Annotated in this window: 54 protein-coding genes, 2 pseudogenes and 1 riboswitch (2 of these 57 cut by a window edge); of the genes and pseudogenes, 21 read left to right on the plus strand and 35 right to left on the minus strand. The window is 59.5% G+C overall.

The genetic code is table 11. The annotated features are described in order from the left end of the window. From ACR3E0_RS01155 to ACR3E0_RS01165, 3 genes and pseudogenes are all read right to left on the minus strand, one after another. Nucleotides 1-1,067 carry the 5' portion of an FG-GAP-like repeat-containing protein gene (locus ACR3E0_RS01155; protein ID WP_480475367.1) on the minus strand. Its footprint begins 1,171 nt before the window's first position, so only the first 1,067 of its 2,238 coding nucleotides appear in the window; the start codon lies at nt 1,065-1,067; the stop codon falls past the left edge of the window. An 813-nt stretch (nt 1,068-1,880) separates the two neighbouring features. Beyond that, a pseudogene (locus tag ACR3E0_RS01160) lies at nt 1,881-2,327 on the minus strand (transposase); the annotation flags it as partial. A gap of 10 nt (nt 2,328-2,337) precedes the next feature. Further along, nucleotides 2,338-2,646 (minus strand): annotated as a pseudogene (locus tag ACR3E0_RS01165) (IS6 family transposase); the annotation flags it as partial. Between the two features lie 505 nt (nt 2,647-3,151). Between ACR3E0_RS01165 and ACR3E0_RS01170 the strand changes: the two are divergent. Together ACR3E0_RS01170 and ACR3E0_RS01175 are read left to right on the plus strand one after the other, a co-directional pair. Next, nucleotides 3,152-4,177, plus strand: coding sequence for a LacI family DNA-binding transcriptional regulator (locus ACR3E0_RS01170; RefSeq protein ID WP_480475369.1), 1,026 nt, complete (start codon nt 3,152-3,154; stop codon nt 4,175-4,177). 4 nt (nt 4,178-4,181) lie between these two features. Further along, nucleotides 4,182-5,396 (plus strand): winged helix-turn-helix domain-containing protein, encoded by a 1,215-nt coding sequence (locus ACR3E0_RS01175; protein WP_480475371.1) that lies wholly within the window; start codon nt 4,182-4,184, stop codon nt 5,394-5,396. 3 nt (nt 5,397-5,399) lie between these two features. Here the strand turns inward: ACR3E0_RS01175 and ACR3E0_RS01180 are convergent, their stop codons facing one another. Together ACR3E0_RS01180 and hpaR are read right to left on the minus strand one after the other, a co-directional pair. Beyond that, the gene (locus ACR3E0_RS01180) at nt 5,400-6,098 is read right to left on the minus strand and encodes a fumarylacetoacetate hydrolase family protein (RefSeq protein WP_480475373.1); all 699 of its coding nucleotides are present in this window, start codon (nt 6,096-6,098) and stop codon (nt 5,400-5,402) included. 724 nt (nt 6,099-6,822) lie between these two features. Beyond that, nucleotides 6,823-7,257: a homoprotocatechuate degradation operon regulator HpaR gene (gene hpaR / locus ACR3E0_RS01185; RefSeq protein ID WP_480475375.1), complete on the minus strand. Its 435-nt coding sequence runs from the start codon at nt 7,255-7,257 to the stop codon at nt 6,823-6,825. Between the two features lie 230 nt (nt 7,258-7,487). Between hpaR and ACR3E0_RS01190 the strand changes: the two genes are divergently transcribed. Together ACR3E0_RS01190 and ACR3E0_RS01195 are read left to right on the plus strand one after the other, a co-directional pair. After that, nucleotides 7,488-8,903 (plus strand): pyridoxal phosphate-dependent decarboxylase family protein, encoded by a 1,416-nt coding sequence (locus tag ACR3E0_RS01190; protein WP_480475377.1) that lies wholly within the window; start codon nt 7,488-7,490, stop codon nt 8,901-8,903. A 16-nt stretch (nt 8,904-8,919) separates the two neighbouring features. Next, entirely contained in the window at nt 8,920-9,690 is a 771-nt protein-coding gene (locus ACR3E0_RS01195; protein WP_480475379.1) for an aldolase/citrate lyase family protein, read from the plus strand. 4 nt (nt 9,691-9,694) lie between these two features. Here the strand turns inward: ACR3E0_RS01195 and ACR3E0_RS01200 are convergent, their stop codons facing one another. Further along, a complete protein-coding gene (locus ACR3E0_RS01200; protein ID WP_480475381.1) occupies nt 9,695-10,837 on the minus strand; it encodes a DUF3095 domain-containing protein in 1,143 nt (380 codons plus the stop codon). Between the two features lie 140 nt (nt 10,838-10,977). On the opposite strand from ACR3E0_RS01200, the gene ACR3E0_RS01205 reads away from it, so the two are divergent. The 4 genes from ACR3E0_RS01205 (at nt 10,978) to ACR3E0_RS01220 (ending at nt 15,594) form a co-directional block, all read left to right on the plus strand. After that, a complete protein-coding gene (locus ACR3E0_RS01205) occupies nt 10,978-12,150 on the plus strand; it encodes an MFS transporter (RefSeq protein ID WP_480475383.1) in 1,173 nt (390 codons plus the stop codon). A gap of 3 nt (nt 12,151-12,153) precedes the next feature. Next, on the plus strand, nt 12,154-13,203 hold the full coding sequence (locus tag ACR3E0_RS01210) for a glycosyltransferase family 4 protein (protein WP_480475385.1): 1,050 nt from the start codon (nt 12,154-12,156) through the stop codon (nt 13,201-13,203). Between the two features lie 103 nt (nt 13,204-13,306). Next, the gene (locus ACR3E0_RS01215; RefSeq protein ID WP_480475387.1) at nt 13,307-14,329 is read left to right on the plus strand and encodes an aspartate-semialdehyde dehydrogenase; all 1,023 of its coding nucleotides are present in this window, start codon (nt 13,307-13,309) and stop codon (nt 14,327-14,329) included. Nucleotides 14,330-14,592: 263 nt separating this feature from the next. Beyond that, nucleotides 14,593-15,594, plus strand: a complete 1,002-nt coding sequence (locus ACR3E0_RS01220; RefSeq protein WP_480475389.1) for an adenylate/guanylate cyclase domain-containing protein — start codon at nt 14,593-14,595, stop codon at nt 15,592-15,594. 65 nt (nt 15,595-15,659) lie between these two features. Here the strand turns inward: ACR3E0_RS01220 and ACR3E0_RS01225 are convergent, their stop codons facing one another. Both ACR3E0_RS01225 and ACR3E0_RS01230 read right to left on the minus strand, forming a co-directional pair. Beyond that, nucleotides 15,660-16,196 carry an SRPBCC family protein gene (locus ACR3E0_RS01225; protein ID WP_480475391.1) on the minus strand — a complete coding sequence of 179 codons (537 nt, stop codon included), beginning with the start codon at nt 16,194-16,196 and terminating at the stop codon, nt 15,660-15,662. Nucleotides 16,197-16,301: 105 nt separating this feature from the next. Then, nucleotides 16,302-16,952: a carbonic anhydrase gene (locus tag ACR3E0_RS01230; RefSeq protein ID WP_480475393.1), complete on the minus strand. Its 651-nt coding sequence runs from the start codon at nt 16,950-16,952 to the stop codon at nt 16,302-16,304. A gap of 143 nt (nt 16,953-17,095) precedes the next feature. Between ACR3E0_RS01230 and ACR3E0_RS01235 the strand changes: the two genes are divergently transcribed. From ACR3E0_RS01235 to ACR3E0_RS01245, 3 genes are all read left to right on the plus strand, one after another. Next, nucleotides 17,096-17,485, plus strand: coding sequence for a hypothetical protein (locus tag ACR3E0_RS01235; protein WP_480475395.1), 390 nt, complete (start codon nt 17,096-17,098; stop codon nt 17,483-17,485). 63 nt (nt 17,486-17,548) lie between these two features. Next, nucleotides 17,549-18,931 carry a leucyl aminopeptidase family protein gene (locus ACR3E0_RS01240; RefSeq protein ID WP_480475397.1) on the plus strand — a complete coding sequence of 461 codons (1,383 nt, stop codon included), beginning with the start codon at nt 17,549-17,551 and terminating at the stop codon, nt 18,929-18,931. Continuing rightward, nucleotides 18,928-19,665, plus strand: a complete 738-nt coding sequence (locus ACR3E0_RS01245) for a C40 family peptidase (protein WP_480475399.1) — start codon at nt 18,928-18,930, stop codon at nt 19,663-19,665. Before ACR3E0_RS01240 ends, ACR3E0_RS01245 begins: the two co-directional genes overlap by 4 nt. Here ACR3E0_RS01245 and ACR3E0_RS01250 read toward each other — a convergent pair. Further along, nucleotides 19,662-20,012 carry a DUF2794 domain-containing protein gene (locus ACR3E0_RS01250; RefSeq protein WP_480475401.1) on the minus strand — a complete coding sequence of 117 codons (351 nt, stop codon included), beginning with the start codon at nt 20,010-20,012 and terminating at the stop codon, nt 19,662-19,664. The two genes, ACR3E0_RS01245 and ACR3E0_RS01250, sit on opposite strands and share 4 nt — an antisense overlap. 173 nt (nt 20,013-20,185) lie before the next feature. On the opposite strand from ACR3E0_RS01250, the gene ACR3E0_RS01255 reads away from it, so the two are divergent. After that, entirely contained in the window at nt 20,186-20,704 is a 519-nt protein-coding gene (locus ACR3E0_RS01255) for a YHS domain-containing (seleno)protein (protein WP_480475403.1), read from the plus strand. 6 nt (nt 20,705-20,710) lie between these two features. On the opposite strand, the gene ACR3E0_RS01260 is transcribed toward ACR3E0_RS01255, so the two are convergent. The 9 genes from ACR3E0_RS01260 to ACR3E0_RS01300 form a co-directional block, all read right to left on the minus strand. Continuing rightward, nucleotides 20,711-22,375, minus strand: a complete 1,665-nt coding sequence (locus ACR3E0_RS01260; RefSeq protein ID WP_480475405.1) for an ABC transporter permease — start codon at nt 22,373-22,375, stop codon at nt 20,711-20,713. Nucleotides 22,376-22,497: 122 nt separating this feature from the next. After that, entirely contained in the window at nt 22,498-23,715 is a 1,218-nt protein-coding gene (locus ACR3E0_RS01265; RefSeq protein ID WP_480480910.1) for a phenylacetate--CoA ligase family protein, read from the minus strand. 19 nt (nt 23,716-23,734) lie between these two features. Further along, on the minus strand, nt 23,735-24,568 hold the full coding sequence (locus ACR3E0_RS01270) for an ABC transporter ATP-binding protein (protein WP_480475407.1): 834 nt from the start codon (nt 24,566-24,568) through the stop codon (nt 23,735-23,737). A 71-nt stretch (nt 24,569-24,639) separates the two neighbouring features. Then, entirely contained in the window at nt 24,640-25,923 is a 1,284-nt protein-coding gene (locus ACR3E0_RS01275; protein WP_480475409.1) for an ABC transporter substrate-binding protein, read from the minus strand. A gap of 76 nt (nt 25,924-25,999) precedes the next feature. Then, a complete protein-coding gene (locus ACR3E0_RS01280) occupies nt 26,000-27,076 on the minus strand; it encodes a branched-chain amino acid ABC transporter permease (protein WP_480475411.1) in 1,077 nt (358 codons plus the stop codon). A 3-nt stretch (nt 27,077-27,079) separates the two neighbouring features. After that, on the minus strand, nt 27,080-27,337 hold the full coding sequence (locus ACR3E0_RS01285) for a hypothetical protein (protein ID WP_480475413.1): 258 nt from the start codon (nt 27,335-27,337) through the stop codon (nt 27,080-27,082). Between the two features lie 2 nt (nt 27,338-27,339). Beyond that, a complete protein-coding gene (locus tag ACR3E0_RS01290) occupies nt 27,340-28,326 on the minus strand; it encodes a branched-chain amino acid ABC transporter permease (protein WP_480475415.1) in 987 nt (328 codons plus the stop codon). A 29-nt stretch (nt 28,327-28,355) separates the two neighbouring features. After that, entirely contained in the window at nt 28,356-29,174 is an 819-nt protein-coding gene (locus tag ACR3E0_RS01295; protein WP_480475417.1) for an ABC transporter ATP-binding protein, read from the minus strand. Between the two features lie 78 nt (nt 29,175-29,252). Further along, nucleotides 29,253-31,226: an AMP-binding protein gene (locus tag ACR3E0_RS01300; RefSeq protein ID WP_480475419.1), complete on the minus strand. Its 1,974-nt coding sequence runs from the start codon at nt 31,224-31,226 to the stop codon at nt 29,253-29,255. A 368-nt stretch (nt 31,227-31,594) separates the two neighbouring features. Between ACR3E0_RS01300 and ACR3E0_RS01305 the strand changes: the two genes are divergently transcribed. After that, on the plus strand, nt 31,595-32,806 hold the full coding sequence (locus tag ACR3E0_RS01305) for a peptidoglycan-binding domain-containing protein (RefSeq protein ID WP_480475421.1): 1,212 nt from the start codon (nt 31,595-31,597) through the stop codon (nt 32,804-32,806). Between the two features lie 72 nt (nt 32,807-32,878). On the opposite strand, the gene ACR3E0_RS01310 is transcribed toward ACR3E0_RS01305, so the two are convergent. From ACR3E0_RS01310 to ACR3E0_RS01320, 3 genes are read right to left on the minus strand one after another with little or no spacing between them, the layout of a single operon-like run. After that, the gene (locus ACR3E0_RS01310) at nt 32,879-33,277 is read right to left on the minus strand and encodes a (deoxy)nucleoside triphosphate pyrophosphohydrolase (protein ID WP_480475423.1); all 399 of its coding nucleotides are present in this window, start codon (nt 33,275-33,277) and stop codon (nt 32,879-32,881) included. Then, a complete protein-coding gene (gene argJ, locus ACR3E0_RS01315; RefSeq protein WP_480475425.1) occupies nt 33,274-34,500 on the minus strand; it encodes a bifunctional glutamate N-acetyltransferase/amino-acid acetyltransferase ArgJ in 1,227 nt (408 codons plus the stop codon). The genes ACR3E0_RS01310 and argJ overlap by 4 nt, the downstream gene beginning before the upstream one ends. Before the next feature lie 5 nt (nt 34,501-34,505). Continuing rightward, nucleotides 34,506-35,354, minus strand: coding sequence for a peptidylprolyl isomerase (locus ACR3E0_RS01320; RefSeq protein ID WP_480475427.1), 849 nt, complete (start codon nt 35,352-35,354; stop codon nt 34,506-34,508). 175 nt (nt 35,355-35,529) lie between these two features. Here ACR3E0_RS01320 and secA point away from each other — a divergent pair, with 175 nt between their 5' ends. From secA to ACR3E0_RS01335, 3 genes are all read left to right on the plus strand, one after another. Continuing rightward, a complete protein-coding gene (gene secA / locus ACR3E0_RS01325) occupies nt 35,530-38,247 on the plus strand; it encodes a preprotein translocase subunit SecA (RefSeq protein ID WP_480475429.1) in 2,718 nt (905 codons plus the stop codon). A gap of 101 nt (nt 38,248-38,348) precedes the next feature. Beyond that, nucleotides 38,349-39,278 carry a hypothetical protein gene (locus tag ACR3E0_RS01330; protein WP_480475431.1) on the plus strand — a complete coding sequence of 310 codons (930 nt, stop codon included), beginning with the start codon at nt 38,349-38,351 and terminating at the stop codon, nt 39,276-39,278. Between the two features lie 24 nt (nt 39,279-39,302). Beyond that, complete coding sequence (locus ACR3E0_RS01335) at nt 39,303-40,859, plus strand: phosphate ABC transporter substrate-binding/OmpA family protein (RefSeq protein WP_480475433.1); 1,557 nt, start codon at nt 39,303-39,305, stop codon at nt 40,857-40,859. A 3-nt stretch (nt 40,860-40,862) separates the two neighbouring features. On the opposite strand, the gene radC is transcribed toward ACR3E0_RS01335, so the two are convergent. From radC to dnaK, 13 genes are all read right to left on the minus strand, one after another. Beyond that, on the minus strand, nt 40,863-41,618 hold the full coding sequence (gene radC / locus ACR3E0_RS01340; protein WP_480475435.1) for a RadC family protein: 756 nt from the start codon (nt 41,616-41,618) through the stop codon (nt 40,863-40,865). A gap of 35 nt (nt 41,619-41,653) precedes the next feature. Then, a complete protein-coding gene (locus ACR3E0_RS01345) occupies nt 41,654-42,391 on the minus strand; it encodes an ABC transporter permease (protein WP_480475436.1) in 738 nt (245 codons plus the stop codon). After that, nucleotides 42,388-43,116 carry an ABC transporter ATP-binding protein gene (locus ACR3E0_RS01350; RefSeq protein WP_480475438.1) on the minus strand — a complete coding sequence of 243 codons (729 nt, stop codon included), beginning with the start codon at nt 43,114-43,116 and terminating at the stop codon, nt 42,388-42,390. The genes ACR3E0_RS01345 and ACR3E0_RS01350 overlap by 4 nt, the downstream gene beginning before the upstream one ends. Then, nucleotides 43,113-43,790: a thiaminase II gene (gene tenA / locus ACR3E0_RS01355; RefSeq protein WP_480475440.1), complete on the minus strand. Its 678-nt coding sequence runs from the start codon at nt 43,788-43,790 to the stop codon at nt 43,113-43,115. Before tenA ends, ACR3E0_RS01350 begins: the two co-directional genes overlap by 4 nt. Next, nucleotides 43,787-44,722, minus strand: coding sequence for an ABC transporter substrate-binding protein (locus ACR3E0_RS01360; protein ID WP_480475442.1), 936 nt, complete (start codon nt 44,720-44,722; stop codon nt 43,787-43,789). The genes tenA and ACR3E0_RS01360 overlap by 4 nt, the downstream gene beginning before the upstream one ends. Nucleotides 44,723-44,742: 20 nt before the next feature. After that, nucleotides 44,743-45,705: a HesA/MoeB/ThiF family protein gene (locus ACR3E0_RS01365; protein WP_480475444.1), complete on the minus strand. Its 963-nt coding sequence runs from the start codon at nt 45,703-45,705 to the stop codon at nt 44,743-44,745. Next, complete coding sequence (locus ACR3E0_RS01370; protein WP_480475446.1) at nt 45,702-46,298, minus strand: thiamine phosphate synthase; 597 nt, start codon at nt 46,296-46,298, stop codon at nt 45,702-45,704. The genes ACR3E0_RS01365 and ACR3E0_RS01370 overlap by 4 nt, the downstream gene beginning before the upstream one ends. After that, nucleotides 46,295-47,059, minus strand: a complete 765-nt coding sequence (locus ACR3E0_RS01375; RefSeq protein ID WP_480475448.1) for a thiazole synthase — start codon at nt 47,057-47,059, stop codon at nt 46,295-46,297. The genes ACR3E0_RS01370 and ACR3E0_RS01375 overlap by 4 nt, the downstream gene beginning before the upstream one ends. A 2-nt stretch (nt 47,060-47,061) precedes the next feature. Further along, on the minus strand, nt 47,062-47,256 hold the full coding sequence (gene thiS, locus ACR3E0_RS01380; RefSeq protein ID WP_480475450.1) for a sulfur carrier protein ThiS: 195 nt from the start codon (nt 47,254-47,256) through the stop codon (nt 47,062-47,064). After that, nucleotides 47,240-48,217 (minus strand): FAD-dependent oxidoreductase, encoded by a 978-nt coding sequence (locus tag ACR3E0_RS01385; protein WP_480475452.1) that lies wholly within the window; start codon nt 48,215-48,217, stop codon nt 47,240-47,242. The genes thiS and ACR3E0_RS01385 overlap by 17 nt, the downstream gene beginning before the upstream one ends. Next, a complete protein-coding gene (thiD, locus tag ACR3E0_RS01390) occupies nt 48,214-49,017 on the minus strand; it encodes a bifunctional hydroxymethylpyrimidine kinase/phosphomethylpyrimidine kinase (protein ID WP_480475454.1) in 804 nt (267 codons plus the stop codon). Before thiD ends, ACR3E0_RS01385 begins: the two co-directional genes overlap by 4 nt. Before the next feature lie 46 nt (nt 49,018-49,063). Next, nucleotides 49,064-49,170: riboswitch (TPP riboswitch) on the minus strand. A 130-nt stretch (nt 49,171-49,300) separates the two neighbouring features. Next, a complete protein-coding gene (dnaJ, locus tag ACR3E0_RS01395) occupies nt 49,301-50,443 on the minus strand; it encodes a molecular chaperone DnaJ (protein ID WP_480475456.1) in 1,143 nt (380 codons plus the stop codon). A 74-nt stretch (nt 50,444-50,517) separates the two neighbouring features. Then, a complete protein-coding gene (dnaK, locus tag ACR3E0_RS01400; protein WP_480475458.1) occupies nt 50,518-52,425 on the minus strand; it encodes a molecular chaperone DnaK in 1,908 nt (635 codons plus the stop codon). Nucleotides 52,426-52,639: 214 nt separating this feature from the next. Between dnaK and ACR3E0_RS01405 the strand changes: the two genes are divergently transcribed. Further along, a complete protein-coding gene (locus ACR3E0_RS01405; protein WP_480475460.1) occupies nt 52,640-53,242 on the plus strand; it encodes an alpha-ketoglutarate-dependent dioxygenase AlkB family protein in 603 nt (200 codons plus the stop codon). Here the strand turns inward: ACR3E0_RS01405 and ACR3E0_RS01410 are convergent. Then, a complete protein-coding gene (locus ACR3E0_RS01410; protein ID WP_480475462.1) occupies nt 53,239-54,060 on the minus strand; it encodes an ABC transporter permease in 822 nt (273 codons plus the stop codon). The genes ACR3E0_RS01405 and ACR3E0_RS01410 overlap by 4 nt on opposite strands. A gap of 122 nt (nt 54,061-54,182) precedes the next feature. On the opposite strand from ACR3E0_RS01410, the gene cysQ reads away from it, so the two are divergent. The 4 genes from cysQ to ACR3E0_RS01430 all read left to right on the plus strand — a co-directional run. Continuing rightward, nucleotides 54,183-54,980 (plus strand): 3'(2'),5'-bisphosphate nucleotidase CysQ, encoded by a 798-nt coding sequence (cysQ, locus tag ACR3E0_RS01415; protein ID WP_480475464.1) that lies wholly within the window; start codon nt 54,183-54,185, stop codon nt 54,978-54,980. Then, nucleotides 54,980-55,780: a 3-deoxy-manno-octulosonate cytidylyltransferase family protein gene (locus tag ACR3E0_RS01420; protein ID WP_480475466.1), complete on the plus strand. Its 801-nt coding sequence runs from the start codon at nt 54,980-54,982 to the stop codon at nt 55,778-55,780. The genes cysQ and ACR3E0_RS01420 overlap by 1 nt, the downstream gene beginning before the upstream one ends. Before the next feature lie 70 nt (nt 55,781-55,850). Next, a complete protein-coding gene (gene galE, locus ACR3E0_RS01425; RefSeq protein ID WP_480475468.1) occupies nt 55,851-56,834 on the plus strand; it encodes a UDP-glucose 4-epimerase GalE in 984 nt (327 codons plus the stop codon). Between the two features lie 10 nt (nt 56,835-56,844). Continuing rightward, on the plus strand, nt 56,845-57,192 hold the 5' portion of the coding sequence (locus tag ACR3E0_RS01430; protein WP_480475470.1) for a glycosyltransferase family 2 protein. Its footprint extends 696 nt past the window's final position; the window shows 348 of its 1,044 coding nt (coding positions 1-348); the start codon lies at nt 56,845-56,847; its stop codon lies beyond the right edge, outside the window.

Here is a 57,192-nt window from a genome sequence, read left to right on the forward strand (position 1 = left end):
GTTGTCTTCATTACGTACCGGTAGTCACCGCGATCACCTACTCTCTCGCGTTGGCGTTCACGGTAATAATAAAATGTTTGACCGGATACGGGATCATGGCGGGAAAACTTCAATATTGTATTGTTTCTAGTCGCATAGTTATTCTCATATAGGTTAGCGAGGCCGCCTGGGATGGCGGTGTTGGTGATATTGCGATCAGCATCGAACTGGTAGGCCCGGATGGATTTGTTGTAGGTCCCGGTTCTTACGAGGATTTCCTGTTTGCCGTTCTGGTCGAGGTCGAGCACTGACATGGGAAACGCAAACACGTTCGACCCGCCTGTGACGCGGGTGAATTCGAGCGCGTCAGGCGAATAGCTGAAGCTGTGGGGCTGGGCCAGCTCTGTACCTTCCAGCACACCCGCCGCACCCACGGTAAAATCCGTGCCGTATTGCGCGACCGAGGCCAGCAGGCTGATCCGCGTCTGCGCCGCAACCGTGTAATCCAGCTGATAGGCGCGGATCGGGGTCGTCTCGTCGCCCTCATACACCTGAATGCCCGCCAGCCGGTGCTGCTGTTCACCGATCAGGGCTGTGCCCGTGGCATAGCTCGGCCAGGTCACATCCCCGGCCAGTTCATCATATCTCAGCCGGATCGCGTAGATCACGGTCGCGTCCGGCAACTCATAAGAGATTTTGGTCAGCCGGGGCGCATAGGCTTGCGCCTGCGGGGCAAAGTCATAGGCATACCGGACAAGGTTCCCCGACACATCGGCCACTGTCTCCAGAAGGTAGCGGCTGTGGCTGAGCACCTTGTCCGCATCCGTACCCGCCGTCGTCTGAATACCACTCAGCACCTGCATATTCTGGTACCGGAGTTGGGTCCCATCCCGGCGGAAGACCACAAACCCGGTCCCGTCCCGGCGGATCTTCAGGTAATTGTCATTGTAGGTGACAAAATGCCCACCCGAGGAACAGCTGGCGCTCTCGGCGTTGGTCTTGCGTTGCGGCGGGTAATCCGCGACCAACACATCGGTTGCCTGCGCATCATCGCACAGCAGAAGATCCTGACCATCCAGGCGATACACATCATCCGCGTCTCTGTATGTCGGGATACCCCGCCCAGTGATACACGGTCAATGGAGGACAGCGCACTCAGGCGCCATCCCGCGCCCAACACCGCATCCGGTGTGCCCCGACCATTGAAACTGGAAACATATCGAAGCGCAAACCCGGGCTCCAATCCCCGGAACGCAGGCACCTCAATCGGAACCGAGTATTTGAAGCTGCCGTCAGACAAGACATCGTTGGTAAAGGTCACCGCAGGCGCCGTGGCATCCCGATAACCGTCTTCCACTTGGGCGTTCACGCCAATAGGGTTGAACACACCAGCCGTGGCAATCACGGCGGCCAAAGCAACTCGAATCAATGCCTCACTCCGGGTCAAATATCCTATTGTTTTGCCTAGCAAATAAACCTTAGCGATCAAACATCTTTTTCAAATCTACTTTAAGTAGTCATAATCCGTTCAAACTCAGACATCTCCAGGGAGATGACGAGGTTATTTTATGTTCCGTCAAGACCCAAAATGGACCGAATGTGGGTCATCGTTCTACACTCGAACCTCGTAATAGATGTGTGCCTGGGGGGTGCCGTTTGGGGTACCGGGGAAAACCATACGGCATTTTGTGTATTATTCTCAATATGTTAATTCACTAAATAGAGACCTCTCCTGGCACCATTTCACATTTCGATGTGAAATCCGCTAAAAAGTCAAAAATTACAGACGTTTGCGGAGTTCGATAACCGTTTTGGCGGTCGTATGCCAATGGGGCTTTGAAAGAGATGGTCCTAGGTTTTAGACCAGTTTGCAGCCTTGTTAAGATGGATCAGGATTTCATTTAGGCAGCTATTCTCATTGGCTCAGTTTTGCTGGCATATGCTTCATCGGGGGCCAATATGCCGTGCGTCGAGTGGGGCTGTTTGGAATTGTAGTAGGTCAGCCATTTGCTGATGCCCGCCCGCATTTCAGAACCCGTTTCCAAGGCGTTCAGATAGACGCATTCATACTTCAGCGACCGCCACAGCCGCTCAATCATTCGATTGTCGCGCCATGCGCCTTTGCCGTCCATGCTGATGTTGAACTTTGCATCGACCAGCACGCCGATCCACGCGCCGCTGGTGAACTGGCCACCTTGGTCGCTGTTGAAGATCTCTGGTGTACCGTGGTTGGCTAAAGCCTCTTTCAGAGCCTCGACGCAAAAACCCGCGTCCATGCTGTTCGACAGTCGCCACGCCAAGACTTTGCGGCTGTACCAATCCATGATCGCTACGAGATATGGGAACCCTCCACAGCCCTCCACAGCCCTCCACAGCCCGCCAGAGCCGGCATTTCCGACCGTTGATCGGGATGACCACTTCGTCCAAATGCCATTTGTCGGCCGCGGCTGGCCGATCTCGCCTGATGCAATTCGCGAAATGGTCGCCAAAGCGGTTGACCCATTGCCGGATCGTTTCCCGGCTGACCGTCACACCGCGTTCCGCGAGCAGCTCTTCAACATCCGCAGTGCTAAGCGCAAAGCGATGGTAGACCCAGACGGCATAGGCGATGATCTCTCGCGGAAAACGAAAGCCCTTCAGGCGTGGCATTTCGAACGGTATCTTCATGCGTGAGCGGTAACCAGTTCAGAACGCGCAAACAAGTTGGCAATGACATAGAAACCATCACGCTTTTTATTGCATTTTTCATTTCGGTAGCGCCTTACCTTCTACCGCATCAGGAATTTTCAGTTCTGCGTCGACTTTGGCGCTGTTTTCCGAAACCGAAAGAGGAAAATAGATTTCGATATTGTTTTGTATTACGTGCCGCGAACCGTCGGGACAAACAACCGTCCGAGTAGGCATAAATGCTAGATTTAAAGGCATTTATTGCTGATTCCTCGTTGCCGGAAGAGAACAGCACAGATCACCTAATTGTTGCAATCCAAGTCGGGCCAGATGCGGCTGGACACTCCGCATCCGGCCTTATCAGGTCTTTGCCTTTGCCCAAACTTCAGTGTGTCTTCGGTAATTAAGGGGCTTTTTCCGGGTTGTCATGACCTTTGCACAACAGTTGTACAGATCACCCTGTTCACGCTACCATCGGGCAAAACAACGATGCAGGTGCCCTCTCGTGAACACTGAAACCAAACGCCCGCTTACCCTCCGCGATGTCTCTGAGGCGTCAGGAGTGTCCGAGATGACGGTCAGTCGGGTCCTGCGCAATCGGGGCGATGTGTCAGATGCCACCCGCACCCGTGTTTTGGCCGCCGCGAAAGAGTTGGGATATGTGCCCAACAAGATCGCTGGCGCGCTCGCGTCCAGCCGGGTGAACCTGGTCGCGGTCATCATTCCGTCCCTGTCGAACATGGTGTTCCCCGAGGTCCTGACCGGCGTCAATCAGGTTCTGGAAGACACCGAGTTGCAGCCTGTGGTCGGGGTCACCGACTATCTGCCGGAAAAGGAAGAGAAGGTGCTGTACGAGATGCTCTCGTGGCGCCCGTCGGGTGTGATCATCGCGGGTCTGGAGCATACGGAGGCGGCGCGCGCCATGCTGGATTCCGCCGGAATTCCCGTGGTCGAGATCATGGATACCGATGGCAAACCGGTGGATGCGATGGTGGGTATTTCGCATCGTCGTGCGGGCCGCGAAATGGCGCAGGCGATCCTGAAAGCGGGATATGAGCATATCGGGTTCATGGGCACAAAAATGCCATTGGATCACCGCGCGCGGAAACGGTTCGAGGGGTTCACCGAGGTACTTGGTAAGCACGGGATCGAAATCGAAGATCGCGAGTTCTATTCCGGCGGCTCTGCGCTGGCCAAAGGGCGTGAGATGACGCAGGCCATGCTGGAGCGGTCGCCGGATCTGGATTTTCTGTATTACTCCAACGACATGATCGGTGCCGGTGGGTTGTTGTACCTGCTGGAGCAGGGCATCGACATTCCCGGACAGATCGGGCTGGCCGGGTTCAACAATGTCGAGCTGCTGCAAGGTCTGCCGCGCAAACTGGCGACCATGGATGCCTGTCGTCTGGAAATCGGTCACCAGGCTGCAAAGATCATCGCAGAACGCCTGAACGATCCCGACGCAGACATCGAAACGCGCGTCACCCTGACCCCGAAAATCAGCTACGGCGACACGCTGAAACGGCGCTGAGACCTTGGCGCTGCAACGGCTCGACAACCGGACGGCGCGCGCCGTTTTCATGGATCGCCATGCCCTGGCAGAGCCGCCGTCAGGCAATGCCAAGGGAGACGAGTTGCTGGCGTTGATCCATCGGCTTGGATTTGTTCAGCTCGACAGCATCAACACAGTTGCTCGTGCCCACGATATGATCCTGTTTTCACGCAGGCCGACCTATCGCAGCAAGAACCTCAAGCGTCTGTACGAACGTGACAAGGCCCTGTTCGAACACTGGACCCACGATGCGGCCGTAATCCCCATGGAGTTCTATCAGCACTGGCATCTGCGCTTTCAGCGCGATGCAGATCTGCTGAAGACCCGGTGGAAGAACTGGCGGCGGGACGGCTTCGAGCAGCAGTTCGCGACCGTGCTTGATCATGTTCGGGATCACGGCCCCGTATCCTCCTCGGATGTCGGCAAGGATGAAAAGAAAGGCTCGGGCGGATGGTGGGATTGGCACCCGTCCAAAACGGCGCTGGAGTTTCTGTGGCGCTCGGGTGCTTTGACCGTCGTTGGCCGGGAAGGATTTCAGAAACGCTATGACCTGACCGAGCGCGTGATCGAGACGCATCTGTGCCCGGGATCTACCCCGTGCGATGCGGACATGACAGTGGATTGGTTGTGCAACGCCGCGTTGGACCGGTTGGGGTTTGCAACATCGGGCGAACTGGCCGCTTTTTGGGACACGGTCAGCCCTGCAGAAGCCAAAGACTGGTGCGCGAACGCGCTGAACGACGGCGCGCTGGAAGAGATTGAAGTCGCTTGCGCAGACGGACGGGTCCGTAAGGTTCTGGCCCGCCCGGGGCTGCCTGATCTCGCTAACACTCTGGACGCGCCGACCGGGCGGATCAGGGTGCTCAGCCCCTTCGATCCCATGCTTCGCGACCGTAATCGGGCGCAAAGACTGTTCGGCTTTCACTACCGGATCGAGGTCTTTGTCCCCGAAGCCAAAAGAACATACGGCTACTATGTCTTTCCACTGTTGGAGGGCGACAAACTGATCGGTCGGATCGATATGAAGGCGCACCGGGATAGCGGCGAATTGCGTGTCCGGGCGCTCTGGCCCGAACGTGGGGTGCGCTGGTCGGACGCGCGCACCCGGCGCCTGCAATCCGAACTCGACCGCGTTCGTCGCTTCGCCCAACTGGACGAGGTCATGTTTGCCGCGGATTGGCTGAAAGACCCTAAATAGGGTCTACTCTGCCGCCGACAACGTCAATTGGATCGGGTCCAAGCCATCAATTCCGCCCGTGATCACATCGCCCGCCTCAACCGGGCCAACACCCGCGGGCGTACCTGTCAGAATAAGGTCGCCTGGGCGTAAGTGATAAAACCCGGACAGATGAGAGATGATCTCGTCGATCTTCCAGATCAGTTCCCCGAGTGTCGCATCCTGCCGCGTTTCGCCGTTGACGCTCAGATGGATACGCTTGTTGTCGTCCGGGGACCAGCCCGCTGCTTTTGTCAGGGGCGCAAAGACCGCGCCGTTCTCGACATCCTTGCCCAAGTCCCAAGGGCGCTGTTTGTTGCGCTCACGAATTTGAAGATCGCGTCGCGTCATATCCAACGCACAGCCATATGCAAAGACGGCGGTTCCTGCCTCGACCCGCGTGGCACGAAACACCGGTTGCCCGATTGCGACGGCCAGTTCCATTTCGTGGTGATAATTCGCGGTGCCCGGTGGGTAGGGCACCGTGGCACCCGACAGAACCGCATTTGGGGCGGATTTGGTGAAATAAAACGGTGCCTCGCGGTCAACCTCGTGGCCCATTTCGGCCGCATGCGCCGCGTAGTTACGGCCGACGCAGAAGATCCTTCCGATTGGGTATCCGGCCACCTCTCCTGCAATGGGGATTACGACAGAATCAGGAAGAAAAAACAAACTGTCCGACATGACGACCCCCGTCTTGATTGCGCAAGCGGCATATTAATGAACGCAGGACCACCGACAAGCATGCGCGCTCGCCGGTTCTTGCCCACAGCTTCAGATTGTTTCGGCGCGAACCTGCTCAATTTTGCACGCCACTCAACTCACCGTTCCCCGAGGCCCTCTGATCCGCCTTTATGGCGTCATTGTCGCAAGGTCGCCGTTTGAATTACGAGGGGCACGTATTTTGATCCACCCTGACTATCAAAACGCAATCGGATCGGTTTGGCACCGTTATGGCGGCTTGGGGACCACAGCGCTTGGAACATGCCGTGATCGCGCTATCTGGTACGGTACATCAGCGACCGGCAACGCGGTTTGCTCACAGAAATACCGACACCTGGATGTGAACAGGCGTCTGTATCCGGCCAGGCAGAATGCCGGGACAGAACAACAAGACCGAATTGACTCCAAGACACCACTTGCGGACACAGCCACAAGTCGGCAATTGAGAACGACCGTTTCGGAGGGCACAGGCGAAAGGTCCATCCCCCTGGACTTTATATGCCTGTTTTTGAACTGTATTTTCGGTTCATTACTTTCTCTGAAGCGTGGGCCGGACCGTCGGATAAGACAAGACGCGACCGGCCTCGGGCCAGGCACATAATCCAGTCCGAGTCTGGCCTCCCCGCCGGAGATATCCCCCTTACGTCTCCGGCGGGGGCACCACCGCAGGCCGTTTGTGCGGCGTTTACTTTTCCAGATCGTTCAACTCGTTCAAAAGGTCCAGCAACAGCTCATGAGTGTCCGGACCCAGCAGGGACTTGAGGCGTTCGGCCTGCGCCACGCTCACCTCGAGGTTATCGTGAATGATCTGCACGCCTCTCTCGCTGATCTCGACAATCTGCCGACGCCGGTCGACCGGGTGTGCAGACCGGACAATCAATCCCTTATGTTCGAGCTTTTGCAGAATACGCGTCAGGCTGGGCAGCAACAGGCAGGCCCGCTCGGCTATGTGGGTCGGCTCCTGAGGGCCCTCTTCGTTCAGGACACGCAGGACCCGCCACTGCTGTTCGGTGACACCCGCATCCGCCAGCAATGCGCGGATGGGCCCCATGACCTTTTCCCGCGCCCGCAACAGCGCAATAGGCAAGGATCGCGACGTCAGGGGAAGTTCATTGGTCATGACAAAGCTTGGCCGAATTCAGAACCGTTCGCAAGCAGCCCGCAAATTTTGCCATTTTTCACCCAGTTAGAGACTGATTCAGATGGCGGTCACCAAAGAATTGCGCATCGCGGGTCTGGCCCTCCCAGCCCGGCAAAGAGAATTGACCTTCTGCCGTGAATACCTATCACTGATTTCAACATCACCCGCACCTCGGGCTCAGCCGACTGGTGCCGCCGGGGAGGGTCAGGATGAAATGGACAGAGTTTTCTGAGTGGGGTCGAACAGTCGCGGACTGGGCGCAGGCCTACCATCTGAGTGTCAGTGACAAGCCGGTCCGGGCGCGGACAGAACCCGGCGACGTTCTGAACGCGCTGCCCGCAACCCCGCCAGAGCAACCACAGCCGGTGGAGGATATCTTTCGCGATTTCGAACAGATCGTGATGCCCGGGATTACCCATTGGCAGCATCCGAGGTTCTTTGCCTACTTCAACTCGAACGCTTCGGCCCCGTCGGTTCTAGCCGAGTTTCTGTCCAGCGCCATCGCGCCGCAATGCATGTTGTGGCAAACCTCGCCGGCTGCGACCGAAATGGAAACGCGGATGATGGACTGGCTGCGTCAGGCCCTGGATCTGCCCGAAGGCTTTTCTGGCGTCATTCAGGACTCGGCATCTTCGGCCACCTTGGCGGCCGTGTTGACGATGCGGGAAAAGGCGTTGAACTGGCAAGGCAACAGCCACGGGTTGTTCGAACAGAAACCGCTGCGGGTCTATTGCTCATCCGAGGTGCATACATCGATTGATCGCGCGATCTGGGTGGCCGGGATCGGACAAGCCAATCTGGTGCGGATCCCTGTCCAGGGCGATTGGCGGGGAATGGACCCCGATGCGCTGGAATCCGCGATTCAGTCCGATTTAGACTCTGGATTTCACCCTGCCGGTGTCATCCTATGCGTGGGTGGAACGGGAACCGGTGCGACAGATCCAGTAGACCGGTGCCTTGAGATCGCCCGGAAATTCGGGCTCTATACGCATGTGGATGCGGCCTGGGCCGGGTCCGCGATGATCTGCCCAGAATACCGTCACTATTGGCCCGGCGTCGATCAGGCCGACAGCATTGTCTTTAACCCGCATAAGTGGCTGGGCGTGCAATTCGACTGCTGTGCCCATTTCCTGAAAAACCCCGATGATCTGGTTCAGACGCTTGCGATCAGTCCCGAGTATCTGAAAACCCATGGCAAGGACGGGATCATCAATTACTCGGAGTGGTCGGTGCCCCTGGGCCGTCGATTCCGGGCATTGAAGCTTTGGTTTGTGATCCGGGCCTATGGGCTCGAAGGGTTGCGTCAGCGGTTGCGCAATCACATCAAGTGGTCGCAAGACCTACACGACCGGCTGGCACAGGAGCCCGATTTCGACATCGTGACAACGCCCATGTGGTCTCTGTGGACCTTTCGCTACTCACCCGCAGGCCACACCGATCTGGACGATCTCAACCTCCATCTTGTGAATGCGATCAACGATGATGGGCGCATCTACCTGACGCAGACGCGTGTCGACGGCGACCTTGTAATCCGTTTTCAGGCTGGTCAGTTCGAAACAACCGAAGACGATGTAAAGATGGCGTTTGACGTCATCAGCGAGATTGCCCGCTCTCTGCCAGAATGAAACAGAAGGATACCGGATGGCCGCGCCAACCAACACGTTCAAACAGGCCCTAAAACAGGGCAAAAGGCAGATCGGTTGCTGGATGAGCTTTGCCGAACCGATCACGGCGGAGGTCATGGGCACCGCCGGGTTTGACTGGCTGGTGATCGACGGCGAACACGCGCCGAACGACATCCGGTCCATCCGCGATCAGCTGATGGCGCTGTCCAATAGCGCATCGCATCCAGTTGTGCGCGTGCCGGTGGGCGAAACCTGGCTGATCAAGATGGTTCTGGATGCTGGCGCGCAAACCATACTTGTTCCCATTGTTGAAAGCGCCGAACAGGCGCGAGAACTGGTTCGCGCTTGCCGCTATCCGCCTGAAGGTGCCCGTGGCGTAGGTGCCATGGCCGCGCGGGCAACGGCATATGGCACGACAAGCGATTACGTCCAGACGGCAGATCAGGAAATCTGCCTGCTGGTTCAGGTTGAGAACCGTGCCGGAATGGCGGCGCTGGACGGCATACTTCAGGTGGACGGCGTCGATGGCGTCTTTATCGGTCCCGCGGATCTGTCCACCGATATGGGGTTTCAGGGCGACACCACCGCCCCGGAGGTCCGCACGGTGATCGCCGACGCCCTGACCCGGATCAGGGCCGCAGACAAGGCACCTGGGATTCTGGGCACGAATGACGAGGCGCGACAATCCTATCTGGAGATGGGGGCGCAGTTTCTGGCGGTCGGCATCGACGTGATGCTTTTGGCGCAGGCGTCGCGATCGCTGGCGGCGACATGGAAGGCGAAATAAAGCGTCAGGCCCGCATGCGCGCTGCCGCTTGTGCGTAACCACCCGATGCGCCATCAACGAAATGCACGTGATCGTCGCGTGTGGCTGACGGCACAAAACAGGTCATCATCGCCTCGTCCTGCGCATGGATGCCATAACGGACCTTGCCGCGCCCGCGCGCGTCTTCCAGCATGTGTTCGATCTGGGACAGGGTCGCCGGATCGCAATCCAGCGTCATTTTCAGACCGTCGTCAAACTTGCGGAAATCGGCGTTCCTGCTGACCATGCGTTTGTAGTGCTCGGGCTCGAAATTACCCATCCGCCTACCGGTCTTGAACAAGAGGCCTATCAGAAGGTTCTGCCCCAACAACAAGACCTTCTGCAGGAACAGGTTGCGTCCATTGCGCGAGACATGCGCATCGATGTCAACACCCGGCGGCGGCCAGGTGATTGGCGGGCCGTTGGCAGGAACCGGGTGGCCCGCGCGTTCCAGCGCTTCGGACGCGGACAGAACGGATTGGGCCAGGTCAGAGAAATCGCGTTCGGTCGCGGCTGGTGTGGGTTGCACCACCAGGGAAACGATCCGGCCATGTCGCGCGGGGCTGTTCGACCAGCGACAGGACAGACCGGTCAGATCAGGCTGAGCGCCCGGGTCTGCTGGGACGACCTCATACTGGCCAGCTTTCATCTGCGTCTCGGCCCAGGCCAGACCGCCACCTGAAAACATGGCGTAGTCCACCCCGGTTGACGGCGCGTAGCGAGCCACCCGAAGGTCTTTGCCCGCCTTGCGAAGTTCGGCCACCGGAACCAGCGCGGCGCGTAAGGGCATCGAAAACTCTTCCTCTGCCCAGCGCCGCAGGGACGCCAGCGTGGCACGCGCCGTATCGGCAGCACTTGGCGGGACGGCGAACCCCGCGCCATCGCCGCCGAAGACATACGGAAACAGCCTGCCGTCCATCGCATTGATCATGCCCGAAACCACCGCCGCGCCGACCATATTGACGGTCTTGTACCGACCCCGGGCAATTTCACCCGTCGAATCCACGATGTCGGCGACACCCAGAACCCAATCATCTGGGACGGCAGTAAAGCGCAATGGATCCGCTAGCTGAGTAAAGTCGCGCTGCAGGGGAAGGTTTTCATAGAATTCAGAATGGAGGTCTTTCATTGTCCCCCTCGAAAATGGACTTGTGACCTGATGATAGCCCGATCGTGAATACTGTCTGCTTCCTGCAACATACTACACGCGCTTGTGCGATTTGCCACGGCATGCCAAGCATGCGCACAAGCACGGCAAGGGGACGGTGAATGCAGGCAGGTTTGGTGGTGTTGTGTCTGGCCTATGTCCTCAGCCAGTTCTTTCGCGCCTTTCTGGCGGTTCTCAGCCTGGATCTGGAACGCGACATCGGAGCAGCGCCCGAAGACCTGGCCTTTGCCTCGGGTCTTTGGTTTCTGGTCTTTGCGGCAATGCAGATTCCGGTTGGATGGGCACTGGACCGCATTGGACCGCGCCTGACCGCAGCGGTTCTATTGATGATCGGTGGTGCTGGCGGCGCTGCAATATTCGCGGCGGCGGCCTCGCCGTTGCATGTCAGCATCGCAATGGCGTTGATCGGGGTCGGGTGTTCTCCGGTTCTGATGGCATCCTACTACATCTTTGCCCGCGAGTACCCGCCCGCCCGGTTCGCGACCCTGGCTGCGGTAATGCTGGGCGTTGGATCGACCGGCAACCTTGTAGCCTCTTACCCCACGGCCATGGCGGTTGAACTGATGGGCTGGCGGCCAACCATGCTTACACTTGCTGTGATCTCGGCCGCCATAGCACTGGGCATCTGGGGCAGCGTCAGGGACCCCGACCGCGTCCTGTCCGAGCACAAGGGGTCCGTGCTGGACCTTTTGAAACAACCCGCCTTGCTGCTGATCATGCCGCTGATGCTGGTGGCTTATGCGCCCTCGGCAGCGTTACGCGGGCTTTGGGCGGGCCCCTATCTGAACGACACCTTCGGACTGGACACGGCACAGATCGGAACCGCGACCCTGGTGATGGGGGCGGCGATGATAACCGGCACATTCGTCTATGGCCCGCTTGACCGCCTGCTGGGGACCCGCAAATGGGTCGTCTTTGGCGGCAACGCACTGGGAGCGGTGACGCTGGGCCTGTTGTGCCTGTGGATCGACACCGCAGTTTGGGTTTCAGTTGTAATACTTGCGGTGATTGGGTTTCTGGGCGCAAGCTTTCCTGTCATCATGGCGCATGGCCGTGCCTTTGTGCCGCCGCATCTGGTCGGGCGTGGGGTGACCTTGCTGAATCTCTTCGGCATCGGAGGCGTCGGTCTTGCACAATTTGCGACCGGTCGAATTCATGCGGCGACAGTGGACGTCAGCCCGACGGCGCCCTACACGGCCATATTCGCCTTTTTTGCGGTTACGCTTGCCATCGGCTGCGCGATCTATCTATTCAGCCGGGATAGCGTGGACTGACATATGGATCAGGAGAACCCGGTGAAGGACCCAGTCGTCATCGCGCCAAATCTCAAGCGCAGACTTTCGGGCGTGACGGCAACGATTGCACGGCTGGTGCCGCTGCAGGCGCAGTGGATCGACATTGCGGCAACCGGACCGGGCCTGCCCGCATCCGTTCCGCATATCCCGCTGGGCCGCCTGCCCTTTCTGTCGCGCCGCAAACTGCGTGTCTGGCACGCACGGCGCAACACAGAAATGCTGCTGGGTCTGATCCTGCGCAACCTTTTCCGGCTGAGACTGAAACTGCTGTTCACCAGCGCCTCGCAACGCGCTCATACCGGCTACACAAAATGGCTGATTGGCAAGATGGATGCCGTTGTGGCCACGTCGCGCAAGACCGCCGGGTACATGGACCGCGATGCGCAGGTGATCATGCATGGGATCAATCTGCAGGATTTTGCACCACCACAGGACAAGGTGGCGTTGCGCACGCAACTGGGCTTGCCCGAGGGGGTGCTGCTGGGCTGCTATGGCCGCATCCGCCATCAGAAAGGCACCGACGCCTTTGTCGATGCAATGATGGACCTCTGTGCGCGGTCTCAGGACGTCTCGGGCATCGTCATGGGGCGCGCCACCGAACAGCACAGCGGGTTTCTGAACGAGTTGACAGAAAAGGTCGCACAGGCCGGGCTGGCGGATCGGATCCTGTTTATGCCCGAGGTCACCGTCGATCAGATCGCCCAATGGTATCAGGTACTGGATTTGTTCATCGCCCCGCAACGCTGGGAAGGGTTCGGCCTCACTCCGCTGGAGGCGATGGCCTGTGGCGTACCGGTTGTCGCCACGGATGTCGGCGCATTTTCCGAGATCGTGACGGAACCTGCGCTGGGCCGCGTTGTTGCACCGGGTGATGTTGCGGCGCTTGCCGATGCGGCGGCGGAGATGCTGGAGGATCGTGATTCCCTGTCGCACGCGGGCCTGTCCGCGCGGGCTCATGTCGAACAGAATTTCGATATCAACGACGAAGCCAGATCCCTTGTCGCCCTGTACGAGCGGCTCCTGAGCGACTGAACCGCCTCAAATCCGCGTCATTCTATCCATTCCCCTGCAAAAGCCCTTTTTTCTTTTCTGCATCGCGGCTATGAACGCGCGTCCTTTATTCAGGAGACCAAGAATGGGCTATCGCGTCGTCGTCGTCGGCGCCACAGGTAACGTGGGCCGCGAAATGCTGAACATCCTGGCGGAACGCCAGTTCCCCGTCGATGAACTTGCCGTGCTGGCAAGCCGTCGGTCGCTGGGGACCGAGGTTAGCTTTGGCGACACGACACTCACGACCAAGGACCTGGACACGTTCGATTTCACCGGATGGGACATGGCACTGTTCGCCGTGGGATCCGAGGCGACCAAGACATACGCGCCCAAGGCGGCAGCGGCAGGTTGCGTTGTGATTGATAACTCGTCGCTCTATCGCTACGACCCGGACATCCCGCTGATCGTGCCCGAGTGCAATCCGCAGGCGATCCATGGTTACGCCAAGAAAAACATCATCGCCAACCCCAACTGCTCGACCGCACAAATGGTGGTGGCGCTGAAGCCGTTGCATGATCGTGCCAGGATCAAGCGTGTCGTCGTGTCGACCTATCAGTCGGTCTCGGGCGCGGGCAAAGAAGGCATGGACGAGCTGTGGGATCAGACCAAGGCTGTCTACAACCCGACCACGGACGTTGAGCCGAAGAAGTTCCAGAAACAGATTGCGTTCAACGTCATCCCGCATATCGACGTCTTCATGGAGGACGGCTCGACCAAGGAAGAGTGGAAGATGGTCGCAGAAACCAAAAAGATCGTCGACCCGTCGATCAAGGTCACAGCCACCTGCGTCCGCGTTCCGGTTTTCGTCGGCCATTCCGAGGCCGTGAACATCGAGTTCGAGGAATTCCTCGACGAAGACGAGGCCCGCGACATCCTGCGCGAAAGCCCGGGTGTCATGGTGATCGACAAGCGCGAGGCCGGTGGCTACGTCACGCCGATCGAATGCGTCGGCGATTTCGCCACCTTCATCAGCCGGATCCGTCAGGATTCGACCATCGAGAATGGCCTGAATCTGTGGTGCGTGTCAGACAACCTGCGCAAAGGCGCCGCGCTCAATGCGGTTCAGATTGCCGAACTTCTGGGCCGTGAAGTCCTGAAGAAGGGCTGATCAGCGTCACCACGATTGTCAAAACTTCAAAACCCTGCTGCACCGTTGGTGGGGTTTTGAGGTACTTTCAGCGACAAAAGTAACGCCATAACATCAGGCCCCGCCGTGGGTCAGCGACACCGCAATTGGCATGCGACAAAAGCCGGCGGCTGGTGGTCTTGCACCTAGAGGGTGAGGTGGCCTGACACTATATTGCTTGGCAAAGACCTTACAGACCGCCGTTCACATTGGAGCCAGTGCTGCATATGCGCAGTTGGAAATTCTTGTCTGCTCGATCGACGACCGTCTTTCTGAAAGTTACCGCACTGGCGACTGTCGCGGGCGCAGTGGTCGGGGCGGTGCGATATTCCGACGAAAATCTTGTTGCTGATACGCTCTTTGGCGCCCTTACCGGGTTTGCAATTTCTGCGTGTTGCGTCGGGGCTGAGTTTCAGTTTTTCTCTAACCCGGAACGCCGCGTCGCGCGGCGCCTCAGGCCAATCGTTTTGATGGCATTGCGCGGCACTCTGTACAGCCTCTTCATCGTCTTTGGCCTCTCGCTTCCAGGTCTTCTGTCTAGCGCCCCGCCGATCTGGAAGGACCCGGCGTTTGTGGAAGTGTTTGTTATTTCAGCGTTAATTGCTTACGTCTTTTCAATCGGATATGAAATCACAAGACTGCTTGGGACCGAGGCAACCAAGGCTCTGATCTGGGGCCGGTATCGACAGGCGCGGCTTGAAAACAGGGTGATACTTTTCGCAGACGTTATTGGCTCGACCGCATTGGCAGAAAGAATTGGACAGCTGAAGTTCCACGATTTTCTGCGCGATGTCGCGTTGGATTTGGCGGGTCCCATCGAGAAGTACCGAGGAGACATTCACAAGTATGTCGGGGACTCGGTCATCGTCACCTGGCAACTTACCTCGGGTATTGCCAACGATTCCTGTTTGAAATGCGCAGAGGACATGAATGGCGTGTTGCGCGCTCGGGACGCATATTACCTGAAGACCTATGGAACCGAGGCAAGGCTGCGAACAGGAATTCACTGCGGAGAAGTCGCCGCAGGCGAGATAGGCGACTGGAAGAAAGAGGTTGCGCTTCTTGGCGACCCCATGAACACGGCGGCTCGGATCGAAGGTGCGGCCAAGTCGCTTCTGCTGGAGATCGTGCTTTCAGACGACGTTGCACGCAAGCTTAGCCCAACGGCAAGGGCCGGTCTCTCCGAGCTTCCTGCTTTCAAAGCACCCGGAAAGACCGAAAGCCTGGCGTTATGGTCCGCGCCCTGAGCGCGTTAACCAGCCCCTGATTCAGCTTCAAAATAAGCTTTGCGCGCTGCCAGTCTCTTTTCCGATCATCCTTGGCCCTCGACAACCGATTTCAAATTCTCAAGCCCGCGCTCATAATCTCCGCCGACCCAGTTGTCCATCATCAGGCCCATCCAGCGCATCATTGGGTTGGCCCCCAATTCGGATTCAAATCCCCAGGTCACCATCGTCTGGTTTCCTTCGGGTTTCAGAGTAAACGATGCGGTCGCTGTCCCCATGTCCCCGAAGTCCAGCGCTGTTTTCACCAGTTGGTTCTCGGTGCTTTCGATGATTTCCTGTGTTCCGGTGCCCACCTGCGGGTGCTCGGAACTCCAGCTGAGCGTGTTGCCAACACCCGCATCGGGACCGGCGTAGGACAGCTTCGTTTCCGGATCACGTGACAGCCAGGGTGACCATTTTTCGGTCTCCTGCATCGAATTCACGTAAGGAAAGATCGCCTCGGGCGGCGCATCGATGGTGACGCTGCGGGACACTTCGGCCTTGCCGGGCAACAGGTACGAGACACCGACGAGAACCAGAACAAGGACAATCAGTACAGCGAGAATGCGTTTTATCAATTTCATGGCGCGCTCCAAATTCCAAAACGGATAGACGTATCATACAAAAAAATCCACGCGGAGTCAGAGCCCTGATCCGCGTCGGGGGTGTTTCATGCCGGTCTTAGAGGGTCAGACGGGAACAAATCTCTTTTGGTAGGGGTCATAACACTCCAGACCGCCCGCACCGATATCGGTCCATAATCCGTGCAGGCTGAGCGCGTCCTGATCCACCGCCTCGGACACGAAAGGGAACGTCATCAGGTTCTCAAGCGAGGCGACAACGGCCTGTTTTTCAAATTCGCGGGCCTGTTCGGTGCTGTCCTCGACATCGGCAACCAGATCGTATTTCGGCTTCAGGATGTCCATCCAGCGGCCAACAAAGCTTTCCTTGGCCTCCAGTTGCGGGGCATTGCCTTTACACATGTCGATACAGCCCTGAACCCCGCCGCACTGGGAATGGCCCAGAACGATCAGATGTGCGACCTTCAAAGCGGTGACAGCATATTCGATGGCGGCACTGGTGCCGTGATGATCCCCATCCGGTGCGTAGGGCGGGACGAGGTTGGCGATATTGCGGTGAATAAAGAACTCGCCCTGATCCGCGCCAAAGATCGAGGTGACATGCACCCGGCTGTCGCAACAGGAAATCACCATGGCGCGCGGCCGTTGCCCTTCATCCGCCAGACGTCGATACCAGACCTGATTTTCGGAATACGTTGTGGCCTTCCAACCGTGGTACCGCTTGACCAGATAGGTTGGCAGAGGTTTGGCTACGTCCATTTCGGTGTCCCTGTTTTTAGTGCTGCGGGATGCTCTAAACCGAATTCAACGAAAATTCGAGACATTATCCAATTCCAGCTCAAGGATTTGCAAAGGAATTTGTCCACAGTGTTGGCCTGCGCCGTGGGGGCGTAGAAATTGGGGTGAATGTGGTGGACAAAGTCATTGCGCTTGAACACAAGGAATCCGTGCATCTTGATCCAGATCGCCTGAATGGCCTGTGCCGGCAACTGGGCGACAAGAATGCCATTGATGTATTGTGCCGCACGATCGAGGAACTGGCTGTGCGTCTGTCGAATTGCGAACGGTACTGGCGGCAGCGCGACTGGGTTGAGTTGCGCAAATGCGCCAAGTCTCTGGTCGCGATATCCGAACAGGTCGGAATGACGGCACTGGCCCGCGTTGCGGGCGACGTGGCGCAGTCGGTAGATGCCGGTGACGCGGTGGCCACCGGCGCCACGCTGGGCCGGTTGATCCGGGTCGGCGAACGATCACTGACCGCCGTATGGGACCAGCAAGACCTTTCGGTCTGACAGGGGTTGCGGGCGCACCCCGGACCGCTAGTCTGGGCGCAAGCTGTACCTGCCGAGATGCCCATGCCCCTAAGCTTTGCCCCACCGTCTGACGACACCTTACCGCTGCACGTGGTCGCGCAACCCGATCTGGAAGACTGGTTGCAGGATCAGCCGGACCATGTCCGAGCGTGGGTGGACGCCTACGAGTTCTCGGGCGCAATCGGAGAAACGCTGTTGGTGCCAGGCCCGAATGGCGTGCCAGGGATGGCGCTGACAGGATACGGGACCGAGAAAAAGCGTGCCCGCAAACGCTTTACTCTGGCGGCGGCAGCCGACGCACTGCCACAGGGCAGTTACCGCATCGCCTCGGGTGTCCCTGCGGATCGGCTGGACATGGAATGCCTCGGCTGGCTGATGACCGGCTATGCATTTGATCGCTACGCGTCGCAATCGCCCGCCGGCGCCGCCCTGGTTGCGCCAGACAGTGTTGACGTCACGCGGATCGAAGCCATGGCAAACGCCGAGGCGTTGACCCGGGATCTGGTCAACACACCCGCGTCGGACATGGGGCCGGAGCAGCTGCAGGCAGCGGCAGAGGCCTTGGCACAGGAATTTGGCGCGTCCTGCAACACCATCACCGGCGACGCGTTGTTGGAGCAGAACTTTCCCATGATCCATGCTGTCGGGCGCGCGGCAGAGCTGGCGCCCCGATTGATCGAGATGAGATGGGGCCGCAGCGGGCCAGCGCTGACGTTGGTGGGCAAGGGCGTTTGTTTCGATACGGGCGGCCTCAACCTCAAACCCGGCGCGTCGATGGGTCTGATGAAAAAGGATATGGGCGGGGCCGCCAATGTGCTGGGTCTGGCGCGGATGATCATGGCATTGGATTTGCCGCTTCAATTGCGCGTGCTGATCCCGGCAGTCGAAAATGCGGTGGCGGGCAACGCGTTCCGGCCCGGGGACATCCTGACCTCACGCAAGGGGCTGACGGTCGAGATCAACAACACCGACGCCGAGGGGCGGCTGGTTCTGGCTGATGCGCTGGCGTTGGCGGATGAGGCTAAACCGGATCTGGTGATCTCGATGGCAACGCTGACGGGCGCCGCCCGTGTGGCTTTGGGACCGGATCTGGCACCTTTCTATGCAGATGATGATCGTGTCGCCGACGCCCTGTTCCACGCGGCGCAGAAAGCCGCAGACCCAGTGTGGCGCATGCCCTTTCATGAACCTTACGAGACCATGATCGAGCCGGGGATCGCCGATCTGGACAACGCACCTTCCGGAGGGTTTGCAGGGTCGATCACCGCCGCGCTGTTTCTGCGGCGCTTTGTTCAAGACAGCGCCTACATGCATTTCGACATCTACGCGTGGCAACCCGGCAAAGCGCCCGGTCGCAGCAAAGGCGGGCTGAGTCAGGGCCCCCGCGCGGTGCTGACCGCCTTGCCTGAAATTCTGGGCCTATGACCGGCAGACGCATCATAAAGCCGGTCGTCGATTTACTCCGCACACCAGACGGACCCCGTGATCGCCAGTTGCTTTATGGCGATACGGTACAGGTCACCAAAGGCACGGCGGGATGGAGCCAGGTGATCTCCGACAAGGACGGCTATCCCGGCTGGGTCGCAACGGATCAGACAGGGCAGGTCCTGCCATCGTCACATTGGGTCCAAGTGCCGGCAACACATGCCTATGAACAGGCGGATATGAAAAGCCGTGATCTGACATCGCTGAGTTACGGCAGCAAAGTGCAGGTTGTGTCGGAACAGGGTGAATTTCTGGAAACCGAGCTTGGCTATGTTCCCTCTACTCATTGCGCCCCGATTTCAGAACAACCAGCCGACCCGGTCGCGGTGGCCGAGTTGTTTCTGGGCACGCCTTACCTTTGGGGCGGCAACAGCCGGTTCGGGCTGGACTGTTCAGGTCTGGTACAGGTCGGGTTGCTGGCCTGTGGTCTCCCGTGTCCCGGAGACAGCGGTGATCAGGAACGCACATTGGGCACCGCCTTGCCGGACGGCACGACTGCTGCGCGCGGTGACCTTCTGTTCTGGAAAGGTCATGTGGCCTGGGTGTCCGGCGCCAACATGCTGCTGCATGCCAATGCCTGTCACATGGCGGTCACTTTCGAACCTTTGGATGAGGCAATCGACCGGATACTGGCGCAGGGCGACGGCCCTGTGACCTCTCACAAAAGGCTCTAATCCAGGTTCACCGCCCGGATCAGTTTGCGTTCAAGCACGCGCAGGACGGTCCGCAAATCGTGACCGCGTTTCAGAATCTGTCCATCCATTCCCACAACCGAATACATGCCCTGCTTCGAACGCAAGCGCGGGTGTTTCTCCACCCGATAGATCGGATGCTCGGCGGTTCGCCTGAATATCGAAAAAACAGCTGTGTCGCGCAGGTTTGAAATACCGTAGTCCCGCCATTCCCCGGCAGCGACCATCCGGCCATACACGGACAGAATTTGAGACATTTCGCGCCTGTCGAACGCGACCGGCAACTGGGCCGGGCTTGCAGAGAACCGGCTGGGAGGCTGCATGTTCATGGACCCAGCCTTGCCGGAAACCCGCCGCAAATCAAGCCTGCGGCGATCACGAGCCACAGTTTCCGGGGCCCTGTCTGATTTTTGTCGTGCTTCGAAAGGGTTTAATCGGTTTCGGCGATGCCTATGTCATATCCAATGCCAACTGGTATAGGTTCAGACAAAAGGGTTCGGTCATGAAAATCTCAGTCGTATTGACAGCATGCGCCATCGCCATTGCATCTCCGGCTTTTGCCGGCCCTCAATACATCGATGGCACCGGATACGCGGTCTCAGGCTACGACGTGGTTGCGTATCGCGACCTTGAACAATCGCCTGTCGGCACAGCACAGCCCGAAGGTGTCGAGGGCCGCGCGTCGATCACTGCGGAATACAATGATGCGACCTGGGCTTTTGCGACCACCGAGAACCGGGACAAGTTCCTTGAGAACCCGGCCTACTACGCACCGCAGTTTGACGGGCATTGCGCCTATGGCGTTTCCAAGGGCGGTAAGGTTCCCGGCAATCCAAATCTGTGGCGGATTGTCGATGACAAGCTCTATCTGAACATCACCAAGACAGTGGTTGGCTTCTGGGAAGAGGACATCCCCGGCAACATCGCCTTGGCAGACAAGAACTGGCCCGGAATTGAAAGCAACCCGGCCTCGACAAATGTCATTCCGAACTTCACATCCGAGGCACCGATACAGGACTGAGGCGGATCAGCGGCGCCCAACCTGGCGACAAATCAGGATGACCGGCAGCAGACCCACCGCCAGAATGACCAGCGACGGCACCGCTGCGCCCTCCAGCCGCTCGTCCGAGGCCAGCCGGTAGGCCTGCACCGCCAGCGTGTCAAAGTTGAACGGCCGCATGATCAACGTCGCGGGCAGTTCCTTCATCACGTCGACAAAGACGATCAGCAAAGCAGTCAGCAGCGAAGGTGTCAGGATCGGCAGATGGACCCGCCTCAACGTGCCCAAAGGGCTTTGCCCAAGGGATCGTGCCGCCGCATCCATATTGGCGTGCACCGTACTTTGCCCGCCCTCGTAGGCGCTGAGCGCTGCCGCCAGAAACCGCACCATGTAGGCAATCACCAGCAACCAGATCGACCCGGTGAGCAACAATCCGGTGGACAGGCCAAAGGTCTGGCGCATCCAGGCATCCAGTGCGTTGTCAAACGCGGCAAAAGGTACGATCAGCCCCACGGCAATGACCCCGCCCGGCACGGCATAGCCCAGCCGGGCAATATAAGTGGCCGTCGATGACCGCCTCCCCGGGTTGATACGCTGAAAGAAGCCGACGCTGATGGCCGCGCAAACGGTAATGAGTGCAGCTGTTCCGGCAAGGATCAGAGAATTCTGGATAAAGCCGGCATAGCGCTGCGACATCAGGTTCTGTTCCGACCCCAGACCCATCTCAAACAGGACAATCACCGGCAGCAAAAAGCCGAACAGAACCGGAATGGCGCACAATACAAACGCCCCGGCGGCCTTCCAGCCTGTCAGATGTGCAGCGGGTTGGGCAGCGTGCTGTTTTCCCGTCTGGTAGTATTTGGCCTTTCCTCGCTGAAGCCGCTCGGTCGCCGCTATGACCAGAGCAAAGCCAAGCAGGCACAACGCAAGCTGTGCGGCCGCTGCGCGATCGGCCATGGAAAACCAACTGGTGTAAATCCCGGTCGCAAATGTCTGGACACCGAAATAGGACACCGTACCGAAATCGGCGATAGTCTCCATCACGGCCAGCAGAACGCCTCCGGCAATGGCAGGACGGGCCAGCGGCAGCGAAACCCGTCTGAACGCGAGCCAGGGATTGTTGCCCAGCGCCCGCGCCGCGAGATAGGCCGTAGCGCTCTGCTGCAAGAAAGCCGCCCGCGCCAGCAGATAGACATACGGGTACAACACCAGAATCAGCATCATCGCGGCACCCTCGGTCGAGCGGATCTCGGGGAACCAGTAGTCGCGCGGCCCCCAGCCTGTAACCTGCCTCAGGCTTGTCTGAACGAAGCCGGGATGATCCAGGATGAACGTATAGGCATAGGCCAGCACATAGGCCGGAAAGGCCAACGGCAGAACCAGGGCGACCTCAAGCACGCGCACCCCGGGAAACCGCGTCATGGTCACCAGCCAGGCGGCGCCGGTTCCGATGGCGAACGTGCCGACAGCAACCAGAATGACCAGGATCAGTGTGGTCGTCGCGTATCGGGGCAGAACGGTTTCCGCCAGATGTGAAATCGTGTCGGTCCCGCCTGTAATGGCCGCCAGCAATACTGCCACCATCGGGAGCAGGCAGGCCGCAGCGACAGCATAGGTGACCCAACCCAGCAACCGGGACCCCAGCGCAGTGTGACTGCGCGAACCATGTTCTGAGTTATCGGTCTGAGCCATTTTTCCGGCATTATTGGAACGAACGCGAAAGGTTCGCCTTTAATCGACCAAAATGCTCGGAAACGCCAGTGGGCGGGCCAAGAAATCTGCGACACATACTGCCGCAGATTCCGTGTGCGCCGTCACTCGTAGACGCGCTGATCCTCGATCACCAGACCGTCCTTGGGTAGGGACCCCGGGGCTACAACTTCGATCGCGCCCTTCAGCTTCAGCACCTCGGCAACGGATTTGGCATAGGCCATGTCATCGCCGCGCGGGCTTTCGATCTGAACGGTCATTGTGTCCATTTCGCCCTGGCGCGCCGCAATGACGCGGGCCTTGACGATTTCATCGTGCTTGTCCACCAGCGCTGCCACCTGTTCGGGGCGCACGAACATGCCCTTGATCTTGGTGGTCTGGTCGGCACGGCCCATCCAGCCTTTGATGCGCGTATTCGTGCGGCCGCACGGCGATACGCCGGGCAGAATCGCCGACAGATCACCCGTTGCAAACCGGATCAGGGGGTAGTCCGGGTTGAGCGTGGTCACCACAACCTCACCCACGTCGCCCGGTTCTACTGGCGTTCCCGTGCCGGGGGTCACGATCTCGACGATCACGTGCTCGTCAATGATCATCCCTTCCATTGCCGCGCTTTCATACGCGATGTTGCCGAGATCGGCCGTTGCATAGCACTGCAGACAGGAAATGCCCCGGTCCGCATAATCCTGACGCAGCGAAGGGAACAAGGCGCCCCCGCCGACGGCAGCCTTTGAGAAATGCAACTGGACGCCCATGTCGTCGGCCTTGTCCAGGATCACCTTGAGGTAATCGGGTGTCCCGGCATATGCGGTACACCCGATGTCGCGGGCCGCGGTCACCTGCAACTCGGTCTGCCCGGTTCCGGCGGGCAGGACCGCTGCTCCGACAGCACGGGCGCCATTTTCGAAAATCATACCGGCCGGGGTCAGGTGATATCCGAAACAGTTCTGGACAATATCTCCGGTGCCAATCCCGGCCGCATTCAGGAACCGTCCCATGCGCCACCAGTCGTGATCCGTCCCGCCCGGTTCGTAGATCGGACCGGGGGACTGGAAAACATGATGAAACTGGTGCGCGGGTTTGACGGTAAAACCGCCAAAAGGTGACCGCTCGGCCTGAGCGCGGATCAGATCGGATTTACGCAGAACCGGCAGGGACGGCAGGTCTTCAATCGACTTAATCGCGTCGATACCTGCATCGGCCAGATGCTCGGCAAAGCCGGCGGTGGACTTTGCCCGGGCAATCTGTTCCTGCAAGGCCTCGGACTGATCCGAGGCACGTTTGTCCGCCGAGCGCGTCTCAAGTGCGTCGAAATAGGTCATCGCCAGATCCTCCATCCGCTTACAGCCACCTCTTGCGGCGGCGATAAGATCGCACGTCGCGGAAGCTTTTGCGGCCTTCCTCGGACATGCCGAGGTAGAATTCCTTAACGTCCGGATTCTCACGCAGTTCGGCGGCGGGACCATCCATCACCACCCGGCCCGATTCAAGGATGTATCCGTAATGCGCAAACCGCAGCGCCACGTTTGTGTTCTGCTCGGCCAACAGGAAGGACACACCTTCTTTCTCGTTCAGGTCCTTCACAATGCCGAAAATCTCTTCGACCAGCTGCGGGGCCAGACCCATTGAGGGCTCGTCCAGCAGGATGGTTTCAGGCCGGGACATCAGCGCACGGCCCATCGCGACCATCTGCTGTTCACCGCCCGAGGTATATCCCGCTTGCGACCGGCGCCGCTCGGCCAGGCGCGGGAAATAGGTATAGACCAGATCAAGGTCCTTCTGAATTGTGGCCTTGCCGTCCTTGCGGGTATAGGCCCCGGTCAGAAGGTTCTCTTCGACCGTCAGGTGTTCGAAACAATGGCGGCCTTCCATGACCTGGATAACGCCCTTTTCGACCAGATCGGCCGGGTCGCTCTCGTGCACGCTTTGACCGCGATACTTGATCGAGCCCTTGGTCACTTCGCCACGCTCGGATTGCAGCAGGTTTGACACCGCCTTGAGCGTCGTGGTCTTGCCCGCGCCGTTGCCGCCCAGCAATGCGGTGATCCCGCCTTTGGGCACAGTCAGGCTGACGCCTTTCAGCACGAGGATCACGTGGTTGTAGATCACCTCGATATTGTTGACCTCAAGCAGGGTCTCCGCCTGCACGTCAGTGGTTTGTGCCGCATCCAGCATCAGCGTGTGTCCTCATGCCACGTGTTGGGGTCGGAGCGGCGGCACACCGCCGCCCCGGTTTCATTGGCGCATCAGTTGCAGCGCGTTTCGATGTTGTTTTCCGCCGCATAGGCTGCGGAGTCCGCTTCGATCAGTGCGCCGATCACTTCACCATCCGTCGGCTTGAAGTCCGAGATCAGGGTCCAGGTCTTGTTCGCCGCATCCCACTGGGTCACACCGACAAGCGCGTCGCCGCCGTGGTTTTCGCACGAGACCGAGAATGTCGGACCGAAGTTGGGCAGGCCCAGTTCAGTCATCTTCGCTTCGGTGATTTCCAGCGCTTCCATTCCATCGCGCATTTCAGCCGGGGTAATGTCGGCATTGCCCGAGAGTTCCTGCGCTTTCTTGATGGCTTCGCCGGCCAGCATCGCCGCATAGAGACCGCGGTTGTACAGAACCGTACCGACCTGATCGCCAGCGCCAGCGGCCTTGCCTGCGTCGACGACATATTGCTGCAGATCATCAAACAGCGGGAAGTCGGTGCCGACGTTGTGGAAGGTCAATGCCTTGTATCCATTGGCGGCTTCACCCGCAGGCAGCACGTCGTTTTCCGAACCCGACCACCAGATGCCGATGAAGTTTTCCATCGGGAACCGGATGTTTGCAGCTTCCTGCACTGCGACCTGGTTCATGACGCCCCAGCCCCACATCAGAACATAATCCGGCTTGTCACGGCGGATCTGCAGCCATTGGGATTTCTGTTCCTGGCCCGGATGGTCGACCGGCAAGGCCACCAGTTCAAAGCCATGTTTCTTGGACAGCTCTTCCAGGGTGCGGATCGGTTCCTTACCGTAGGCCGAGTTGTGGTAGACCAGCGCAACTTTCTTACCGCTCAAGTCGCCGTTGTTTGCCTCAAGCAAATAGTTGATCGCGCCCGAAGCCCCATCCCAGTAGTTTGCAGGATAGTTGAACGTGTGGCTGAACACGTCGCCGTTCTTGGCAGAGGTCCGGCCATAGCCCATCGTGTGCATCGGAATGTTGTCAGCCGTGGTCTTTGGGATCAGCTGGTATGTGATCCCGGTCGACAGAGGTTGATAGACCAACGCGCCTTCGCCCTTGGTCGACTCATAGCATTCCACACCCTTTTCGGTGTTGTAACCGGTCTCGCATTCGACAACGCGGATCGGGACTCCACCGATGCCGCCGTCCCGCTCGTTCAGCAGGGTAAAATAGTCGTTGTAGCCATCCGAGAACGGAATTCCGCCCGCAGCGTAAGGCCCGGTACGATAGCTGAGGTCCGGGATAACCAGATCCGCCAGTGCCGGCCCAGCGGCCATCAAGGCGCCTAGCGCCATGGTTGCCAGTTTCGTTTTCATCGGGTGTGTCCTCCCTTGATTGATCCGATGGTGTGTTCGGGCTTTCGCACCCGTCTTGTGATTGGGCCCGCCCCGCCTAATGGGGGAAGGGCCAGAGTCTGAGTTTCTCCTTGGCCAGACGCCAGAGCTGCGCCAGCCCGTGTGGCTCGAGGATCAGGAACATGATGATCAGCGCCCCGACGATCACCAGCTGCAGATGCGCCACGATATCCGTGGGCCAGCCCAGAACATCCACCCCCACAACTTTCAGAACGACCGGCAGCAGCACCAGAAACGCCGCCCCAGCAAATGAGCCAAAGATCGATCCGAGCCCGCCGATGATGACCATGAACAGCACCAGGAATGATTTCTGGATGCCGAACACTTCGCCGACCTCTACCGCGCCCAGGTAGACGGCAAAGAACAGTGCGCCCGAGATGCCGACAAAGAAGGAACTGACGGCAAATGCGGTCAGTTTGGCCTTCAGCGGGTTCACCCCGATGATCTCGGCCGCAATATCCATATCTCGGATCGCCATCCAGGTTCGGCCCGTGGTGCCCCGGGTGAGGTTACGCGCAATGATCGCACTGGCTGTCAGGAAGACCAGGCAGAACAGATAGGCCGCCCAGGCCGGCGCATTCGGGCCGGTGATGATGATGCCGAATACATCCCGTTCCGGCGCGTTGATCTGGCCCGAAGCCGAATAGTTGTAAAACCAAGACACCCGGTTGAAGAGCCACACCAGGAAGAACTGCGCCGCCAGTGTCGCCACCGCCAGATAGAACCCCTTGATCCGCAGACTTGGCAGGCCAAACACCACGCCCACCACGGCCGTGATCCCGCCGGCCAGCAGCACGTGGACGAACATGCTCACATCCGGGAATGCGGTCATCAGCTTGTAGCAGGAATATGCCCCCACAGCCATGAAACCACCGGTGCCCAGCGAAACCTGTCCGCAATACCCCACCAGAATGTTCAGACCGATCGCCGCAATCGCGTAGATCAGGAAGGGCAACAGCAACGCATTTGCCCAGTAATCGTTGATGATGAACGGGATGATCCCAAACGCCACCGCCAACACGACATAGTACCGATACCGGTCGAACTTGATCGGGAAAGTCTGGCTGTCATCCACGTAGGAGGTTTTGAAATCCCCGGCTTCACGATAGAACATGTCTTACTTTCCCCATTCTTCCTGAGCCCGGTTCCGGGCCTCGGTGTCCAGTTGATTGGACCCTTTGGCGTATCCGCTCGCCTCTGAGGCGCGCACCAGTTTCATGTAGGCGAGGATGCCGGCTACCAGACCGGCAAACGCCAGCAGTGCTGCGATCACCAATTGGCTGTCGCTCAGATCGTCCGTGGTCAGCGCGATGTACCCAAAGGCCCAGAACCCGGCCCAGGCGATCACATTGATGATGGCGATCAGTTTGGTCATCGCTACACCCTTTCGATAATCTTCTCACCGAACAGGCCCTGCGGCCGGAACACCAGGAAGATCAGCGCCAGCACATAGGCAAACCAGTTCTCGGTCGCACCGCCGACCAGCGGCCCGATGGCAAATTCGAACAGTTTTTCGCCCACGCCAATAATCAACCCACCGACAATCGCACCGGGGATCGAGGTGAACCCGCCCAGCATCAGCACCGGCAGCGCCTTGAGCGCGATCAGCGACAGCGAGAACTGCACGCCCGACTTGGTGCCCCACATGATGCCTGCAACCAGCGCCACGAACCCGGCGACCGACCAGACCATGATCCAGATGAAGTTCAGCGAAATCCCGACAGACAGCGCCGCCTGATGATCATCGGCCACCGCGCGCATGGCCCGGCCCTGCTTGGTGTACTGGCTGAACGCCACCAGGGCCGCCACCAGCAGGGCGGCAATCACCGTGGCCACGATATCCAGATTGTCGATAAAGAAACCGTAGTCGAAGATGTTGAAGGTGGTCTCATCAATCCACAGGTTGATGCCCTGCGGCAGACCCACATCCAGCGTCTTGATCTCGGACCCCCACATCAGATCGGCCACGCCTTCAAGGAAATAGGCCAGACCGATGGTTGCCATGAACAGGATGATCGGCTCCTGCCCCACCAGATGACGCATGACGAAACGCTGCACCGCCCAGGCGAGAAACACCATCACCACCATTGTCAAAAGGATCGCAAACAGCGCCGGTACATTCCATCCGAAGTAGTGGATATGCGTTCCGAAAATTGCATTGATCAGATGGGAAAACGGCACCTGCCCGTTCATGATCCCCACCAGAGTCATCGCCGCAAACAGCGCCATAACCCCTTGGGCATAATTGAAAATCCCCGAGGCCTTGTAGATCAGCACAAAGCCCAGCGCGACCAAGGCATAGAGCACCCCGGCCATCAGGCCGTTGAGGATGACTTCCATCGCAAATACGAGTTGTTCAGGCATGCCAGCCCCTCCCCAATTCTGCCCAGAGCCTAGTCATGGCTGACCCCAAGATAGGCGTCGATGACCTCTTGGTTATTGCGCACCTCGTCGGGTGTGCCGTCGCCGATCTTGCGGCCGTAATCCATCACAACCACCCGGTCGCTCAGGTCCATCACAACGCCCATGTCATGCTCGATCAGGGCGATGGTGGTGCCGAACTCGTCGTTCACGTCCAGAACAAAGCGGCTCATGTCTTCCTTCTCTTCAACGTTCATGCCCGCCATCGGTTCATCCAGCAGCAACAGTTTTGGCTCGGCCGCCAATGCACGCGCCAGTTCTACCCGTTTCTTCAACCCGTAAGGCAGGCGCGACACCGGTGTTTTGCGGATGTGCTGAATTTCAAGAAAGTCGATGATCTTTTCGACGGCTTCCCGGTTTTCCGTCTCTTCCGCCTCGGCTTTACCCTTCCACAGCGCCTGCTGAAGAATGTTCGTTTTCATGAAGTTCAGACGCCCGGTCATGACGTTGTCCAGCACGCTCATACCTTCGAACAGGGCGATGTTCTGGAAAGTTCGCGCAATCCCCTGCTGCGCCACTTCAAAGGGTCGCATCGGCGGACGTTTCGAACCGTGAAACCAGACCTCGCCCTCCTGCGGGACATAGAATCCCGAGATCACGTTCAGCATCGAGGATTTCCCGGCGCCGTTCGGCCCGATAATGGCGCGAATCTCGCCCTCGCGGATGTCGAACGAGATGTCCTTGATCGCCACCACACCGCCAAAGCGCAAAGTGATGTTCTTCATCTCCATCACCACGCCGCCGATCTTGCGACCGTCTTCGGTGACATACCCTTCGGCGTTATCCAGCATCAGTCACTCCCTGACTTGCGCAAATACGGGACGGCGGGCGGGGCGATAGCCGCAGGCCGAGCGGCGCACGTCCGCCCCTCATTCCGCTGCCACCTTGTGCCGTGCGACCGGTACAACCGGTGCATCCACAATCTCCAACGTCGCAGAAATCGAACCCTTGCGGCCATCCTCGTAGGTCACTTCGGTGGTGGTCGAGACACTCTCGGACCCGTCATAAAGCGCCGCGATGATGTCGGCATACTTGTCCTCGACAAACCCGCGACGCACCTTGCGGGTGCGGGTGATCTCGCCATCATCCGCATCCAGTTCCTTGTGCAGCACCACAAAGCGATGCACCTGGCAACCCGATAGCATTTCATCAGCGGCCACCGACTTGTTCACCTCTTCGACATGGGACTTGATCGTCTCCAGCACCTTGGGATGCCCCGCCAGTTCCTGGTAGGACGCATAAGCGATGTTGTTGCGCTCGGCCCAGTTGCCAACCGCGGTCAGGTCAATGTTGATGAAGGCCACGCAGCGGTCCTTGCCGTTTCCGAACAGGACAACTTCCAGAATATCAGGATAGAACTTCAGTTTGTTCTCGACATATTTCGGCGCAAACATCGATCCGTCGGCCATTTTGCCAACATCCTTGGCCCGGTCGATAATGCGCAGGTGGCCCGAGCCTTCCTCGATGAAACCGGCATCTCCGGTCGCCACCCAGCCCTCGGCGTCCTTGGTCGAAGCGGTGGAATCCGGGTTCTTGAAATACTCCACAAACACACCGGGCGAGCGATAATAGATCTCGCCGGAGTCATCGATCCTCAGCTCGACATCCGGTGCAGGTACGCCAACCGTATCCGCCCGCACTTCACCATCCGGCTGCACGGTAATGAACACTGTGGCCTCGGTCTGACCATAGAGCTGTTTCAGGTTGATCCCCAGCGAGCGGTAGAAATCAAAGATTTCCGGCCCGATTGCTTCGCCCGCCGTATATCCCACGCGGAACCGGCCATACCCCAGCGTGTCCTTGAGCGGGCCATAGACCAGCATATTGCCCAACGCGTATTTTAGCCGATCGCCAAAGCCCACCGGTTTGCCGTCCAGCAATTGACCGCCCACTTTCTTGGCATGTGCCATGAAGTGATGGAACATACGCTGTTTCAGCTTCCCGGCATCTTCCATGCGGATCATCACATTGGTCAGCTGGGTCTCGAACACGCGCGGCGGGGCAAAGAAATAGGTCGGTCCGATCTCGCGCAGATCGGTCATCATGGTTTCCGCGCTCTCGGGGCAGTTCACACAGAACCCGCACCAATAGGCCTGACCGATGGAAAAGATAAAATCACCGACCCAGGCCATCGGCAGGTATGACAGGATATCTTCGTGCCGGTTCAAATGATCGAATTCAGCCGAGTTCTTGGCGCTTTCAATCACATTCCGGTTGGACAGGACCACGCCCTTGGGCTTGCCGGTGGTGCCAGAGGTATAGAGCATCACACAAGTGTCGTCGTAGGTGACCTCGGATATCCGCTGGTCCAGTTCAGAGTCAAAGCGCTGATGCCCAGCGCGACCCTCGGCCATGATATCCTCAAGGGCGTTCATCTGGGAGTGGTCGTATTTCCGCATCCCGCGCTTGTCGGTGTAGAGGATGTGTTTGACCTGATGCAGGTTTTCCTGGATCTCGATGACCTTGTCGACCTGCTCCTGATCGCCGCAGACCACGTATTTTGCACCGCAATGCTCCAGCACGTAAGCCATCTCTTCGGCGACCGAATCCTGGTAGAGCGGCACCGGAACCGCGCCGACCATCTGCGCAGCAACCATAGACCAGTAATGCGCCGGGCGGTTGCGCCCGATCACCGCGATATGGTCGCCCTTTTCCACGCCGAGCTCCAGAAAACCCAGCGCAAGCGAACGAACCTCGGCGGCCGTCTCAGCCCAGGTCCAGCCTTGCCAGATTCCAAACTCTTTTTCCCGGTAGGCCGGGGCATCCCCGAACTGCATCGCATTGCGGTGTAGAAGCGCCGGAAGGGAGTGCAACCCCTCGGCGCCCGACTGCGTCTGAGCCAATCTTTCTCTCCTCCCCATCCGGCCCCTCCTCCGGGGCCGGAAATGACGGCTCCGGGTCAGGCCCGGGCGCCATTGCCCCGATTAGGGACAGGCGCACGATCAAGGTCAACTTTTTCGTGATGTTTTCTCAATCCTTACGAATTGTAACAGGGACAGAGCGGTGATCTTTTCGATCACCTTACGAAGCCCGGCGCCGGAGCAACCTCGCCGCGCAGTCCTGAGGAGCCACAGTACCCTCCTGCACTCCGAGACAGGCGAAGTCCTGCTGATCGGTCAGGGCTTTCGATATCGCATCCGCTAAATTCCTGCACAACGCAACTGCTGTGCTATACTGCTTCAAGGCTGTTGTTTTGTTTAGGAGGTAAGTCATGATTATTCGTTTGATTTCAACACTCGGCATCGCTCTCGCATTTGCGATATCCGCGCCCCAGATTGCGCGGGCGGATGCCGGCGACTTCCTCGGCGGTGCTGTCGTCGGTGGTGTTGCCGGATATTTGATTGGCAAAGATCAGCAGAAAAAGAAAACCGCGACAACGACACGGACTTACCGATCCGGCATACCGTCAACCTCACAAGGTGCGCAGACGCAGACCGCACTGAATTACTTCGGTTACAATGCAGGACGGGTTGATGGCCAGGTTGGCGGTGGTACACGCGCAGCGATCGAACGCTACCAGGCCAGTATGGGCTATCCTGTGAATGGCCGTGACTTCCAGCCTTATCAGCGCGACTTCCTGATGCAGGCATACTACTGGGGGACAAGCGGCGGACAGGCGGCAACACAACTTTCGGGCCAACCGCTATTGTTGGAGTATCGCCGGCAAGTTCAATCGGGGACTGCTCTGGCAGCTGCTCCTCAAGCCCCGGTACAGGCCACCCCGGTTGCCACGCCTCAGGATGATTCGGCGGCAGCGAACACGACCGAAACCACCTCTGCCAGCCTGCCGACCCTGTTTTCTGGCGGTACGGCACGCCCGTCGCTCGCCAATCGTTGCAGCGCGGTCATGCTCCAGACGTCAACCAATGGCGGCTACACAACTCTGGCAAACATGTCCGATCCTGATTTTGCTCTGAGCGAACAGTTCTGCCTCGCCCGCAGCTACGCGATGGCACGCGGTGAAGAACTGATGACGGATGTCCAGGGACTGACGCCGGATCAGGTGTCCGCACAGTGTGAGACGTTTGGTGAGACACTGGCGTCACAAGTCGATGCATTGGCTTTAAGTTCCAAGGCAGACGCGGAAACCCAGATGCGCAAGTTTGCGTTGGATAGTGGGCTTAGCCCCGCGGATCTGGCGGCGACGAGCAAGGTCTGCCTGGCCATGGGCTATCGTCAGGACAACATGGATAGCGCCGTTGGTTCCGCACTGATGTTGGTCGCAATGGGCGAGCCTGCCTATGGCGAGTTGATTGGGCACCACTTGCGTGAGGGCTTTGGCGTGCAGGAACGCCGCGATCTTGCGATGCAGTGGTATGACGCGAGCCTTTCGGCGCTTGACGCCGGATCGCAGGCGGTTTTCTTGCCGTCCCAATCTGACCGCCCGCAACTCTTGCGGACGGCTATGACCGCGGCGCAGTAGGCCGCATTCGCATCATACCTGCGGGCAAATTGTCTGCCCGCAGGTCCAAATCCAAAACCGCCAGATTCCCAGCTACAACCAATCCCGCAAAATCGGGATCAACGGCACATCTGCTGCGGGCATTGGGTAGTTGCGCAACTCATTGGCGCGCGCCCATTTCAGCCTCTGCCCTTCACGCGACTGCGGGATGCCCTCCCATTTGCGACAGGCGAACAGCGGCATGAGCAGGTGGAAATCGTCATAGCTGTGGCTCGCGAAGGTCAGAGGCGCGAGGCACGAGGCCCAGGTGTCGATGCCCAGTTCCTCGTGCAATTCGCGGATCAGGGCGGCTTCGGGGGTTTCGCCCTGTTCGATCTTGCCGCCGGGAAACTCCCAGAGTCCGGCCATGGATTTGCCCTCGGGGCGTTGGGCCAGCAGCACGCGGCCCTCGATGTCGATCAGGGCAACGGCGGATACCAGAACTGTCTTCACGAGCGATAGTCCGCGTTGATTTCGATATAGCCGTGGGTCAGATCGCAGGTCCAGACAGTGGATATGCCATCGCCCAGCCCCAGATCGACTGCAATCACCAAGTCCTGACCCTTCATATAGGCGGCGGCATCTTCCTCGCGGTAATCGGGGCTGACCCAGCCGTTCTCGGCCACCAGTATGTCGCCAAAGGAAATGCTCAGCAGATCGCGGTCCGCCGCCGCGCCCGATTTTCCGATGGCCATGACCACGCGGCCCCAGTTCGGATCTTCGCCCGCGATGGCGGTTTTCACCAGCGGAGAGTTCGCGATGGCCAGCCCATGCACCTTGGCGTCTGCGTCCGAGGCCGCTCTGGTCACGCGGATTTCGACGAATTTGGTCGCACCCTCGCCGTCGCGCACCACTTGCTTGGCGAGGTCCAGCATGACCGTTTCCAGCGCCTCGGCAAAGGCCGGGTTCCCGGTTGCATCGACACCGGACGCCCCGGTTGCGCACAAAAGCAGCGTATCCGAGGTTGAGGTGTCGCTGTCCACGGTGATGCAATTGAATGTGCGATCCGTCTGCGCACTCAGCGTTGCCTGCAGCGCCGGTTGCGCGACCTGCGCATCGGTGAAGATGTAAACCAGCATCGTCGCCATATCAGGTGCAATCATGCCGGAGCCTTTGGCAATCCCCGAAATAGAGACTGTTTTACCCTCAATTTCGACCTGCGCGCTGGCACCTTTCGGGAAGGTATCGGTGGTCATGATCGCGCGAGCGGCGTCTTCCAGCGCGTGCCTGCTGAGCCCCGATTTCAACGCCTCCAGCTGTGACACGATGCGGTCGTGATCCAGCGGTTCGCCGATGACACCGGTGGAGGAGGTGAACACCCGGTCCACCGGAACCCCGGCCGCTTTTGAAACGGCCTGTGTCACTTCCGCCACCGAGGCTTGGCCGTAATGGCCGGTAAACGCGTTGGCGTTGCCCGAGTTCACAAGGATCGCCGCAGGTCCGTCGCTGGGCCCTCCGATTTTCTCCTGACAATCCAGGACCGGCGCTGCGCGCGTGGCCGAGCGGGTAAACACCCCGGCTACCGACGTGCCCGGATCCATCACGGCGAGCATGACGTCGGTCCGGCCCTGATAGCGCACGCCCGCCGCAACCGTTGCAAAACGCACGCCGTCAATTGCGGGCAGTTCGGGAAAACCCGCCGGGGCCAGCGGCGATACCTTGATGATCGTGGCCACGGGAATTACTCCTGAATCAAATCAAGCTGACGGACGATTTCCGGCCCGATACCATCAAGGGTCGGGCGGTCGATCTGTGCCTGTTGAGTCAACTCTTCAATCCGCGCGGTGATCGCATCCTGCTGCAGGGTCTGGACCAGTTCGTCCCGAACGGTGCTCAGTTCGGGGACTTCGGTTTTGCGCGTGTCGTTCAGGATCACCACATGCCAGCCGAACTGCGTTTGCACCGGGTCGGAAACCTGACCCTTTTCGAGGCTCAGGACCGCCTCTTCAAATTCAGGAACCATCCGGCCCTTGCCGAACCACCCCAGCGCACCGCCGTTGGGACCTGATGGGCCAGTGGATTTCTCGCGCGCAAGTTCCGCGAAATCAGCACCATCATCCAACTGGGCCTTGATGGCAGCCGCCTCTTCTTCGGTTTCAACAAGGATATGGCTGGCGTCAAACTCATCCTCGCCTTCAAAATCGGCAAATTGCGCGTCGTACGCTGCCTGAACGGCGTCCTCGGTCACAACTTCGTCAACCAGGGCGTCAACGGTCTGAACCGCCTTGAGCGAGCGGATTTCGTTGTCCAGTGTCAGTTCGTTTTGCGCCGACAGGTCGTCCTGTTGCTGGCTCAGCAATTGTTGCTGGATGAGCTGCTCGACAATGAAGTCGTAGAGAACGGCATCTTCGGCCTGCTGGTATTGCGGTGGCAGGTTGGCGGCGGTGGCGATGACGTGACCCAATGTGATCTCATCGCCGTTTACGCGGGCGACAACGGTATCGGCGGCGGGTTTGGTTTCGGCGGCCAGCGGCAGGGCCATCGCGGCGGCAAATGCCAACGATGGCAGAAAAGTGAGGCCTTTGGGCATGGAATCATCCTATTTTCTTGCCGCGACGGGGCGCGGCGTTGACACTCTGGAACCTGCCGCTTACATCGCCTTGAAGCCTTGGACAGGGCCGCCTTTCACCCCCGTATCTATGGGTTGCGCGCAAGGTGGGCAAGCCTGTCGCAACCAAGACAAGAACAGATCCGCTGGAGTGAACATGCTGGGACTCGGAACGCTCGCCAAAAAGGTCTTCGGAACGCCGAACGACCGCAAGATCAAGGCGACCCGCCCGCTGGTCGAAAAGATCAACGCGCTGGAGCCGGAGTTCGAGAAACTGTCCGACGAAGGCCTGATCGACAAGACCGCCGAGCTGCGCAAACGCGCACTGGACGGCGAGGCGCTGGATGATCTGCTGCCCGAGGCCTTTGCCAATGTCCGCGAAGGCGGCAAACGCGCGTTGGGCCTGCGCGCCTTTGATGTGCAGTTGATGGGTGGTATTTTCCTGCATCAAGGCAACATTTCGGAAATGAAGACGGGTGAAGGCAAGACGCTGGTCGCGACATTGCCCGCCTATCTGAATGCCCTGACCGGCAAAGGCGTACATATCGTTACGGTGAACGAATACCTGGCCAAGCGGGATGCGGAATGGATGGGCAAGGTGTTTGGTGCGGTCGGTATGACCACCGGCGTGATCTGGTCGGGCCAGCCCGATGCCGAGAAAAAGGCGGCGTACGGCTGTGACGTGACCTATGCCACAAACAACGAACTGGGCTTTGATTACCTGCGCGACAATATGAAGGCCGATCTGGACGAGGTCTATCAAAAGCACCACAATTTCGCGATCGTCGACGAGGTCGACTCGATCCTGATCGACGAGGCACGGACGCCGCTGATCATCTCGGGCCCATCACAGGACCGGTCGGAGCTGTACACGGCCATTGACGGATTGATCCCGTCACTGCAGGACGATCACTTTTCTCTGGATGAAAAGACCCGAAACGTCACCTTCACCGATGAAGGCAACGAGTTTCTCGAAGAGCAGCTGCTGTCCGCCGGTCTGATCCCCGAGGGTCATTCGCTGTATGATCCCGAAAGCACCACGGTCGTGCACCATGTCAATCAGGGTCTGCGCGCACACAAGCTGTTCCAGCGCGACAAGGATTACATCGTGCGGGACGGAAATGTTGTCCTGATCGATGAATTTACCGGGCGGATGATGCCCGGCCGCCGCCTGTCCGAGGGTCTGCATCAGGCCATCGAAGCCAAGGAAGGCGTGCAGATTCAGCCCGAAAACGTGACGCTGGCCAGCGTGACTTTTCAGAACTATTTCCGCCTCTATGACAAGCTGGGCGGCATGACGGGCACCGCCTTGACCGAGGCCGAAGAATTTGCCGAAATCTACGGTCTGGGCGTGGTCGAGGTGCCGACCAACAAGCCGATTGCGCGTCTGGATGAAGATGATCAGGTCTATCGCACCGCGCTGGAAAAATACGGCGCGATGATCAAGGAAACCAAGGAAGCCCAGGAAAAAGGCCAGCCGGTTCTGCTGGGCACCACATCGATCGAGAAATCCGAAGTGCTGAGCCAGATGCTGACCGAGGAAGGCATCGAGCATAACGTCCTGAACGCCCGCCAGCATGAACAAGAGGCCCAGATCGTGGCGGATGCGGGCCGGTATGGCGCGGTGACCATTGCCACCAACATGGCCGGTCGGGGGACCGACATTCAGTTGGGTGGCAATGTCGAGATGAAGGTTCTCAAGGCGTTGGCCGAGAACCCCGAAGCGGATCCGGCCGAGCTGCGCGCGGCGGAAGAGGCACACCATGCCGAAGAAAAGAACAAGGTTCTGGAGGCTGGTGGCCTGTACGTGATGGCCTCGGAACGGCACGAAAGCCGCCGCATCGACAACCAGCTGCGTGGCCGGTCCGGTCGTCAGGGCGATCCGGGCCGCACCGTGTTTTACCTGAGCCTCGAAGACGACCTGATGCGAATCTTCGGCTCGGAACGTCTGGACAAGGTTCTGACCACGCTGGGCATGAAAGAGGGTGAGGCGATCATTCACCCCTGGGTGAACAAGTCGCTGGAACGCGCGCAGTCCAAAGTCGAAGGCCGGAACTTTGACATGCGCAAGAACGTTCTGAAGTTCGACGACGTCATGAATGATCAGCGGAAAGTGATCTTCAGCCAGCGCCGCGAGATCATGTCGACGGGCGATCTGTCGGAAATCGTCTCGGACATGCGCGAGCAGGTGATCGATGATCTGATCGACGAGTATATGCCGCCGAAATCCTATGCGGATCAATGGGATACCGATGGTCTGTACGAGGCGGTAAAGGACAAGCTGACCATCGACGCCCCGGTTCAGGACTGGGCCGCCGAAGAAGGTGTCGACGATGACGAAATGCGTGAGCGCCTGATCAAGGCCGCCGACGAGATGATGGCCCAGAAAGCCGTTGCCTTTGGGCCTGAGAACATGCGCAACATTGAGAAACAGGTGCTGCTGCAGACCATCGATGGCAAATGGCGCGAACATCTGCTGACCCTGGAACATCTGCGCTCGGTCGTTGGTTTCCGTGGCTATGCCCAGCGCGACCCGCTGAATGAATACAAGAGCGAAAGCTTCCAGTTGTTCGAAGGCATGCTGGACAGCCTGCGCGAAACCGTGACGCAGCAATTGTCGCGCGTCCGTCCGCTGACCGAAGAAGAGCAAAAGGAGATGCTGGCGCAGATGGCGGCCCAGCAAGCGCAGGCTCAAAAGGCGGTCGATCAGGCGGCGGGGCAGGCCGAAGCCGTGGCCGAGGCCGAAGCGTCAGGCGATGCACGACCCGGCTTTGTCGAGGATGACCCGACGACATGGGGCAACCCGTCGCGCAATGACAGATGTCCTTGCGGGTCCGGCAAGAAGTTCAAACACTGCCACGGTCGCCTGACCTAACGTCACCCTGAAATCCGACACAATGACTCCGCCTCGCGGCCACATATTGGCCGCGATTGGCACCGAAATTGCGACTCGCTCCTTCAACTGGGGAGGGTGTCTTGTTTGTTGTTCGGAACTACGTGACCACGTTTGGCACAGCCTTTTGCGCGCTGGCCATTGGTTACCTGATGCAGAACGGATCAGCTGCGCAGCCTGACGGCGCGCAGGCTGGCGTTGCTGTGGCTTCGACCGAAGGCCAGGCTTCGGTTCTGGCCGGTCTGGAAAGCATCACTCTGACCTCATCTTCACCGACCGATTCACCTTTGGATGACGCGCCTTCGACGCAACGGACGCTGCGTGCCAAGCCGAGCTCCCCAATCGATCACAACTCCTGCAAGCTGAGTGCGCGCGCATCAGCCGTACAGGGGGCCAAGGCGCATCTGGCCATAAAGGCGCCCTGTCATGCCAATGAGCGGGTCGAGATCTATCACAGTGGCCTGACCGTCACGCAGGTGACCGACGAGAACGGCGCACTGGATATGACGATTCCCGCACTGACAGAATATGCAATCTTCCTGATTTCCTTTCAGGATGAAACCGGCAGCGTCGCCACCACTCACATCTCTGATATCGGTCAATACCACCGCATTGCCCTGCAATGGCGCGGCAATACCAACCTTCAGATACATGCGCTGGAGTTTGACGCCAGCTATGGCGGAGAAGGGCATGTCTGGGCCGGACCGACGTCGACCGGGGCCGGCAATGTCATCAATCTCGGTCGCGCCGGCTTCGAGGATGCGCAAAACGTCGAGGTGTATTCTTTCCCTGCCGGTCAGACCGACCGGTCCGGCGCAATCGCCCTGACCGTCGAGGCCGAGGTGACAGAGGCAAATTGCGGGCAGAACCTGAGCGTTCAGTCGCTTGAGCTGCGGTCCGATCGCAGGCTGCGGTCGCGTGACCTGACGCTGAGCTTGCCGGACTGTTCGCACACCGGTGAGTTTCTGGTGTTGAATAATCTGCTCGAAGACCTGACAATCGCGGCAAAGTAATCCGCAGGCAGGCTCGACCTTCTCATGACATTCTTCCGTGCAGCGTTGGCTGCGCTGTTTTCTGTGACACTGGCGGCAGGCGCCGCAGCGCAGGACATCACGCTGACCTCGCATGATGGTAAGGTCGAGATAACAGGAAACCTGCTGGGCTACGACGGCGAATTCTACCGCGTCGACACGCAGTTCGGCGAGCTGACCGTGGATGGATCCGGTGTCATCTGCGACGGGCCCGCCTGCCCCAACCTGATCGATTTTGTGGCCGAGGTCCGGTTCTCCGGCTCATCCGTGATGGCAGAAACCGTGCTGCCGGCCCTGGTCGTCGGCTTTGCCCGTCAGGAGGGTCTGACCGCAACGCCGAAACGGGTCGATGATTCCACGTTTGCCTATGAGTTACACCAATCCGGTCGACCGGCGGCGTTGGCGCGTCTGATGTTCCGGGTCGGTAACACAAGTCAGGGCTTCGCCGATCTCTCTGACGATACCACCGACATCGTCATGGCGATGCGCGAGATTCGCGACACCGAACGCGAGGCGCTGCGGTCCGCTGGTCTGGGTGACCTCAAACGCCCACGCCGGTCGCGGGTTGTTGCGCTGGATGCGATGGTTCCGGTCGTAGCCGACGACAACGTGATGCGGCAGATATCGCCTGCGGATCTGGCGCGGGTCCTGTCAGCGGACATTGAGAACTGGGCCGACCTTGGTGGACCCGACGCTCCGATTGCTTTGCACATGCCCGATGCCGACTCTGGTCTGGCGCAGGCGGTCGAGGATCAGCTGTTGCAAACCGTCGGTGCCACAATCTCGGATACCCCGATCCGCCACTCGCGCAGCAAGGACCTTGTGCACGCTGTTGCCGATGACCCGTTTGCTATTGGGATTGCCACGCAGGCGGCGGCCGGAGGAGCACGCGCCTTGCCTTTGACAGGTGGTTGCGGGCATGCGCTGGCGGCCACACGGCAGTCGATCAAGACCGAGGACTACCCGCTGACCGCTCCGATGTTTTTGTATCTTCCGGAACGCAGGCTGCCCCGGATCGCGCGGCAGTTTCTGGCGTACAGCCAAAGCCCGGACGCGCAGATGGCGATCCGGGAGGCCGGTTTTGTTGACCAGACCCCGGAAACGCTGGGAATCGGGTTGCAGGGTGATCGTCTGGCCAATGCCATTGTAACCGGAGGGGAAGAAGTCGGGTTGCCCGAGTTGCAGCGCATGATCGAGACGCTGCGGCCGATGTCCCGCCTGTCCCTTTCCTTCCGCTTTGAACCCGGGTCCTCCAGGCCGGACGCGCAATCGCGGTCGAATATCCTGCAACTGGCGCAGGCGCTCGAGGCAGGCCGGTTTGATGCGCGCAAGCTGGTCTTTGTGGGGTTCAGCGACGGGGACGGGGCGGCGGACGCCAACGCGCGGATTGCCTTGCGGCGGGCACAAACGGTACGCAACGCGGTTCTGGGCGCCATCGAAACCGCCGTTCCGGACAGCGTCGAAATCGCGGTCGAGGGGTTTGGCGAGGCCATGCCGATGGCTTGCGACGACACCGAATGGGGCCGAAAGGTCAATCGCCGGGTCGAAATCTGGGTGCAGTAGGTGTTACAGATACCCTTCTGAGCGAAAACTGAGCTCGGTCGATTTCCCGATAATCAGATGGTCGTGCAGCGTCAGGCCCAGCGCGGTACAGGCGTCCTGAATCCGCGTCGTCATGTCGATGTCGGATTGCGACGGGGTCGGATCGCCGGACGGATGGTTGTGCACCAGAATCAGCGCCGAAGCATTCAGCTCAAGCGCCCGCTTGGCCACTTCGCGCGGATAAACAGGAACATGATCCACGGTGCCCTTGGCCTGTTCCTCATCCGCGATCAGGACATTCTTGCGGTCCAGATAAAACACCCGGAATTGCTCGGTCTCGCGATGCGCCATCGTGGTGTGGCAATAATCCAGCAGGGCATCCCAGCCCGAGATCACCTGCCGCTGCATCACCCGTGCGCGCGCCATCCGATGGGCGCAGGCCTCAAGAATCTTAAGGTCGGTGATCACCGTATCCCCAACGCCCTTGATCTGACGCAACCGATCCTCGGACGCGGTCAGGACACGGTTGAAATCGCCAAACGCATCCATCAGCCGCCGGGCCAGCGGTTTCACATCCTGTCGGGGGATGGATCGAAACAGAACCAGTTCCAACAGTTCATAGTCCGGCATTGCCGCTGAGCCACCCGACATGAACCTTTCGCGCAGCCGCCGCCGGTGGTCTTTGATGTAGGAGGGTAACCGACCGGTCGGCAGCGGCTGCGCGGGTGCTTCGTCAGTGTCGAACAGCATCGGGGCTTCGGCAAAGGCGTCCTGTGTCATGCCCCGAGCTTGGCTCAGAATCGGTTGCTGAATGGTTAACGTTTTTCGCCCGCCATGCGCGCCGTGGCGCGGCGGACGATCATGTGCAGAAGGACAGAGAAAACGCCCAGAGTCAGCATCGCGGCAAACATCAGATCGGTCTTGGCGCGGCCATTGGCCAGCAGCATCAGATTACCCAACCCGCCCGACGACCCGCCGACCCACTCTCCGATCACGGCCCCGATCGGGGCATAGACGGCGGCCAGACGCATTCCCGAGGCCAGCGAGGGCAGTGCGGCTGGGATACGGATGTGCCACAGAATGGACCAGCGGTTGGCCTGCATGGTGCGGGCCAGATCAAGATAGCCGGGTGGCGTGCGTATCAGCCCATCAAAAAAGGACGATGTCACCGGAAAGTAGATGATCAACATCGCCATGGCGACCTTGGACCAGAGATCAAAACCCAGCCACAAGGTCAGCAACGGCGCCAGAGCAAAAACCGGCAGGGCCTGCGTGAAAACCAACAACGGTTGTACCAGAACCCGCGCCGCGCGCGAGCTTGCCAGCGACAGCGCCGTCAGAACACCCAAAGTGACCCCGAAGACAAAGCCAACTATGACTTCTACCGCTGTGACCCACGTATCCCTTGCGATGATCCAACGGTTTTCCCACCAGGTCTCGGCCACGACCGCCGGCCCCGGCAGGATGAATTTGGGCCAGCCGGTGAGCGTCACGAGGCCCTGCCAAAGCAGCAGTGCGAATATCGTCGCGGCAAGGGCAGACAGGTATTTCATGCCGCGTTCTCCCGCAGCAACCGCAGCAAGGCGCCCTGGGTTTCCAGCGTCTCAAGATCGTCAACTTTGCGCGGCGCGGGGGCATGGGGCGGTTGACAGGGCGTCAGACCAGCGGGCGTCATGACCACAATTGACTGTCCCAACCGGGCCGCCTCGCCGGGATCATGCGTCACCAGCAGAACCGTACGGCCCTGCAACGCTTCGGCGGCCAGATCCTGCATGTCGGCCCGTGTGCGCGCGTCGAGGGCCGAGAACGGCTCGTCCAGCAGCACGACAGGCCGATCCTCCATCAGGGTCCGCGCCAGCGCCACGCGTTGACGTTGGCCCCCGGACAGCTCAGCCGGTTTCTTGTGCATATGATCCTGCAGCCGCATTCGTTCGATCAGCCGATTGCGCCGATCGATATCAACCGGTTCCCTGCGCAACCGCGCGCCCAGAGAGACGTTCTGCGCCACGCTCGCCCAGGGCAAGAGCAGGTCATCCTGCGCCATATAGGCCACCCGTTCAGCCACCGCCTCACCGTCGCTGGCTATGATCTGGCCGGAGAAAACCGCCCCGGTCTCTAATCCGGCGATCAGGCGCAACACGGTCGTCTTTCCAACCCCCGACCCGCCCAGCAGACACGTCCATTGCCCCGCGCCAAGGCTCAGGGTCAAGGGCGCAAACAAGGGCGCACCGTCAATCTCAGCGTGTCCGCTGATGATCAGGTCGGGGGCCGGTGTCATGGGGTCAGACCCATTTGCCAGAAATTGACCTCGAGCGCTGTGGCCGTTTCAAAGGTCCTGCAGAGGTTCGACCACATCGGAACGGTCTCGTAGTGCTCTCCCAATCGGTGGATCACTGCGGTGTCCAGCAGCGCGCCGATGTCGTGGCAATAGCTTTGATACTGATCGCCCGCATAGGTATCGATCCATTGGCGGTAGGTGTCCGATGTCGCCTCTGTCGCCAAGCGTGACCCGATTTCGGCATAGCCGATAACACACGGCACCAGCGCGGCAAGCAGGTTCAGGTAATCCCCGGAATAGCCGGATTCGAGGACAAAGCGGGTGTAGGCCAGGTTTTCAGGCCGTTCGGGCGTTGCAAACAGGTCTTCGCGCGAGATGCCGGCCTCGGCGCAGACACCCACATGCAGCAGCATCTCTTCCTGCATCAGACCGTTCACCGTGGCGGCGGCAACCTGCATCTCTTCGTGGGTTTCGGCCTTGACCACAGCCAGAGCCCACGCCCGGGAAAAGTGTGTCAGGAACACATAATCCTGACGCAGGTAATGCAGAAAGGCATCGCGCGGCAGGGAGCCATCCCCGAGACCCTGAACAAAGGCGTGGCGGGTGTAGTCCCGCCACGGCCCCTGCGCCGCATCGCGCATCAGCGCGAAGGCGTTGCCATACCCGCCGCTCATTGCGCGGTCACGTCGATGGCGATGTCACTGACCGGGTTGATGCTGTCGATCATGCCGCTTTCGTTCAGAAACGCTTCAAACCGGGCATACCGTCCGGCATCCAGACCCGCCGGACGCAGCGCAAAGCGCGGCAGAGTGTCGACCCAGGCGCGGGCGTTCAGCTCATCCTGCAGTTCCGGCGAGGTGGCGGCGAAGATCTCCCAGCTTTTTTCCGGGTTGTTGACGATGTACTGGGTGGCTTTCTCGGTTGCGGCGAGGAATCGGGCGATCTGGTCGATATCCATGGTCTCGGGATTGGCGACATAGATCAGCTCGTCATAAGACGGCACGCCCTCTTCCTCGATGTAAAAGCACGTGCCGGGCACGCCCTCGATATCCATCTGGTTCAGTTCGAAATTGCGGTAGGCACCGATGACAGCATCCACCTGACCGGTCATCAGGGATGGCGAGAGCGAAAAGTTCACGTTGATCAGCTCAACTTCGTCCAGTGTGACGCCGTATTTGCCCAGAACGGTTGTCAGAATGGCCTCTTCCACCCCCGCCACGGAATACCCGATCTTCTTACCCTTCAGGTCCGCCGGGGACTTGATGGAGCCGTCTTTCAGCACCAGAAGACAGTTCAGCGGCGTGGCAATCAGCGTGCCCACGCGCTTGAGCGGCAGGCCTTCGTGGATCTGCAAATGCAGCTGGGGTTGATAGGACACGGCGAGGTCCGCCTGACCCGCCGCAACCAGACGCGGCGGTGCGGACGGATCGGCAGGTGGGATGATTTGCACCTCCAGCCCCTGCTCGGCGAAATACCCGTTTTCCTGCGCCACGATAATGGGGCCGTGGTCGGGGTTGATGAACCAGTCCAGCAGGACGGTCATCTTGTCTTCGGCCCAGGCAGGCGCAGCGGCCAGCAGGGCAATGGCAGCGATCAGTTTCTTCATGTCTCGCGTTTCCTTTTCATTCACGAGGTTGAGGCCGCGACGAGAACGATCTCGCCCGGCCAATCCGATTGAATCGTTTCGGCTGCACGCCAGGCGCGCAGACCGGTGGCACAGCAAAGGGCCAGTCTTTGCCCTTTGTTAGGGTCGTATTCCAGGTCAGCCGGCGATATGCGCTGCGCGCTTGGATGGATCGGAACCGGTGCTTCGTCCGGGTCGCGCAGCTCGACGATCACGTCATCCGGCATCAGCTCAGACGCGCTGACAAAGGAGAACTGCGTGTCAGGCTCCACCGCGTCGTCAAAGCGAAAGCTGGTGCTGCGGCAGGTGCGACCATCAAACTGCACCATCTGCCCGAGCGGGGATGGATCGAGACCCAAAAGCAGGTTGAGCGCCATTTGCGCCTGCATCGCCCCGATCACCCCGACAACCGGGGCCAGGACACCGGCGGTGGCGCAGCTGGCGCCACTGTCGGGCGCATCCGGAAAAACGGCACGCAGTGACGGGGCACCGCCGCAGAACCCGCCAACGTAGCCTGACAGCCCAAGCACCGATGCGCTGATCAGCGGTGCGCCAAGTTTCATGCAGATATCTGACAGGCCGTAACTGGCCGCGTAGCTGTCGGCACAATCCAGAACCAGATCGACCCCAATGACCATTTCCGCCGCGTTCTCGTTTGTCAGAGTCTGGTGTCTGGCGAGCACCTGAATTTCGCCATTCAGGGCCCGGCACCGGTCTGCTGCCACCTGGGCCTTGGACAAACCGCAATCCTGTTCCGAGAACAGAGTTTGCCGGTGCAGATTTGACAGCGAAACGGTGTCGGCGTCCATGATGGTCAGCCGCCCCACACCAGCCCCCGCCAGCAACGGCAGGACCGGCGCCGCCAACCCGCCAGCGCCCACGACCAGCACGCGCGCCCTGGACAAGCGCGCCTGCCCGTCCGGTCCAACCTCCGGCAAGGTCATCTGGCGCACATAACGGCTCATCGTGTCACCTCGATCCAGTCGCGCACCCGGGCCTCGGGGTCCGCGTTCAGCGTTATGTCGGTGACGACCGAGACGATATCTGCCCCGGCCTCCAACACACCCGCTGCGCGTTCGACGCTCATACCACCGATGCCGACAAGCGGGATGTCCCCCACTCGCTGCTTCCATTCCGTTACGCGCGGCAGGCCTTGCTGATGCCATTTCATCTTTTTCAGGATCGTGGGATAGACCGGGCCCAGCGCAACATAGTCGGGGTCCATGGACAGAACACGCTCAAGCTCGTCATCATCATGCGTAGACACGCCAAGCTTGAGGCCCGCAGCGCGGATGGCCTTCAGGTCGGCCTCGTCCAGATCTTCCTGCCCCAGGTGGATCCAGTCGCAGCCCGCATCGATGGCCGCCTGCCAATAGTCATTCACAACCAGCACGGCGCCATGATCCCGACACAGCTGCTGCGAGTCCGCGATTTGCTTGCGCACCTCTGCATCCGGCTGATCCTTGATCCGCAGTTGGACCAGCCTGACACCCAGGGGCAGCATGCGGCGCAACCAGTCCGAGTGGTCAAAAATCGGATAAAAACGATCAAGCGTCATGACAAGAAGGCCTTTCCAACAACGGGGGTTGACGGTTCTGCCATATCGCGCGGCTCAATCGGGTCGGCTTGGTGGGCCAGTCGTCCAGCCTCGATGGCCAATGCCATCGCGCGGGCCATCACCGCCGGATCACCCGCACGGGCGACGGCGGTGTTGAGCAGAACGGCATCATAGCCAAGCTCCATCGCGTGCGCGGCGTGGCTGGGCAGGCCGATACCCGCATCGATCACAAGCGGTACGTCCGGGAATTCAGCCCGCATCGCGCGCAGGGCGTATTCGTTGCTCAGGCCGCGGCCAGACCCGATTGGCGCGCCCCAGGGCATCAGAACCTCACACCCCGCCGCCAGCAGGCGTTCGCCCACGATCAAATCGTCGGTGGTATATGGAAACACCTGAAACCCGTCTTCGGTCAGGATATGCGCGGCCTCGACCAGTTGGAACACATCCGGTTGCAGGCTGTCCGTATGGCCAATCAGCTCCAGCTTGATCCATTTGGTATCAAAGACCTCGCGCGCCATATGCGCGGTGGTCACGGCCTCTTTCACCGTATGACATCCGGCGGTGTTGGGCAGGATCAGCACACCCAGATCGCGGATCATCTGCCAGAAGGCCTGACCCGTGCCGGATTCGCGGCGCAGGGACACGGTGGCCACCCCCGCACGGCTTTCCCGGAAGGCCTGCTCCAGAATGGCAGGGCTGGGATATTGGGCGGTGCCCAGCATCAGCGGGTTGGGCAATGCGGTGCCATAGAACGTCTTCACGATCAGCCCCCCTGCATGGGCGACAGGACTTCGACCCGGTCGCCGGCTTTCAGCATGTGGCCAATGCGCAGGCTGGACGGCACAAATTCTTCGTTCACTGCAGTTGCGACGCGACCGTAGAACCCGAATTCCGCCAACAGATCGGACAGGGTTGTTGCCTGTGTGTCGCAGGCTTCTCCGTTAAGCACGATCTTCATCGACCATCTCCGAATGTTTGTTGTCCAGCGCCAGATCGGCAACACCCTGTGCCAGGGCAGGCGCCAATAGGTAGCCGTGGCGATGCAAACCATTGGCAAAAATAGTGCGCCCCAGCCGTCGGATTCGCGGCAAATTGTCAGGGAATGCGGGGCGCAGATCGACACCGATCTCCAACACCTCGGCTTCGCCGAAAGCCGGGTTCAATGCATACGCCGCGCTGAGCAGTTCCAGCATCGAACGGGCAGTGATCCGGCTGCTGTCCTCAGACTCGATCATCGTTGCGCCCAGCATGTAGACACCATCACCGCGCGGAACGATGTAGAGCGGCATCCGGGGATGTAACAGGCGGACCGGGCGGGTCAGCGTGACATCCGGGCAGCGGATCACCAACATCTCACCCTTCACACCGCGCAGGTCGCCGAGATAGTCGCGCGCGTGCAAGCCACGGCAATCAATCGCATTGTGCAGTTGCGGCGGCGCAAGTTTCTGGTGGAATGTCACGCCCTGATTGCGCAGGCTGCGATGCAAGTCCGTCAAGGTGCACCGTGGATCGATATGCGCCTCGGATCTGAAATACAGCGCTTTTGAGAAACCTGGCAGATCAGGCTCTAATTCTGTGATTTCGGTGCCACTGACTTCGGTAAAACCCTCGGTACGGCGGGCAAATCGGCGCAGGTCCGGCAGATCGCGTGGGTTGGCAACAACCAGCGTTCCACGGCGGGACACCTGTGTTCGTTCTGCCCACCAGTCGATGGAGATCTGACCCAGTCGCAACACCGGCTCTTCGGCGTTTTCATATTCGCACCACGGGGCCAGCATGCCCCCCGCCCACCAGGAGCACCCATGCGGGCCCGGACGGCCGCCGGGATCATAGACCTCAACCTTTGCACCGCGCGAAACCATCTCGCTTGCCACCGCCAGACCGGCAACACCTGCCCCTATGACAGACCAGACCGTCATGCGGACCAAACCGCGTGGAAATGATGCACCGGACCGTGGCCTGACCCGACCTGCAATTCATCTGCGCGGGCAATTGCCGCCTGCAGGTATTGATGGGCTTGGGCCGTCGCAACTGGCAAATCCATCCCGCAGGCAAGGCCAGCGGCAATGGCAGAGGACAGTGTGCAGCCGGTCCCATGGGTGTTCTTGGTGGCGTGACGAGGGGCTTGATAGTCAGCGATGACGCCAACCGCGGTTATCAAAAGGTCATGACAAACGTCGCCGTTTCCATGGCCGCCTTTCATCAGCACCGCGTCGGCACCCAACGCGCACAGCGCGCGGCCCTGCATCTCCATCTCTTCCGGTGTGTCAGCCGCGTCCGTGTTCAGCAATCGCGCGGCCTCGGGCAGGTTCGGCGTCAGAACAGTGGCCACTGGCAGCAAGACATCACGAAGCGTTTGGATTGCATCATGTGCCAGCAAGGCGTCGCCGGACTTGGCAACCATCACCGGATCCAGAACCACCGGCCCATCGAAATCCGCAAGACCTTCGGCAACTGTCCGGATGATCTCGGGTGTCGCGAGCATGCCGATCTTGATGGCTCGCACATCAAGATCGCTCAGCACGGCATCAATCTGGGCGGAAATGATATCCAGCGGTATTCCATGCACGGCGGACACCGCATGGGTGTTCTGCGCCGTGACCGCAGTGACAACACTGGCACCAAAAACGCCCAGCGCGGACATCGCCTTGAGATCGGCCTGAATCCCGGCCCCGCCGCCGCTGTCGGATCCTGCTATGGTCAGGGCAATAGGTGCCATGTCGTTGCTCCATCTCGGTCTGGACAACGGTGGCATGGAAAACGTCTGTAGACTTGAGACCGTTCCCTCCGCCGGTATTGCCCGGATCAGGTTCGATGGGTTGACGCATGCACGCCTCTCAGCCCAGAAATCAGGGCACCCCAACGGTTGATCGGACAATCTCAGGGGTTCGGGTGGGAATCAAGGGCCAATACGCCGCAGTATCCGGCCAAACTGGACTTATACGACGAAAAAAGCCGGTCCAAACAGACCGGCCTCGTTTTTTGCAATCAGGGTTCTGAAGTCAGCCTTTCATTCCGTCCCAGAATGACTTGACGGACGAAAAGAAGCTCTTGGATTCGGGGTGGTTGTCTTCCCCCAGATCATCGAACTCGCGCAGCAGCTCTTTTTGGCGGCTGGTCAGATTGACCGGCGTTTCGACGGCCAGTTCGATGAACATGTCACCGACACCGCCTCCGCGCAAAGCTGGCATGCCCTTGCTGCGCAGACGCATCTGGCGACCGGACTGGCTGCCCGCCGGAATTTGAATGCGACCGCGGCCACCATCGATGGTGGGAACTTCAATCGATCCGCCCAGCGCGGCCTTGGCCATGCTGACCGGTACCCGGCAATAGAGGTTTGTGCTGTCGCGCTCGAACAGTTTGTGCTCGGACACTTCGACAAAGATATAGAGATCACCGGGAGGACCGCCGCGCATGCCGGCCTCACCCTCACCCGCCAGCCGGATACGGGTGCCGGTTTCCACACCGGCAGGGATATTGACGGAGAGCGCGCGTTCTTTCTCGACACGGCCCGAGCCCTGACAGGATTTACAGGGGTTCTTGATGATCTGGCCAAGCCCGGAACAGGTCGGGCAGGTGCGCTCTACTGTGAAAAAGCCCTGTTGTGCACGAACCTTTCCCATGCCGGAACAGGTCGGGCATGTGGTCGGTTCCACGCCGCCTTCGGCGCCGCTTCCATCACAGGCCGAACAGGCAACCGCGGCCGGAACATTGATTGTCTTTTGCAGACCTGCATAGGCCTCTTCCAGGCTCACGCGCAGATTATAGCGCAGATCGGAACCGCGCGCGGCCCGGCGTCCGCCACCGCCCCGCTGACCACCCATGAAATCGCCGAACAGATCGTCGAAGACATCCGAGAACGCACTGGAAAAATCGCCCTGTCCAAAGCCGCCACCCGGACGACCGCCCCCCATGCCGTTTTCAAAGGCCGCATGACCAAAGCGATCATAGGCGGCTTTTTTTTCGGCATCACGCAGCACGTCGTAGGCTTCGTTCGCTTCCTTGAACTTCGCCTCGGAATCCGGGTTGTCCTTGTTGCGGTCGGGATGCAGTTCCTTTGCCTTCGCGCGAAAGCCCTTTTTGATCTCGTCCGCCGATGCGCCCTTGGACACGCCGAGCACATCGTAATAATCGCGTTTTGACATCAGTGGTTCCTTATGTCTCAACGTATGCGGGCCGGCCCGGCAACCGGACCGGCCCGCATTGGCCCGGTTACCCGTTAGTTACGCTTGTCGTCGTCCAGATCTTCGAACTCGGCATCGACGATGTCGTCATCACCCGGTGCGGCATCGGCTGCGGCGGGCTCATCCTCCGCCTCTTCCGACTGCGCCTTATAGATCGCCTCGCCCAGCTTCATGGCCGCTTCGGTCACGTTTTGAATACCCGACTTGATCTTGTCGGCATTCTCGGTTTCCAACTCGTCCTTGAGCGCGGCAATCGCCAGTTCGATGGCTTCGATCGTGGTCGGGTCGACCTTGTCGGAATGCTCTTCCATCGATTTTTCGGTCGCGTGGATCAGGCTTTCCGCTTGGTTCTTGGCTTCGACCAGCTCCTTGCGGGCCTTGTCCGCCTCGGCGTTCTCCTCGGCGTCCTTGACCATCTTTTCGATGTCGTCATCCGACAGGCCACCCGAGGCCTGAATGGTGATCTTCTGCTCTTTGCCGGTGCCCTTGTCCTTGGCCGAAACCGAGACAATGCCGTTGGCATCGATATCAAAAGTCACCTCGATCTGAGGCATGCCGCGCGGTGCGGGCGGGATGTCTTCGAGGTTGAACTGACCCAGAATCTTGTTGTCCGTGGCCATTTCACGCTCACCCTGGAACACACGAATGGTCACGGCGTTCTGGTTGTCCTCGGCGGTCGAGAAGACCTGGGACTTCTTGGTCGGAATGGTCGTGTTGCGGTCGATCAGGCGGGTGAATACACCACCCAGCGTTTCGATGCCCAGCGACAGCGGAGTCACGTCCAGCAGAACAACGTCTTTGACGTCGCCCTGCAGAACACCGGCCTGAATGGCGGCGCCCATGGCAACCACTTCATCCGGGTTCACGCCTTTGTGGGGCTCTTTGCCGAAAAACTTGGTGACCTCTTCGATCACTTTCGGCATCCGGGTCATACCACCGACCAGAACAACTTCGTCGACGTCGCCAGCCGACAGGCCCGCGTCTTTCAGGGCCGCCTGACAGGGCTTCATCGACTTCTTGATCAGGTCGCCAACCAGCGATTCCAGCTTGGCGCGGGTCAGTTTCATGACCATGTGCAACGGCTGACCGTTGGCACCCATCGAGATGAACGGCTGGTTGATCTCGGTCTGTGAGGTCGAGGACAGCTCGATCTTGGCTTTCTCGGCAGCTTCTTTCAAACGCTGCAGGGCCATCTTGTCGGCAGACAGATCAACACCGTGTTCCTTTTTGAACTCATCCGCCAGGTAGTTGACGATGCGCATGTCAAAGTCTTCACCACCCAGGAAGGTGTCGCCATTGGTCGATTTGACCTCAAACAACCCGTCGTCGATCTCCAGAATGGTCACGTCGAAGGTACCACCACCAAGGTCATAAACCGCGATGGTCTGGGTTTCCTGCTTGTCCAGGCCATAGGCAAGCGCAGCAGCCGTCGGTTCGTTGATGATCCGCAGCACTTCCAGACCGGCGATCTTGCCCGCGTCCTTGGTGGCCTGACGCTGTGCGTCGTTGAAATAGGCCGGAACGGTGATAACCGCCTGCGTGACTTCCTCACCCAGATAGCTCTCGGCGGTTTCCTTCATCTTGCCCAGAGTGAAGGCCGAAATCTGGCTTGGGGAGTACTTTTCACCGCGGGCTTCGACCCACGCGTCGCCATTGCCGCCATCGACGATGGCGTAAGGCACCATTTTCTTGTCTTTTTCGACTTCGGCATCATCCACGCGACGACCGATCAGACGCTTGACGCCAAAGATCGTGTTGTCGGGGTTGGTGACCGCCTGACGTTTTGCAGGCTGACCGACCAGACGCTCATCTTCGGTGAAGGCGACGATCGAAGGCGTGGTCCGCGCCCCTTCGGCGTTTTCGATGACCTTCGGCTGCGAGCCGTCCATGATGGCCACACAGGAGTTTGTGGTGCCGAGGTCAATCCCGATTACTTTTCCCATATTTTTAATCCCTTTCTCTTCAAGGCGATGTCCCGAGGCATAGACCCGTTATGGCATCCCGGCCCCGATCTGATATGCACGAACGGCTCTACACCATCGCGCGTCCCGGCGTATATAAGGGCGTGATGAAAGGCCTGCAAGCGTTGAGAAAAGCAGGTTTTCGGGAATCTGAAGCCTTTTTGGCAAGGATTTGGAAAGGAATGGGGTTTCTTGAATGGCGCGGGTGCTTTTGCGCGGTTTCGATATCAGAAAAGGGTATCTGGATGCTGCAGCACAGACAAATATGGTCGAGTCCCTGCGTCCGATTCTGAAAGCCGCGCCGCTGTTCCGCCCGATCACACCATCCGGCAAGGAAATGTCGGTGCGCATGACCTCGGCCGGTGCGCTCGGTTGGGTCACCGACCGGTCCGGCTACCGGTATCAGGACCAGCATCCCGGGGGCGGGCGCTGGCCCGATATTCCCGACCCGATTCTGGATGTGTGGCGCGATCTGGTCGACCCAGACCGCGCGCCGGATTGCTGTCTGATCAACTATTACGGAGACGGCGCAAAAATGGGTCTGCATCAGGACAAGGACGAGGCGGATTTTTCATGGCCTGTCCTGTCCGTGTCGCTGGGCGATGATGCGTTGTTCCGCATCGGCAACACGTCACGCGGCGGCAAAACGGAATCGATCTGGCTGAACTCTGGCGATGTGGTGATCATGGGCGGGCCCGCGCGCCTGACCTATCACGGCGTGGACCGGATCCGGCTTGGATCGTCGCGGCTGCTTCCAAAAGGCGGCCGTATCAACTTGACCATGCGGGTGGCGCGTTAACGGCGTGCATTCCAGCTTTGCGAGACGTGCTTGCGGGTGAAAAACTCGGCCAGCAACCCGATCATCAGCAGGGTGATTCCGACCCACAGCGCATACTCCCAGCTTGTATTGCGCGGAAAGTAGTTGCGGAATACGAACCCGCGGCACTGGTCGATGATATGAAACAGCGGGTTCCACGCGAACATCATCAAGAGACCGCCCCCAAGCGCGTTGGCGACAAACATCTTTCCCGAAAACACCATGTTCATGCGCCTGTAGATGTTGCTGAGCATCGTTACGGTCGTGGGAAACCACGGCTTGATTGCCATGAATACCAGGCCAACGGTGCACCCGGTGAACCAGGACAGGATCAGCATGGCAAACGCCCCGCCGGGGTCTTGAATATCCAGCGGTGCCACCGCGACGCTGTAGATGAACAGGATCACCAGTATGGCCATCAGCTGCCGATAGAGTGTGCCGAAAGCAGCCGCCAGGATCATGACCATCACGTTCATCGGCGAATGCAGCATCATCGGGTTATTGGCGGATCCGACACCGGTAAGCGAACTGACCGACTGGATATGCGTCATGAACAGAAAGACGCCCGACAAAACATACAGAATGAACTCACCCCGGATTTTGGCCACCCGCGTGCCCATGAAAGACATGATCAGGTAAAACACGGTCGCCATGATGACGATCTGCACGACGCTGATCAGGATTGCGATCACGGCATTCGAATGTTGGGCGCGCACGTTGCGCACCACGGCGTGAAACACCAGCTCTGCCGTTGTGAACGCGCCGCCCAGCAGCGTTTGATTTCGCCTGAAATAGAACACTCGAAGGGTCTTTCCCGCCTTGTCGCCTGTATTCTGGCACGAATATCTTGCCGATCCGTAACCGGCACATCATAAGTCCGTCAGGATTTCGGATCAACAAACCACAGGAACGGAGCATTTTTGTGACCTACGACGCCCTTATTCCCGTCATCAGACGCCTCGCGCTTGAGGCGGGCGACAAGATCATGGAGATCTACGAGGCGGATGATTTCGAAGTGAAGGTCAAATCGGATTCCAGCCCTGTGACCGAGGCCGATGAAGCCGCAGACGCGCTGATCTCAGCCGGTCTGCGTCAGGCGTTTCCCGACATCCTTCTGGTGACCGAAGAACAGGCCGCCTCCCATGCGGAAAAGGGCGATACCTTCCTGATTGTCGATCCGCTGGATGGCACCAAGGAATTCATCAACCGGCGCGGCGATTTCACCGTCAATATCGCCTTGGTCGAGAACGGTGTTCCGACCCGCGGTGTGGTTTACGCCCCCGCGCGCGGCCGGATGTTTTATACACAGGCCGATGGCCAGTCGGTCGAGGAAACAGGGGCGCTGAACAAGGAACAGCCGGGCAGCGTGACGCCGATATCGGTCTCTGACCCGGATAATTCCGCCCTTTTGGTTGTCGCGTCGAAATCGCACCGCGATCAGGCCACCGACGATTACATCAACAAGTATCGGGTGCAGGACAGCAAAAGCGCAGGCTCATCGCTCAAGTTTTGCCTGGTCGCAACCGGTGAAGCCGACCTCTATCCGCGTGTCGGACGCACGATGGAGTGGGATACGGCCGCCGGCCACGCCGTGCTGGCCGGTGCGGGTGGCAGCGTTGTCCGTTTTGACGACCATACACCACTGGCATATGGCAAAGACGGCTATGCAAACCCGTTTTTCATCGCTTATGCGCCGGGTGTCGAGCTGAAGGAGGCCTGATGTCCGTTCTGATTGCGATACCTGCCCGATACGCCTCGACCCGCTATCCCGGGAAACCGCTGGTGCCCCTGGCCGGAGCGAGCGGAACCGCAATGACGCTGATCGAACGGTCTTGGCGCGCGGCCAAGTCGGTTGCGGGCGTGGACCGCGTCGTCGTCGCCACAGATGACGACCGCATCCGCGACGTATCCGAGGGGTTCGGGGCCGAGGTTGTGATGACGTCCGAGACCTGCGGTAACGGAACCGAACGCTGTGCTGAAGCACACGAGGTGCTGGGCGGCGGTTACGAGATCGTGGTGAACCTGCAGGGCGATGCGCCGCTGACGCCGCACTGGTTCGTCGAAGACCTGATCTCGGGCCTGCGTTCCGCACCGGATGCCGAGGTCGCGACACCGGTGCTGCGTTGCGACGGCGACGCGCTGAACAGCCTGCTGAATGACCGCAAACACGGACGTGTCGGTGGCACGACTGCCGTGTTTGCCGCCGATCACAGCGCATTGTATTTCTCAAAAGAGGTCGTGCCCTATACGGCACAGACCTATGCGGGTGATGCACCCACGCCGGTGTTTCACCATGTTGGCGTCTACGCCTATCGCCCCGACGCCCTGGCCGCATATCCCGGCTGGCCGACCGGACCATTGGAACATCTTGAAGGTCTGGAGCAACTGCGGTTCATGGAAAACGGGCGCAAGGTTCTGTGCGTCGAGGTTGAGGCCAAAGGCCGCCAGTTCTGGGAGTTGAACAACCCGCAGGACGTGCCCAAGATCGAGGAAATGATGGCCGCCATGGGGTTGGAGTGACCCATTTTCCCCATGACGCCACTTCCCCGCATAACCTAGACTGGCCTGACACGCAGGGATTGGATCGCTCATGTCGACTGTACTGGTAACCGGCGGGGCCGGGTACATTGGATCGCATGCCTGCAAGGCATTGGCGCGGGCAGGTTACACGCCGGTCACCTACGACAACCTGATCACCGGCTGGCAGGACGCGGTGAAATTTGGCCCGTTTGAACAGGGCGATTTGCTGGACCGCGCGCATCTGGATGAGGTTTTTGCCAAACACCAACCCACGGCGGTCATGCATTTTGCGGCGCTCAGCCAGGTGGGCGAAGCGATGCAAGAGCCCGGGAAATACTGGTCAAACAACGTCACAGGATCGCTGACGCTGATCGAGGCGGCGGTTGCGGCCGGATGTCTGGATTTCGTTTTCTCATCGACCTGCGCAACCTATGGCGACCACGACAACGTTGTTCTGGATGAGACCACATCTCAGCATCCGTTGAACGCTTATGGCGCGTCGAAACGCGCGATCGAGGATATCCTCAGGGATTTCGAAGCCGCGCATGGGCTGCGCCACGTGATCTTTCGCTATTTCAATGTGGCCGGTGCGGACCCCGACGGCGAGGTCGGTGAGTTCCATCGCCCCGAGACACATCTGGTCCCGCTTATGCTGGACGCAATTGATGGCAAACGGGACGGGTTGACGGTTTTTGGCACCGACTATGACACGCCGGATGGCACCTGCATTCGCGACTATGTGCATGTCTGCGATCTGGTGGACGCGCATGTGCTGGGGCTGGAGTGGCTGGAGCACGGTAAAGGCAGCCGCGTCTTCAACCTTGGGACCGGTTCGGGATTCTCGGTGATGGAGGTGATCGACAAATCAAAATCCGTCACCAACCGACCTGTGCCCTACACCACCGGCCCGCGACGGGCCGGGGATTGCACAAAGCTGGTATCCGGTTCGGTCCGTGCCGAGACGGAACTGGGCTGGACCCCAAAAAGATCCACGTTGGAGACCATGATCACCGATGCATGGCGCTGGCACCAGACCGGGCACTACGAAAAGTGAGGGTACGGCGATGACCGGCGCGGCGGCTCAGGCCCTGCCCCAGATTGGCTGGGCACAAAAGTACCGCCTGCGCTGGAAACGCCGCCGCCTGCTGTGGAGGTCCCTGCGCAGTCGCACGCAGCTGTCCAATCTGAAGGACAAAACGAGCCGGATCGCGCGCGGCGACATTCTGGCCTATACGACACTGCGCAACGAAATCAATCGGTTGCCCTGGTACTTCCACCACTATCGCCAGCTTGGCGTGAACCACTTTCTGATCGTGGACAATGGCAGCGATGATCGATCGGTCGAGTATCTGCTGGATCAGCCGGATGTGTCGCTGTGGCAGACCCATGCCAGCTATCGCGCGGCCCGGTAT

It is taken from the genome of Ruegeria sp. AJ12 (assembly GCF_056536245.1).

Excerpts from the sequence above, each read along its gene's own strand:
- ACR3E0_RS01180 (WP_480475373.1), bottom strand. The coding sequence starts at position 6,098 with ATGTCGGACAGTTTGTTTTTTCTTCCTGATTCTGTCGTAATCCCCATT.
- hpaR (WP_480475375.1), bottom strand. The coding sequence starts at position 7,257 with ATGACCAATGAACTTCCCCTGACGTCGCGATCCTTGCCTATTGCGCTG.
- ACR3E0_RS01190 (WP_480475377.1), top strand. The coding sequence starts at position 7,488 with ATGAAATGGACAGAGTTTTCTGAGTGGGGTCGAACAGTCGCGGACTGG.
- ACR3E0_RS01195 (WP_480475379.1), top strand. The coding sequence starts at position 8,920 with ATGGCCGCGCCAACCAACACGTTCAAACAGGCCCTAAAACAGGGCAAA.
- ACR3E0_RS01200 (WP_480475381.1), bottom strand. The coding sequence starts at position 10,837 with ATGAAAGACCTCCATTCTGAATTCTATGAAAACCTTCCCCTGCAGCGC.
- ACR3E0_RS01205 (WP_480475383.1), top strand. The coding sequence starts at position 10,978 with ATGCAGGCAGGTTTGGTGGTGTTGTGTCTGGCCTATGTCCTCAGCCAG.
- ACR3E0_RS01210 (WP_480475385.1), top strand. The coding sequence starts at position 12,154 with ATGGATCAGGAGAACCCGGTGAAGGACCCAGTCGTCATCGCGCCAAAT.
- ACR3E0_RS01215 (WP_480475387.1), top strand. The coding sequence starts at position 13,307 with ATGGGCTATCGCGTCGTCGTCGTCGGCGCCACAGGTAACGTGGGCCGC.
- ACR3E0_RS01225 (WP_480475391.1), bottom strand. The coding sequence starts at position 16,196 with ATGAAATTGATAAAACGCATTCTCGCTGTACTGATTGTCCTTGTTCTG.
- ACR3E0_RS01230 (WP_480475393.1), bottom strand. The coding sequence starts at position 16,952 with ATGGACGTAGCCAAACCTCTGCCAACCTATCTGGTCAAGCGGTACCAC.
- ACR3E0_RS01240 (WP_480475397.1), top strand. The coding sequence starts at position 17,549 with ATGCCCCTAAGCTTTGCCCCACCGTCTGACGACACCTTACCGCTGCAC.
- ACR3E0_RS01245 (WP_480475399.1), top strand. The coding sequence starts at position 18,928 with ATGACCGGCAGACGCATCATAAAGCCGGTCGTCGATTTACTCCGCACA.
- ACR3E0_RS01250 (WP_480475401.1), bottom strand. The coding sequence starts at position 20,012 with ATGAACATGCAGCCTCCCAGCCGGTTCTCTGCAAGCCCGGCCCAGTTG.
- ACR3E0_RS01255 (WP_480475403.1), top strand. The coding sequence starts at position 20,186 with ATGAAAATCTCAGTCGTATTGACAGCATGCGCCATCGCCATTGCATCT.
- ACR3E0_RS01260 (WP_480475405.1), bottom strand. The coding sequence starts at position 22,375 with ATGGCTCAGACCGATAACTCAGAACATGGTTCGCGCAGTCACACTGCG.
- ACR3E0_RS01265 (WP_480480910.1), bottom strand. The coding sequence starts at position 23,715 with ATGACCTATTTCGACGCACTTGAGACGCGCTCGGCGGACAAACGTGCC.
- ACR3E0_RS01270 (WP_480475407.1), bottom strand. The coding sequence starts at position 24,568 with ATGCTGGATGCGGCACAAACCACTGACGTGCAGGCGGAGACCCTGCTT.
- ACR3E0_RS01275 (WP_480475409.1), bottom strand. The coding sequence starts at position 25,923 with ATGAAAACGAAACTGGCAACCATGGCGCTAGGCGCCTTGATGGCCGCT.
- ACR3E0_RS01280 (WP_480475411.1), bottom strand. The coding sequence starts at position 27,076 with ATGTTCTATCGTGAAGCCGGGGATTTCAAAACCTCCTACGTGGATGAC.
- ACR3E0_RS01285 (WP_480475413.1), bottom strand. The coding sequence starts at position 27,337 with ATGACCAAACTGATCGCCATCATCAATGTGATCGCCTGGGCCGGGTTC.
- ACR3E0_RS01290 (WP_480475415.1), bottom strand. The coding sequence starts at position 28,326 with ATGCCTGAACAACTCGTATTTGCGATGGAAGTCATCCTCAACGGCCTG.
- ACR3E0_RS01295 (WP_480475417.1), bottom strand. The coding sequence starts at position 29,174 with ATGCTGGATAACGCCGAAGGGTATGTCACCGAAGACGGTCGCAAGATC.
- ACR3E0_RS01305 (WP_480475421.1), top strand. The coding sequence starts at position 31,595 with ATGATTATTCGTTTGATTTCAACACTCGGCATCGCTCTCGCATTTGCG.
- ACR3E0_RS01320 (WP_480475427.1), bottom strand. The coding sequence starts at position 35,354 with ATGCCCAAAGGCCTCACTTTTCTGCCATCGTTGGCATTTGCCGCCGCG.
- secA (WP_480475429.1), top strand. The coding sequence starts at position 35,530 with ATGCTGGGACTCGGAACGCTCGCCAAAAAGGTCTTCGGAACGCCGAAC.
- ACR3E0_RS01335 (WP_480475433.1), top strand. The coding sequence starts at position 39,303 with ATGACATTCTTCCGTGCAGCGTTGGCTGCGCTGTTTTCTGTGACACTG.
- radC (WP_480475435.1), bottom strand. The coding sequence starts at position 41,618 with ATGACACAGGACGCCTTTGCCGAAGCCCCGATGCTGTTCGACACTGAC.
- ACR3E0_RS01345 (WP_480475436.1), bottom strand. The coding sequence starts at position 42,391 with ATGAAATACCTGTCTGCCCTTGCCGCGACGATATTCGCACTGCTGCTT.
- ACR3E0_RS01350 (WP_480475438.1), bottom strand. The coding sequence starts at position 43,116 with ATGACACCGGCCCCCGACCTGATCATCAGCGGACACGCTGAGATTGAC.
- tenA (WP_480475440.1), bottom strand. The coding sequence starts at position 43,790 with ATGAGCGGCGGGTATGGCAACGCCTTCGCGCTGATGCGCGATGCGGCG.
- ACR3E0_RS01360 (WP_480475442.1), bottom strand. The coding sequence starts at position 44,722 with ATGAAGAAACTGATCGCTGCCATTGCCCTGCTGGCCGCTGCGCCTGCC.
- ACR3E0_RS01365 (WP_480475444.1), bottom strand. The coding sequence starts at position 45,705 with ATGAGCCGTTATGTGCGCCAGATGACCTTGCCGGAGGTTGGACCGGAC.
- ACR3E0_RS01370 (WP_480475446.1), bottom strand. The coding sequence starts at position 46,298 with ATGACGCTTGATCGTTTTTATCCGATTTTTGACCACTCGGACTGGTTG.
- thiS (WP_480475450.1), bottom strand. The coding sequence starts at position 47,256 with ATGAAGATCGTGCTTAACGGAGAAGCCTGCGACACACAGGCAACAACC.
- ACR3E0_RS01385 (WP_480475452.1), bottom strand. The coding sequence starts at position 48,217 with ATGACGGTCTGGTCTGTCATAGGGGCAGGTGTTGCCGGTCTGGCGGTG.
- thiD (WP_480475454.1), bottom strand. The coding sequence starts at position 49,017 with ATGGCACCTATTGCCCTGACCATAGCAGGATCCGACAGCGGCGGCGGG.
- dnaJ (WP_480475456.1), bottom strand. The coding sequence starts at position 50,443 with ATGTCAAAACGCGATTATTACGATGTGCTCGGCGTGTCCAAGGGCGCA.
- dnaK (WP_480475458.1), bottom strand. The coding sequence starts at position 52,425 with ATGGGAAAAGTAATCGGGATTGACCTCGGCACCACAAACTCCTGTGTG.
- ACR3E0_RS01405 (WP_480475460.1), top strand. The coding sequence starts at position 52,640 with ATGGCGCGGGTGCTTTTGCGCGGTTTCGATATCAGAAAAGGGTATCTG.
- ACR3E0_RS01420 (WP_480475466.1), top strand. The coding sequence starts at position 54,980 with ATGTCCGTTCTGATTGCGATACCTGCCCGATACGCCTCGACCCGCTAT.
- galE (WP_480475468.1), top strand. The coding sequence starts at position 55,851 with ATGTCGACTGTACTGGTAACCGGCGGGGCCGGGTACATTGGATCGCAT.